Below are 57,671 nucleotides of genomic sequence, written 5' to 3' on the forward strand. Positions count from 1 at the left end.
GCCGTTGAAGACTACAACGTTGATAGGCAAGATGTGGAAGTGGTGTGAGCCATTAAGCTAACTTGTACTAATTACCCGTGAGGCTTAACCATACAACGCCAAACGCGTTTTATGTGATAGTTTAAGCAAGAAGTTAATAGACTAAAGTAGATACTTGAAGACTTTTATTATCAGAAATTCCAAATTTTAGTAAGCTCGATTAAATCGACCTTACACCAAATTTGCTTGGTGACAATAGCGTTTTGGACCCACCTGACCCCATGCCGAACTCAGTAGTGAAACGAAACAGCGCCGATGATAGTGTAGCATTTGCTATGTGAAAGTAGGACATTACCAGGCTCCAAATTGAGAAAGCCCGATTCGAAAGAGTCGGGCTTTTTTACGTCTGCAGGAAAGTGAAAACGCAGGTGAAAGGTAAAAGGCATCAGGTAAAAGGAAAATAATAAGCGCCTAATGCCGACTCTATACATTTGCTATGTAACTCTCTACCGCGTGGGCACCACGACACTACCAGGCTCCAAATTAGAGAAAGCCCGATTAGAAATAGTCGGGCTTTTTTACGTCTGCAGAAAAGTGAAAAATAAAGGTGCAAGGTGAAATGCACTAGTTAAAAGGAAAAAATAATAGCCAAAAGCTACCTGCATGCTTTCATTATGACTCTCAACGCTGTTTTGCCATGCGCTGTTGCTAAGAAGTAGCAAACAGACTCAAATGAGCCGCAGCTTACTTTGAGTTTTTATATTATTAAAGCAAGCTTAACGGTGTTCGTTTCTGAGAAAAATATAATTTTGCTTTGTTAGTGGCTTTGATTTAGGATCAAAACAGTTTAAAACCAATATTGATTTGCCTGTGTATAGATTATTAATTAGCGCCTTATCCATTTTCTTTTGTGTTTCTGTATCTGCAGTTGAAGTAACTGATCTATATCAAGATATTTTGGTTGTAGAAGATAAATCTCGTGATGCGCGTTTAGACGCTAGTCGCAAAGCGCTTCTTAACGTACTAGTAAAAGTGAGTGGTGATAAAAGTGCAGATGAAAATCAGATAGCACAGCAACGCACCAAAGATATATCTGATTATATGCTTAAATTTGAATACGATGAGCGTATTCCCGGAACGCTTAAGTTACTAGTTAAATTTGAAGCGCGAAAGATCAATGCACTAATAAAAGATCTTAATTTGCCGTTGTGGGGAGCTCAACGTCCACTGGTTGCTATCTGGTTAGGCATTGAAGATAACAGGCAGCGAGAGCTGGTTACTCAAGAGAGTTATCCTCAGTTAGAGCAACTGATTTACGACAAAGCAAGCCGCCGCGGTTTACCGGTTGTTGTGCCTTTACTCGATTTACAAGACAGACGGCTTGTTGGTGTCCCTGAAGTTTGGGGAAATTTTTCTGGGCCTGTAGAAGAGGCATCTAAACGCTACAGTGCTGAGCGAAGTATTACTGCTAGAATGTATCAAGCGTTTAACTCTGATAATTGGGTACTAGATTGGCGCTTTACCAATGATGAAATGTTTGAATCTAACCGTATCACTGGCTATAGACAGCAAATTGTTGCGCAAATGATTGATGATTTAGCACAAGGTTTAGCTGGTGAATATGCGATTGATCCTAATGCTTATTATGAGCAGCGTACTGCCAATTTAACTTTAAAAGGGACTGAGAGCTTTGTTGATATTGAATTGGCTAAGCGCCGCTTAATGAATCTAAGCGTAGTAACTCAAGCTGTTATTTTACGCAAAACACCCGATTCGGTTGAGTTTGAGCTTCATCATACGGGGACTGTGAGTGACCTTAAAAAAGCCCTTGGCCTGGATAACGCCTTTAAAGACTATGTTGATCCTCGTGCTTTTTATCACATAGTTGATGAGCAAAGCCTAGAGTATCAATGGGTTGTAAATTAATGCTAACTCAAGAGCCAATACAAATGGCATTGCCGGTTACTTTACCGGACGATGAAACATTTGCATCCTACTTTGGCGGTGAAGACTCACTCGAGGTAAATCATCTCAAAGATAGCTTTTCTAAGCTTGCTCACTCTTTTCAGTATACCTATTTGTGTGGCTTAGGAGATTCTGGTAAATCTCACTTACTATATGCTACCTGTATTCAAGCACAAGAGCGTGGCTTATCTAATATGCTGCTTTCCATGCGCGAGGTCATTCATTTTGGACCAATGGTTTTAGATGGGCTTGAAGCATTGGATGTATTGTGTATTGATGATGTGCACTTGGTAGCAGGCAATGATGCATGGGAAAAAGCGTTATTTAACTTTTTTAATCGCTTTAATGAGCCCAATAAAATGCTGGTAGTGACTGCCGATTTACTGCCTAACATGCTTAATATTAGCTTGCCCGACTTAGAATCCCGTTTAAAGTGGGGCACTACGTTTCAAATTCGTTCTATGAGTGACGATGATAAAGCACAGGCGCTGGTTAAGCGTGCAAATATGCGTGGGCTTGAACTGAGCGATGAATGTGCGCGATTTTTATTAACGCGTTTGAGTCGTGATATGCGTGCTTTATTGGATGTATTAGACAAATTAGATCACGCATCCATGGCTGCACAACGAAAATTGACTATTCCTTTTATAAAATCAACGCTAAAGCTGTAGTAGGTCTAGAATCTAGACCCTGCTTTCAGTTATCATTAGCTAACTAAATTGTAATCACCTTCTGTGAAAGATCAGGTATCGAATGAACTTAGAAAACATATTAGCGCAAGCACTTGAGGCGGTAGCCAGTGCCAGTGAAATCGCGCAGCTAGAAGAGATCAGGGTTAACTATCTTGGTAAAAAAGGCGAAATTACCAGCTTACTTAAAACGTTAGGTAAAATTGCCCCTGAAGAACGTAAAGAAGCAGGCCAAGTAATTAACCAAGCTAAGCAAGACGTGCAAGTTGCGATTAATGACAAGCGTGAATTGTTAGCAAGTAAAGCATTAGAAGAAAAACTAGCAGCAGAAACAATCGATGTAACTTTACCTGGGCGTGTTATGCCATCGGGTGGTTTGCACCCAGTAACTCGCACCATTGAGCGTATTGAAAGCTTCTTTGGTGAACTTGGCTTTGCTGTTAAATCAGGCCCTGAAGTTGAAGATGATTTTCATAACTTTGATGCGTTAAATATACCAGAGCATCACCCAGCTCGCGCCGATCACGATACCTTTTACTTTAATCCTAAGCTGGTTTTACGTACTCAAACCAGTGGTGTACAAATTCGTACTATGGAAACTGAGCAACCGCCACTGCGTATTATTTCGCCAGGGCGTGTATACCGTAATGACTACGACCAAACACACACGCCTATGTTCCATCAGGTGGAAGGGTTGATGGTTGATACTGATGTAAGCTTCACTGAGCTTAAAGGTATTTTACATGACTTTTTACGTAACTTTTTTGAAGAAGACATGGAAATTCGTTTTCGTCCTTCATTCTTCCCGTTTACAGAGCCTTCAGCCGAAGTGGACGTGATGGGTAAAGATGGTAAATGGTTAGAAGTATTAGGCTGCGGCATGGTTCATCCTAACGTACTTAAGTCTGTAGGCATCGATCCTGAAAAATACACAGGTTTCGCTTTTGGTATGGGTGTTGAGCGCTTAACCATGTTGCGTTACGGCGTAAACGATTTACGTGCGTTTTTCGAAAATGACTTAAAATTCCTAAACCAGTTCCGTTAAGAGTGAAGAGATAAAATGAAATTTAGTGAAAAGTGGTTAAGAGAGTGGGTAAATCCTGCAATTGATACGCAAGCTCTTTCGGAACAGCTTTCAATGGCTGGTTTAGAAGTAGATGGCGTTGAGCCGGCAGCAGCCAAATTTAATGGTGTTGTTGTAGGTGAGGTGGTTGAATGTGGCCAGCACCCTGATGCAGATAAACTACGTGTAACAAAAATTAATGTTGGTGGTGATGAACTGCTTGATATTGTTTGTGGTGCACCAAATTGCCGCCAAGGTATTAAAGTTGCAGTTGCCACTGTTGGCGCAGTGTTACCAGGCGATTTCAAAATTAAAAAAGCCAAACTCCGTGGTCAGCCTTCACACGGCATGTTATGTGCGTTTGATGAGCTAGGTATTAGTGAAGAAGGCGATGGCATTATGGAATTGCCTCTTGATGCGCCTATTGGTAACGATTTACGCGAATATTTAGCGCTTGATGACAACATTATTGACGTAGATTTAACGCCTAACCGTGGCGACTGTTTAGGTATTAAAGGGCTTGCCCGCGAAGTCGGCGTACTTAACAGTATTGATGTAAATACATTAAGCATTCCAGCGGTAACGCCGACAATTGAAGACAAAGTATCAATTGAGTTGGTTAACGATGATGCCTGTCCTCGCTATTTAGGGCGTGTTATTAAGGGCATTAACCTAGACGCTGAGACGCCATTATGGATGGTTGAAAAGCTACGTCGTAGTGGTGTACGTTCAATCGATCCGGTTGTTGATGTGACTAACTTTGTATTATTAGAGCTTGGCCACCCAATGCATGCATTTGATTTAAATGCGATTGAAGGTGGAATTAAAGTACGTAGTGCAACCCCAGGTGAAGAGCTGGTTTTATTAGACGGTAATACGGCTAAATTAAATGAATCGACATTAGTGATTGCCGATCATCATAAAGCACTAGCCATTGCTGGTATTTTTGGCGGTGAGCAATCGGGTGTTACTGAAAAAACAACTGATATCCTGTTAGAAAGTGCATTCTTCAACCCTGTGGCTATTGCAGGACAAGCACGCAGCTATGGTTTGCACACTGATGCATCTCATCGCTATGAGCGTGGCGTCGACTTTGCACTACAACACGATGCCATGGAGCGCGCTACAGCGTTACTTCTGGAGATTGTAGGTGGTAACGCAGGTCCAATCGTTGAAGCTGTTGCTGCAGATAAACTACCAAAAGTAACTGAAGTGCGTTTACGTCGTTCACGTTTAGACCGTGTTATTGGTCATCACATTGACGATGCTAAAGTAACCGATATACTTACGCGTTTAGGTCTTGATGTTAAATTTGACAATGATAGCTGGAGCGCTGATGTACCAAGCTACCGCTTTGATATTCGTATTGAAGAAGATTTAATTGAAGAAGTAGCACGTGTATACGGTTACAACAGTATTCCTAATGTGGCACCAACTGCAAAACTTAAAATGACCACACACGATGAGTCAACTGTTGCACTGAGCCGTTTTCGTAATGCGCTAGTAACCCGTGGTTATCAAGAAGCCATTACTTACAGTTTTGTTGATCCTAAAGCGCAAGCTATTTTACATCCAGAGTGTAACGCATTGGTATTGCCGCACCCAATTTCAATTGAAATGTCAGCGATGCGTGTAAGTTTAATGCCTGGCTTATTAGCATCTGTTGCCTATAACCAAAACCGCCAGCAACCACGCATTCGCTTATTTGAACATGGCCTTAAATTTATCAGCGATGAAAGCGCAGAAAATGGCGTTTACCAAGTGCCGGTTATTGGTGGTGTTATTACCGGGCTTGTGCATGGCGAACATTGGGTTGAAGAAAAACGTAACGTTGATTTTTACGACCTAAAAGGGGATGTTGAAGCATTACTTGCTATTACCAATGATGTTAGCCGCTTTGAAATTAAAGCCGAGCAATCAGATGGCCTTCATCCTGGTCAATCAGCTGTTATTTATGTTGATGGAAAAAAAGTAGGTTTCTTTGGTGCATTACACCCTCAAGCGCAAAAATCGTTAGATATCAATAACGCTACTTTTGTGTTTGAAATTGAAATGTCGGCATTAGAAAAAAGAAATTTACCGCAGGCTGTTGGGGTGTCTAAATTTCCATCAAATCGCCGCGACATCGCTATTTTAGTACAAGACAGCGTTAAAATAGGTGATATTTTAAACGTCATCGGAAAAGTTGGCGGAAATCAATTGGTTGACCTAAACTTATTCGATGTGTATAAGGGCAAAGGTATTGAGCCAAATTATAAGAGTTTGGCGATTGCTCTAACACTGCAAGCGGTTGATAGAACACTCGAAGAGAAAGATATCAATCAGGTAGTTGATAACGTGGTGGCCGCACTGGCCGAAAAGTTTAATGCATCGTTGAGGGACTAGATATGGCGCTTACTAAAGCCGACATAGCTGAACACCTATTTGAAAAGCTCGGGATCAATAAAAAAGATGCCAAAGATTTAGTTGAAGCGTTTTTTGAAGAAATCCGCTCAGCGCTTGAAAAAGGCGAGCAGATTAAGCTCTCTGGATTTGGTAACTTTGATCTTCGAGATAAGAAAGAAAGGCCGGGACGTAATCCGAAAACGGGAGAAGATATCCCAATTTCAGCACGTCGCGTGGTTACCTTTAGACCGGGGCAAAAGTTAAAAACCCGTGTCGAAGTAGGCACTAGCAAAAAATAAACAAAAAGGCAGCGTAAGCTGCCTTTTTTGTATCTGTTTTATTATTTCCGGGGGGAGATAAACGTTCCTTGATCTATTTGCTGCAAAGTCTGCTCGGCTAACCTATCTAAACTCTCTAAATTCTTTCCTTGTGCTATTAACTGCTGCTCAATTAACAGTATATCAATATGTTCAATACCAGAAAACTGAGCTATTTTGGCAAAAATATAAGCATGTTTATATTGTTGATGTTTATAAAACAGGCTGATTAAAGACATATATATTTCAGGGTTCGGTTCATGCTTCGCTTTATTCAGCGCTAGCGTGTTGTATAAAAAATTAATCGCTTTTTCTTCATCAACCTTAATGTAATAAGACGCTAAGTAAAATTGCATCTCAGCACTTTGTTCAACTTCTGCAGTATGTTCTAAAGCGAGCAAACGTGTTAATGCACTTTCGTCATTGTTTCTTGACCAATGATAATAAAGCAAGCCCGGGTGGCTGGTGTGTTTTGTCTGTTGATAAATCCGTGCCATTTCCCTCATGCTCGTTAAGTGGGCATGTCGGCGAGCCGTGGTTTTGCTTTTTAGTTTTATGTGCTGAATGTTGGCTGCCAAAGCAATACATTGATTGTAATGCTCAAACGCTTTAAGTAATTGATATTTTTGTTCATCGGTTGGTTGTAAAGATTCAAGGTGACGAGAAAAAATAGTACGTTCTCGCTGCGCTTTACAGTGACTATCTTGGTTAAGATCATTACATATGGCCGGCGATTGAACGCAAATATCTTCAACGGTTAAAGATTCTTCACAGCCTGTAAGCAAAATTGCAAAGGCGAGGGTTATGCGCTTAAAAGCCATCCGAGTCTCTCAAATTATTAGGGTCTGTTGACCTTTCAAGGTTGAATTTGCAGCAGTCTGTTTGGTATTGAGACAAGGCAGAGCCTATGTGGTGTGGTTATTCCCCATAAATAGGCGATAACGTAGCATCAATGCCAAACAGGCGCTGCCCGAAGGGTTCTGCCTAGGTGCGATTTACTCTTTGTTGCCTACATGGATGTAGGTAAGGGGCGTGAGCAGGACGCGGAAGCTTTGCTCGGTTTTGACTTAGCCCACTAGGTTACAAACCTCGCGCCGCGATTAAATTGTCCCTAGTTTGAACAAATTTTAATCCGCAAAGGTCAACAGACCCTCATATAGTATTATTCTAGCCTAAACTTTAGTCTCTAACAGTAGAGAATAAAATGAGATTAAATTAGAATAGACCTGCCCGAAGGAATGCGTTGCTCTCAAAATTTGATGCATTCTTAGGCTATCCGTTCAAAATTGTTTAATTAGGTAAAAAAAATGACCTCATCTCACGAGTTAGAATACACAAGTAGCTGGCAAGAACGTCAAGATTACGCAGAAAGCATGCAGCCTATTATTGGTAAATTGTACCGTAATCGTGGTATCGAAATCGCTGTTTACGGCCGTCCATTAGTAAATTCAAGCACTATTGATATTATCAAGTCTCACAAATCAGTAGCTCAATTTGAAGGGACTAAACTGCGCCTACGTGAAAGCTTCCCATTCTTAGAAGCTATCAGCAAAATGGAATTAAATTCTGCCCGTATCGATATTGGTAAATTAGCATACAGCTATTTATACACAGATGCAGCGAATGGTCGTTCAGTAGAAGAGTTTGTTAAAGATGAACTTGCTGAAATTGTTGACTCTAAACCAAAAGCACCACGTGACGTTGTACTTTACGGTTTTGGTCGTATCGGTCGCTTATTAGCGCGTTTATTAATTGAAAAATCAGGCCCGTATGCCGATTTAAACCTTCGCGCTATTGTTGTGCGTGGCGGTAAAGATGGCGATTTAGAGAAACGTGCAAGCTTATTACGTCGTGACTCTATCCATGGTCCATTTAATGGTTCTATCACTATCGATAAAGAGCGTAATGCAATTAAAGCGAACGGTAGCTACATTCAAGTTATCTACGCTAACTCGCCAAGTGAAGTTGATTACAGCGCCTACGGCATCGAAAACGCATTAGTCGTTGATAACACAGGTATCTGGAAAGATGAAGCCGGCCTTGGTCAGCATTTAGAATCTAAAGGGGCTGCAAAAGTATTATTAACAGCGCCTGCTAAAGGTAATATTAAAAATATCGTTTACGGTGTAAACAACCAAGATATTTTACCGGAAGACAAAATTGTCTGTGCAGCAAGCTGTACAACCAATGCGATTACGCCAACACTTAAAGCATTAAACGATCAGTTTGGTATTAAGAATGGCCATGTTGAAACGGTTCACTCGTACACTAATGACCAAAACTTAATTGATAACTACCACAAAGCGGAACGTCGTGGTCGTGCTGCGGCGCTAAACATGGTTATCACTGAAACAGGTGCTGCGAAAGCGGTTTCTAAAGCATTACCAGAGCTTGAAGGTAAACTAACAGGTAACGCAATCCGTGTACCTACACCAAACGTATCGTTAGCTATCTTAAACTTGAACCTTGAAAAGAGTACAACGGTTGAAGAGCTTAATGCGTTTTTACGTGAAACAGCACTTCACTCAGACCTACGTGATCAAATTGATTACACAGCATCAACTGAAATCGTCTCTACCGATTTAGTGGGTAGCCGTTACGCAGGTGTTGTTGATTCTCAAGCAACGATTGTTGATGATAACCGCGTAGTACTTTACGTATGGTACGACAATGAGTTTGGTTATAGCTGTCAGGTAGTTCGCTGTATGCGCGACATGGCAGAAGTCTCATTCCCAAGTTTACCTCGATAAACACATGAGCTATTAAGAAAAGCCAGCACTTGCTGGCTTTTTTAGGTCTGAAGATTTTTAAAGTGAAGCGGTTATGGTACGCTTTATTAAATTGGGTACGCGTTTATACACTTTTAAAGTGCAGTGACACGTATTTACCTCTTGGCTAAATGCCTTAGCCAAAGACACACAGTTAACTAATAGGTTTGTTGTAATGAAAATCAGTAGCAATTTCGACAGTGGTAATATTAAAGTTATTGAAGCCACCGATCCGTTAAATATTCAGCTAGAAATTAATAAAGATCATCAGTCTGAGTTTTATCAGTGGTTTCACTTTCGTCTTGAGACAACGCCTTATCAACTTCATCAGTTAAATATTAATAATCTTGATAAGTCTGCATACCCTGATGGTTGGGTAGACTACCAAGCTGTCGCTTCATACGACCGTCAAACATGGTTCCGTGTACCGTCTTCGTATGAAAATGGCACATTAACATTTGAGCTTGAGCCTGAGTGCAGCAGCGTTTACTTCGCCTACTTTGCTCCTTACAGCTACGATCGTCATTTAGACTTATTAGCATGGGCGCAAAGCCAAGAAATTTGCCAACTAGAAACACTAGGCCAAACACTTGATGGGCGTGACATGAGCGTGCTTAAAATTGGTCAGCCAAGCGCCGATAAAAAAGTAATTTGGATCACTGCTCGTCAACACCCAGGTGAAACAATGGCAGAGTGGTTTGTAGAAGGCTTAGTACACAAGCTACTTGATGATGAAGACCCTCATGCAGCAGCCTTACTATCAAAAGCGGTATTTTATATCGTGCCAAACATGAATCCAGATGGCAGTGCACGCGGTCACCTACGCACTAACGCTAAAGGGGTTAACTTAAACCGTGAATGGCAAACACCCAGCATGGAAAACAGCCCAGAAGTTTACTTAGTACTTAATAAAATGCGCGAAGCCGGCTTAGACATGCACCTAGACATTCATGGTGATGAAGCCATTCCATATAATTTTGTTGCCGGTAGCGAAGGCATACCAAGCTATGATGCACGCCTAAAAGGCCTAGAAGATAGCTTTAAGGCCGCGCTTTTAACTATTACTCCAGAGTTTCAAGATACGCATGGCTACGATAAAGACGAACCAGGTCAAGCTAACCTAACAGTAGGTTCATCAGCGACAGCAGAAGAATTTAAAGCACTTACTTACACAGTAGAAATGCCATTTAAAGATAATAATGACTTACCCGATCCAGATTATGGTTGGTCAGATCGTCGTTCATATCAATTTGGTCAAGATACTTTAGCAGCCATTGTTAATGTTGTAGACAACTTAAGATAAAACGTTAGTTTCAAAGGGTATCAATAAATATTGATACCCTTTTTACTTTTAGCTAAACCAACCGTATCAAAAAATAAGAATCATTTACCCACCACAGCACTAAAACGTTTCAATACACCTTCTCGACAGATTTAATACCATATAGTCTAAATCAATTTGCACTTAGTTAAACGTTGCTCTGGAAGACTTAATATAAATAAACAATAAGTTGTTTTGAAAATTAACTGTTAACAAGGTTGGGCACTTAAGTTAATATCGATTGAACAATAAGAAAAACGGAAAAGATTAACCCCTTATTTCGTAAAGCTTATGACAGGTATTCTGAGTAGCAGAGTATGGTAATTAATAATAATAAATATAACTGTGAGGATGTTCATGGAAGCTTTTGTAAGCGCCGTTAATGATGTTGTTTGGAGTGATGCACTCATCTATTTATGCCTAGGCGCAGGTTTATTTTACTCCGTACTAACTCGATTTGCTCAAGTTAGACATTTTAAAGAAATGTGTAAGCTATTATTTAGCCCTAACACCTCAGAAAAAGGAATTTCATCTTTTCAAGCTCTTGCTGTTTCATTATCTGGCCGAGTAGGGGTTGGTAATATTGCCGGTGTGGCAGCCGCAATTGGTTTTGGAGGCCCTGGCGCTATTTTCTGGATGTGGGTTGTTGCTTTTTTAGGTGCAAGTACTGCATACGCGGAGTCAACATTAGGTCAAATTTATAAGTTAGAAGAAGACGGCCAATACCGCGGTGGTCCAGCGTATTATTTTGATCGTTGTTTAGGGCAAAAGTGGCTGGCTGTATTATTTGCTGTGTCGGCAATTATAGCGTGTGGGGTTTTCCTGCCGGGCGTGCAAGCAAATGCTGTGGGCAACGCATTCACTCAAGTATTTGGCGATGGCACTATGGTGTCTACAAGTTTTGGTGACGTAGGTAGTTTTAAACTGGTTGCGTTGGCCATTATTCTAATCGTTTTAGCGTTTATTATCTTTGGTGGTATAAAGCGCATTGCTAATTTTACGCAAATTGTAGTGCCATTTATGGCGCTTGGTTACATCGTATTGGCCTTAATTATCGTATTTTTAAATATAGACAAAGTCCCGGGTATTTTCTCGCTCATTATTGGTGATGCATTTACAGCCCAAGCAGGTTTTGGTGCTGCAATTGGCTGGGGTGTTAAGCGTGGTATCTATTCTAATGAAGCCGGCCAAGGTACAGGTCCTCATGCTGCGGCTGCGGCAGAAGTTGATCACCCTGCACAGCAAGGTTTAGTGCAAGCTTTTTCTGTTTATGTTGATACACTTTTTGTATGTACAGCAACGGCATTAATGATTTTAATGACGCAGCAATACAATGTAGTCGGTACTTTGCCAGAAGGGCAATTCATTATACAAAATGTGGATGCGGCAACTGAAGTGGGATCAGCAGCATTCACCCAAATGGCGTTGTTTAGTGTATTTGGTAGCTTTGGAGAAGCGTTTGTAGGTATCGCTTTATTCTTCTTTGCTTTTACCACCATACTGGCTTATTACTTCATTGCTGAGACAAATATCGCGTACTTAAATCGCTACTTTAAAGGAAGTATTCCGCTTGTAGTGGTAAAACTTATGATTATGTTTATGGTAGCCTACGGCATGGTTAACAGTTCCGGTTATATTTGGACTATTGGCGACATAGGCGTTGGCTTAATGGCGTGGATCAACATATTGGGTATATTAGCCATTTTCTTTGTCGCTAAACCGGCCTTAACATGTTTGAGTGATTATGAAGACCAGAAGAAAAAAGGTGGCCAAATCACATTTGATCCAGTTAAGTTAGGGATTAAAAACGCCACCTTCTGGGAAAAACGTCTTGAAAAGCAATCTAAAGACGCTGAATAAACAGATCCCAATAACCTAATATCATCTATTGGGTTAAATTCAAAAAAGACAAAGAGCAATAAAACAAGTACAATGAAAAGCGCCGAAAGGCGCTTTTTTTATGCGTAGTATGGAGAGAGATGTATGGCGATTATTCGTTGCCCCAAATGTGCAAAATCAATTTCAGATAAACATTCGCAGTGTCCACATTGCCAAAGTAACGTTGCTGAATTAAATGCCGAGCAAGTTCAACAACTTCAACGTGAGCAGCGAATTAAAAAGCAGCAAATGTTTATGAACCACTCCTTTTTAGCGCTGATCTTATTTTTAGGTGGCTTCTTTTGTTTGTACTTCCTACAACCTCAAGAAAAAACACTTCAGTGGTATGCGTATACCTCGGCCATTGGCATTGGCTGTATTTGGTACCTTATTAACCGTATTATTTTAGTGACTCTGAAAAAGAAAAAATGACATGAATATTGACAACCTAGTACAGAATATTACTCCAGAATTATTTGAGCGCCTACAGTATGGCGCGGCAACGGGAAAGTGGCCAGATGGCACGCCTTTATCAGATGAGCAAAAGCAACAAACAGTGCAACTAGTGATGTTGTACCAAGCAAAAGTAGCACAATCAAACGAGCAGTTTACCATTGGTGCAAATGGAGAAATGATCCAAAAAACCAAAGCGCAACTACAAAAAGAATTCAAATCAGATAACGAAATAGCTAGGTTCAGTGAAAATGATCTTTAAACACCTTTTTACACCAAAATGGAAACACCCAAAGCAACAAGTTCGTTTAGATGCGATTGAAAAACTTGATGTGGCACGTGACGTAACAATTTTAAGCACCTTAGCCCTTGAAGACTCATCGGCTGAAATTCGTCGTAAAGCACTGCAAAAAGTAAACGACTTACCACTGTGGTGGAAAGCTTACAAACAAGATCAGGCATTGAAAGATGTTGCTGAACAACAAATCTCATCGGCTGTATTAAACAGTGAAAGTAGCTTGTCGGCGCAGATTAAAAATGAGTACATTGAACGCTTTGCACCGGTTAAAACCCTTGAAAAACTAGCATTTGCTGAAAAAGAACTGCAAGTGAGAGTTAAGCTATTAAAACGCCTAGCTAACCCTAAACTGATTGAAAAAGCCTTTAAAGAAGCAAACGAAGAGCTGCAAAAACAGTTAGTTGATTTAGTCATTACTCAGCAGTTAACTAAAGCACTGTTAAAGCATGCTCAAGGTGAAGCCAAAGTTGCGCTAGAAAGTCATCTTGAAAACGAGCGTTTAGCGCTTGAAATGCCATCGCAAGTTGAAAACGCAACCCGTGTTATTTTAGCCAAGCTTAATGCATTGCGTGATAAAAATGACTACGCCATTGTTGACCCACAAGCTGCAGAACTCATGGCGCAGTGGCAAGCTCTTGAATTAAAATGGCTAAGTGAAGAACATGTAAAAACCCTTGATGCTAAATATATATCAATTACCGATAAGCTTGATGCTCACATTGCCACATTAAAAGCGCAACATGAAATAGAGCAGCAACGTTTAGCGCAGCAACAGCGCCAAGTGTTAGCGTTAGCTACGTTAGAAGCATTAAGTGAAGAAATTGAAAATGCATTGCAACTTGGATTAGAAACCCCAGAGCAAATTCAGCAAGATTGGCTTATTGCAAAAGTAGCACAAGCAAAAGACACACTAGATAAAACGCAATTGATGGCTGATCAGCAATCAAAACAAGTGATTAATAAGCTTGAGCAACTATTTTTACAAGTAGCCAAGTTACCTGAGCTAACTACGGCGATTAAAGAATATAAAATTGCTTACAGTGCGCTGTGCGAAATAAAACCCGCCGAGCAGCTCAGTGATTACGATCAACAACTAAGTGCCTTTAATCACACATTTAAAGAGGCACGCAGCCATTTAGATGTACTTAGCACTGATTTACAAGCGTCATTTAAAACCCAACTTAATGCGCATAAAAAGCAATTTTTAGCTGCAATGAGCGAACTCACTAAGCCGCTTGAAAAAACGCAAAGCCAAGCTAAACGCAAGGCACGTGATGTAAAACGTTTAATTGAAGAAGGGCGCTTTAACGTTGCATTTGGTGTATTTAAAGGCTTCGAAGAGTTATTTAATGCCCTAACTGAGAAATACCAACAGCCGCTGGTTAACTTAAAAGCAGACCTAGAAGCGCAATTAGCCGATGCTAAAGATTGGCAAAAATATGCGGCCGCACCAAAACGTGCAGCACTTTTAGAAGAAGTAACAGTGTTAGTTGATGAGCCGTGTAACGATCCACAACAGCGCGCTGATCAAGTTAAAGTACTTCGCAAGCGTTGGAACGAGCTAGGACGCCTTGATACAGAGCAAGAGAAACAACAGGGCAACGAGTTTGATGAAAAAATTGAGCTTTTATTTGCCCCTTGTCGCAGCTACTTCGCTGAGCAAGAAGTGCAACGTGAAGCAGCAAAAGCAGAGCGCGAGCAATTGATTGCTGATATGCATGCACTGCATTTACAAGCAACTGATACGGCTGATTTAGATTGGAAACAACTAGAAAGCAACTATAACCGTTTGCAAAAAGCATGGCGAAGTGTGGGTAAAGTTGATCCGAAAACATACCGCGTGTTGAACGAGCGTTATAAGGCAGAGCAGCAACAGGTTGTAGCGTCACTTAACGCGTTTCATAAAGGCAATGCCGCACTTAAAAATGAGCTCGTTGAGCAAGCACAGCAATTATCACAAAGCGATAATTTAGCAGACGCTTGCCAACAGCTAAAGCAGTTACAGCAACAGTGGCAAACCATAGGGTTTGCAGGCTTAAAAGCTGAAAACGCATTGTGGCAAAAATTCCGTCAGTTTAATGATGCAACTTTCACTAAACGAAGCGAAGAGTTTGAACAGCAAAAGCGCGAACAAAGCGAGTCAGATAAGCTGGCAACAACTGAGCTGAATGAGCTTGAAGCAGCATTAAATAGTGTAGAAGGTAAAGCCCAATTACTTGACTTGCAAACCAAAGTTAAAGGGTATACACAGTTTAAATCGTTAACCCCTAAAGTGTCTGCTTTGTTATCAGCCATAGATGAAAAACTGACAGGCTTAGCGGCTAAAAATGAGCAAGCTAATTTAGATGCTTTATTTGTTGCACTTGAGAACAACGAGCCAGTCCCGAGTCAATTTAATGGTGCAGTTAAAACAGCATTGAGCTGTGAGCAGCTGTTAACGCGTATGGAAATACTTGCGAGCGTAAGTTCGCAAAACTCATCGCAAAGAATGGTAGAGCAAGTAGCCATGCTTGATGATAAGCACCGTGGCGAACACGCTGATTTAAATTATTATTTAAAGCAGTTATTAGCACTCAGCGAGGGTTCAGTCACAGCTGACACACTAGCAAGGTTAAAAGTTATTTTTGCTGTAAATTAAGCGCAATCACTTTTATCAACTAAAATGAAAAAGCCGCTATTAAAGCGGCTTTTTATTATGGTTACTTACTGCCTATACGATTAACCAATAGGGTTTTGCATGAAAATTTTTGTTTTTATTTCACTACTATTTTTAACTGCCTGTAACAGTACGCAGGGTATTTCGGTTTATTCATTTACAAATTCAGAGGTTGAGTCGTTACTAAATAAAGAGTTACCTAAATTAAGTGAAAAAGTTAGCCTGATGGGCTTACCTGTGCAGTTTGATGTGAATGATTTAAGCGTTAATATTGGCCCAGATAATAGTGATTATGTTTTATTAGGTGCAGATTCTAGCGCCGAGATTAATGCTTTTGCATTAAAGTACCCAGTGCGCTTAAAGCTGCAAATACAGGGCACTCCTTTTTATGACAGCGAGAAAAAAGCGGTATTTTTACGTAATGTTAAGTTACTCGACTCAAGCATTGATGCCGGTGGCTTTAAAGGTAATTTAGAAGTGCTGGATAACGAGGCCATGGATGTAATGAATGCTTTTTTAGCCGTTAACCCCGTTTATAAGTTAAATATGAACGATCCTAAAATGGCATTATTAAGTAATTTACCTTTAGATTTAAAAGTAGTAGAAGGCGCTATTAAGCTAGTCCCTCGGTTATAATTTAGATCCAATAGGCGTAATAAAACGTATTAGTTGACCTTATTATTAATAGATTAGGTTAATTATGGCTAATGAGCGATCCGTTCCCACATCTCGACTTTCACGTTTTGCAAAGTTAGGCTCATTAGCCACTGGCGTCGCCACGAATATGTTAGTGGGCGGGGCTAAAAGTGCGCTTTCTGGTAAAGGCTGGGATAATAAAAGCTTATTGCTTCAGCCTAAAAATATTGAAAACCTAGCCACTCAACTCTCACACCTGCGCGGTGCGGCAATGAAGCTTGGGCAGCTGCTTTCAATGGATGCTGGCGACTTACTAACCCCCGAACTTGCTCAATTGCTGTCTTTATTGCGCTCAGATGCCAACCCGATGCCACACAAACAACTGGTTAGTGTTTTAAAAGAGCAGTGGGGAGAGGATTGGTTATCGCGTTTTTCTCATATTGAGCTCAGGCCGTTTGCGGCGGCGTCCATTGGCCAGGTTCATTTAGCTTATAAAGAAAATGGCGCGCAACTGGCAGTTAAAATTCAATACCCTGGAATCGCAAAAAGTGTAGTGAGTGACGTAGATAACGTGATCACTTTACTTACCTTATCGCGGTTATTACCTAAAGAGCTGGATATTAAACCCTTAGTGGCAGAAGCCAAGGCACAGCTATTAGCAGAGGCCGACTACACTCGAGAAGCTGAGTATTTAGCACGTTACAAAAACCTGTTAGCAGATAACGCGCATTTCAAAGTCCCTAGCGTGTATCCTCAGCACAGTACTGCGCAAGTGCTAACCATGGAGTATGTAGATGCCAAGCCTATAGAGGGCATTACATATTTACCACAATCAGAGCGAAGCCGAGTTGCTGAACAACTGATTGATTTATTTTTTAAAGAAATGTTTGTCTTTAATTTAATCCAAACCGACCCTAACTTTGCAAATTTTCATTACCAACCTGAATCACAAAAAATAGTATTATTTGACTTTGGTGCCACACGAGAAATTACCCCAGCACTAAGTAATGCCTATCTAGCTTTATTTAAAGCTGGTAGTAATAACGATCGTGAAGGGGTGCTCAATGCCGCCACCGATATTGGCTATTTTAAAGATTCCCTCAAAGACAATTACAAAGAAAAAGTGATTGATTTATTTTTAATGGCCTGCGAGCCACTGCGCTATAACGGCGAGTTTGATTTTAAAAATAGCGCGCTTGCTAGCAATATTAAAGATGCAGGCTTGCAGTTAAGCGCACAGTCGCAGCAATGGCATACGCCTCCTGTTGATGCGTTGTTTATTCACCGTAAGCTAGCGGGCTTGTATTTAATCGCAGCACGGTTAGAAGCAAAAATAGATATTAAGGCATTATTTAGCCATTACTAGGTGCTAAAGCAAGAGAGAATTGGCATAATACTCGCGATATTTCGCGAGGTCTGCAATGATAAAAAACTTTTTAAACGATCCTACTTTATTACTTAATGCGGTAGGTGAGGGCATATATGGATTTGATTTATCTGGTAATGCGGTGTTTGTAAATCCAGCCGCAGAGCGAATGACGGGTTGGACGGCCGATGAATTATTAGGAAAAAAAATACATCAATATCATCATCACAGTCATGCCGATGGCACGCCTTATCCTGCCGATGAATGCCAAATTTACTGCACCATGTTTGATGGCAAACGCCGCGAGGTTAAAAACGAAGTATTTTGGCGTAAAGATGGCAGCGCCTTTGCTGTTGAATATACCTCCACGCCTGTTTATAAAAATAGCCAGCTTATTGGTGCCGTGGCTGTTTTTCGCGATATATCAGCGCAGCAGCGAACCCAAACCGCGCTCCAAGATGCTTTAGCGCAAGTAAAGCATTTAAGCGAGCAGCTCAAAGATGAAAACGACTACCTTACTGCCGAGCTAAATCAGGATTGGCAAGACTCAGGGCTTGTAGGGCGAAGTGATGTATTTCAACGTATGTTGCAGCAAATACAGTTAGTGAGCGAAACCGACAGTACGGTGTTGATACTTGGCGAAAACGGTACTGGCAAAGAGCTGGTGGCGCGTAACTTACATAGATTAAGCAAGCGCAATGAGCAGGCGTTTATAAAAGTTAATTGTGCGGCGTTTACCCCTAGCTTATTAGAATCAGAGTTGTTTGGACACGAACGAGGCTCGTTTACCGGCGCAAATGAGCGACGTAAAGGGCGTTTTGAACTTGCTGATAAGGGCACTCTATTTTTAGATGAAGTGGCAGAGCTGCCGTTAGAGTCACAAAGTAAATTATTACGAGTATTACAAGAGCGCGAATTTGAGCGAGTAGGGGGCAGCCAAACCCTAAAAGTCGATATTCGTATCATTGCTGCAACCAATCGTAACTTGTGGGAAATGGTACAAGCAGGGCTGTTTAGAATGGACTTATATTACCGTTTGAACGTGTTTCCTATCAAAGTGCCAGCACTAAAAGAGCGAAAAGAAGATATACCTTTTTTATGTCAAAACTTAATTGTTCAAATAAACAAGCGGCTAGGTAAGCAATTACAGGGGTTAAGTAACAAAGCTATCAGGCAACTACAGGCCTATGACTGGCCAGGCAATATCAGAGAGCTGCAAAACGTGTTAGAGAGAGAAGCTATTTTATCTACACAGCCCACACTGCAGTTAAGTCAGCCGCTAAAAGCCGGTGATGCGAATGCTGTTAACCCAACGCTTACACTGGATGAGGCGCAAAGGCAGCATATTATCTCCGTACTGATGTTATGTAACTGGAAAATTGCAGGCGAACAAGGCGCGGCAAATAAGTTGGGCTTACCTGAGAGTACGCTTCGCTCAAAAATGCGAAAATTAGCAGTGCATCGTACTCGTTAACTCGCGATATATCGTGCATGTCGTTAAATGTCGCGAATTTTCGCTTGGGTAGTATATGTAAAATCAATTAATATCAATAAGTTAAATTAACTTTCACTGTGGTCTGAAAGTTGCAAAATCGTACTTAATACCCGTCACTATTAAGTAAGTAACATGAAGTTTGATATTAAAGAAGAAGACATGATCATTAAGCCCTACAAAGAAGAAGGGCCGATTTATATACGCGAGCAAAAAGGGTTTTTTCAGCGTATACGCCGTAATTTAGGTTGGCTGCTAATGCTCAGCTTTATCGCCATTCCTTGGATTCAATATAACGGTCAGCAAGCGGTTTTATTGGATGTGGCCACCCAAAAGTTTACTATTTTTGGCCTAACCTTATTACCTCAAGACTTTATGATTCTCGCCATGCTATTTATGGTGGGGGCGTTTGCCTTATTTTTTGTGACCAATTGGCTTGGCCGTGTGTGGTGCGGCTATACTTGCCCGCAAACAATTTGGATGTTGATGTTCTCTTGGGTGGAACAACGTATTGAGGGAACGCGTAACCAGCGTATTAAGCTTGATAAAAGCCCATGGGATATTACCAAGTGGCGTAAAAAAATCACTAAGCACAGTGCATGGCTGGTTATTTCACTCTTAACTGCCACTTCTTTTTTAGCGTATTTTATTCCAGCTAAAACCTTATACTTAGAAATGGTTAATTTTGAATGGTCTGGAATTACCAGTTTTTGGGTGTTTTTATTTGCGTTTTGTACCTATGGCAACGCAGGTTTCTTACGAGAAAAAATGTGCACAGTGGCGTGTCCGTATTCGCGCTTTCAATCGGTAATGTTTGATAAAGACACGCTGGTGGTAACCTACGATAGCGAACGAGGTGAAAACCGCGGCCCACGTAAACGCAAAGCCGATCCTAAAGCGCTTAATTTAGGTGACTGTGTAGACTGTAACTTATGTGTTGAAGTATGTCCTGCTGGGATTGATATTCGCAATGGACTGCAATATGAATGTATTAACTGTGGCTTATGTATTGATGCCTGTGACGATACCATGGATAAGTTTGGCTACGGAAAAGGCTTAATTAAATACGCCAGTGAAAAGCAAATGGCGGGGCAAAAAACTAATCCATTTAGGCTCAAGTTAGTGGGCTATGGCGCTTTAACTGCGCTGTTAATTATTTCTATGTTTGCTTGGATGCTACAACGTACGCCTATCGAAGCCTCTGTCCTTAGAGACAGAAATGCACTGTATCGGGTAAATTATGAAGGGTTAGTCGAAAACCCTTATACACTCACCATCATTAACAAAACGCAGCAACCTCTGCATTATTCTATTTCAATTAGTGGGTTAGAAGGTGCGAGCTTGCAAAGTCCTAACGCTGTGTTGGTAGAGCCAGGGTTGATGAAAAGTGTTCCTGTAACGGTTACTGCCGATGGATATGATATACCCACGAAGGTGAGTAAGCTGCAGTTTAAAATTACCGCACAAGAGGACAATAGCATTTCAATTACTAAAGAGAGTCAGTTTTATAAAAACTAGCCCATTCGGTTTTTCGTTGACTATACCTCGGTCGTGTAATTAATTTACTCGGCTGAGGTAAGCTGACTTTTTATAAATGCCTTAGCGCTTGGCAAGTCATCAAATAAGCAATCTTGTAAATGAGCGTCACGTCCTGAGCTGTGCATAATACGTTGTAGTTGCCTTATGGCTATGGGAGAGGTGAGTATAAAGGCACTCATTATGCAATTATTTATCCCCATTGTTTGGCTAACATCGATCATATTTTTTTCAGCGTCAGGGGTGGCGGCCACAACGTCGGGCGAGTGGCTAATATAGCCCCAAGGTTGATGTTTAAACGTTGCTATGGTGTCTAACAGAGCGGCTTTAAAGTGATTTAATAACTCAGGGTTTAAGTTGCCTTTAAATTGCGCAATAACAATATTACCCTCAACATAAAAACTGTAACTGCCGTAATTATTTTTAAATTCCAATAACCGCTCCTTTGTCTGCACCTTACTATGTGCTGATGGATACCATAACTATTACTTATTAATAATGTAGTCCAACGCACCCGAAATTGCCGCAACTTGCGCTAATATGCACTCTTCAGGGTTGGCCGTTGCACTATCTGGGTAAACTTCCGTGGTTGTAACGTAGGTCGCATCAGATAACCCCATGCATAAACCTAACTCTTTTGCTGCATAGTTTATTACCCCAAATTGTTCTTGAGGTACACCAATTAATTGTTTATTTTCATCGCTTGGAGCGATGTGTGTGACCTTTTCAACACATTCAATAATAGCTTTTTGAAAAGCAGGCTCTGGTTTGTTGCTGTCAGCGACTAAATAAAAACCGTCTGGAATATTCCAATTAGTATTTACTTTACCTTCGCGCGCTGCAAGTGCAGGGCGAAATTCACTGTTATCTGAATCAGTGGTTTCATGTAAATCGATATGCGCGATTAAATCAGTATTTAAAGATTGCACATAATTCATTACCAATGCAGATTCTTGCGCAGGGCTGCCTTCATAAAAAGAACGGTTTGGATCAATTGCCTCTGGGTTCCAGCGGTTTATTGTTTCATAACCCCATGGGCTAATGCAGGGAGTAATCACCAGATTAAATTTCTCTGCGTATTGAGTTGCCAATGTTTTTGCAAACCTTAATGCACCATGTACTCCGCTGGTTTCGTAGCCGTGTACGCCGCCAGTGATTAGCACTGTGTGTTTATTTTTATCAAAGTGTTGGGTTTTTAATGCAAACAAAGGGTAACTGTTTTGAGCATAATTAAGTTCACCATATTGCTCTACAATAAGCGTATCTTTTAGCTCATTAATCAGCGTTAATACTTCATCGTTATAGCTACGTTTAATTTTCTGGGCTTCAAGCCATTGGAGTTTATGATTGTTATTCCACTTTTCACCAGGGTTGCCAATAGGGTAGGTACTGTTATTCATATTAAACCTTTACGTTGAATTATCTCTGCGGGCTATAGAGCACATAGACCATAATGACGAAAATAAAGCGTTAGCTTAACGCTGACTAAAATAGCGCGCAAGTATATGCGATAGTCACTGCATTAGTTAATGGCTGAGCTTGAATGCGGATAGTGCCTTTGTTGCATAAAGTCTTCTAAAAACCATGCAGCAAATTCATGTCGGCCTTCTACATCGGCTTTACTGTAAATATCGGACGCTTGTTGACGAACGGTTTTTTCTTTTGTGTTTCTTAGTGCGCTTATTTCTTTAAAGCTTAAGCCTTTAAGTAACAACATCGCGACTTCTTGCTCACTGCGGGTCAATGTCCACTGTGAAAATTGGGTTTGAATAACACCACTGTATTCATGACGCGCATCCATCATTGCCTGTGATATGTTTTTAAGTTCTTTTTTTGAATGCACTAATTCTTGTTTCAGCGCATTAATATTGGCAGTACGCGCACGAATATCGCTAATTAAGTAAATAGCACAGGCTGCAGAAATGACAACGATTAAGCCCTCAGAAAAAATATGCCACTGCGGCACGCCTAAATGTATATCCGTTAGTACATCAAAAAAGTTTAGCACCATTATTATTAACAAGGTGGCTGCTATTAACTTGTCTCTCATTAAAACCTCTATTATCAATGCTTTATAAATACAATGGACAAATGTACCATAGCGTAATTTTCGCTATTTTTGGGTACGTTAAGGCGTTTGCCTGATGATTTAACCGTCTAAAAAAGTCATGGTTGATTCTATAAAATTAATCAAATGTGAACAAACGAAATGCTGTTAAATTTTACAAAAAAAATGCGTCATTTTTTGCGTATTCAATATACGTTATTTTTCTTCTTTACGGTGACTTTATTAACATTTAATCCTGTGTTTGCTTCGCAAAATTTAGCACCTGTAGGGCTTTCTTCACTCAGTGGTTTTGATGTTGAATTTGCGCCGATTCAAAAAACAGAGTTTATTAACGGGCAAAGTTTAATTGGTGAAGTTAATTTCAAACCTGGGGTCAATTATACGGTGCTGTTTGCGTTTGATGTACAGCAGGTTCGTTACTTATACCCTAACGGCAGCATGGTTGAAAAGGGCGCCACTATTGCAAGCGTTGAGGGCAGTGATGTACACCATTTTTTAGATGCCTATCAATCAGCAAAAGACATGCTCGCTATTGCTAAAAGCCATTACGACATAAACCAACAACACTTAAAAAACAAAATAATAAGAAGTTCTGAATGGGTTGAAATCACAAAAAGCTATTTTGAAGCCAAGCTAAATTTTGAACATATGCAACATCAAATGGCATTTTTAAACATTGATGATAATGAAAACGTGACCTTAGTGAGTCCAAAAACGGGCATTTTAAAACTCACTAATGAGTCGGGAAACCGTGTGATGGGTGACACCGCGTTTGATATTATCGATGCAAGTAGTATTCGCGTTAAGATTAAAGTTCCTCTTAGTTTTACCAACACGTTAGCGCATTTCAAGCTGTCACAAAGTTGCAGCTTAAATATTGAGAGCTATGACAGTATTGCAGATAAATACCATCAAATAGTGTGGGCGTCGCCAAGCTCAAATGAGTGCCAGCTGACACTGGGGCAAACTATCAAAGTCACACCGGTAAATAAATTAACGGGCTTTAAAATAGCAAAGTCAGCGGTGTTTGAATTTGAAGATGTTAATTACATTGCTTTAAAGTCTGGCGATAACCTTGAGTTACTGCCGATTGAGCTCAAGGGTACACAAGGCAAAGACTATGTATTTACTGCTAACAAAAACCTAGATGATCAGCAGGTACTAATAAGCTCGGTAAGTGCGCTACAGGGTATGTTGCTTCACTTAGGGAGAGAGTAAATGTTAAACCAGCTTATTAAGTTTTCACTTACTCAGCGTTTGTTTGTTAGTATTTTTGTTATTGTTGCTATGGCCATTGGTGCTAAATCTTGGTTAAGTATTCCGGTGGATGCTTTTCCAGAAATATCACCCACCCAAGTTAAAATAGTTTACAAATTACCCGGCATGAACGCCCTTGAAATAGAATCGCAAGTAACACGGGTGATTGAAACCGAATTACTGGGTATTCCGTCACAGCAAATGCTGCGCTCTACCACTAAGTATTCTATTACCGATATTACCATTGACTTTGAAGAGGGCACCGACATTTATTGGGCCCGTCAGCAAGTTAATGAGCGTTTATTAAATATTTTGCCCACCTTGCCCAGTAATATTAGTGGCGGCATGGCGCCAATGAGCACGCCTTTGAGCGAGGTGTTCATGTTTACTATAGAAAGTACTCACTTATCGTTGATTGAAAAAAGAGAGCTTTTAGATTGGCAAATTCGTCCATTACTGCGCACTGTAACCGGCGTTGCAGATGTAAATAGCCTTGGCGGCTTTTCAAAAACCTATGAAATACTTCCCAATACTTTATTGATGCAACAGCATCAAGTCAGCTTTGATGAAATGAAGTTGGCAATCACGCAAACGAATCAAAACGGTGGCATAGGGCGCTTAGAAAAAGGCAACGACACCTTAATTCTGCGCACTGAGGGCAAATACACCGATATAACCGCCATTGAAAATACCGTGATTAAGTCCACTCAAAATAAGGTTATTCGGTTAAGTGATATTGCCACAGTACACGTTGGCAGTTTAACCCGTTATGGCGCAGTCACTAAAAACAGTGAAGAGGCGGTACAAGGGCTTATAATTGCGCTTAAAAATAGTAATACAGCGCAAGTTGTTGCAGATGTAAAAGATAAACTTCGCACCATTGAAGCGTCATTACCGCAAGGCACAAAAATTAATGTGTTTTACGACCGCTCTAACTTAATAAATACCGCAATTAGCACCATTACCAGCGCATTAGGCCAAGCGATTATTTTAGTGATAGTGCTACTTGCCTTGTTTTTAGGTGATATTCGCTCTTCATTGGTGGTGTCTTTGTCTTTACCTATGTCGGCATTGCTGACGTTTATAATGATGAAGCAGTTTGATTTATCGGCTAATTTAATGAGTTTAGGCGGCTTAGTGATTGCCATTGGTATGCTGGTGGACTCATCGGTAGTTATTGTTGAAAACATAGTGAATCGGTTGGCTAACAATCAGCACCTCCCTCGGCTGCATGTTATTTATCGCGCCTGTAAAGAGGTCGCGGCGCCAGTGTTCTCAGGCACAATTATTATAATTATCGTGTTTTCACCGCTATTAATGTTAACAGGGTTAGAAGGCAAGTTATTTACCCCAGTGGCGCTCACTATCGTGTTTGCCATGCTAAGTGCGCTGTTGTTGTCGTTAACGGTTATTCCAATTTTAGCCTCATTGTTATTAAAAAATGAACCCGTAACCCAGCCTAAAATGGTCACATTATTACAAGGTTTTTATACTAAAACACTTGCCCAAGCAATTAAAAAGCCGGTGGCTATTAGTGTTATATCGGTCGCTGTTTTAGTGCTCAGTGGGGTGTTATTTCAGGGGCTTGGTAAAAGCTTTATGCCCGTTTTAGATGAAGGCGACATTATTGTGCAACTGGAAAAATCGCCGAGTATTTCCTTGCAAGCCTCGTTGGATATCGATAAACAAATTGAAGCCACACTGTTAAAAAACACCCCAGAAATCGTACAAATTGTTGCCCGTACCGGATCCGATGAACTCGGGCTTGATCCTATGGGTTTAAACGAAACCGATGTGTTTATGGAATTAGCGCCAAAAGATACGTGGCGTTTTGACTCCAAAGCGCTGCTAATCGAGGATATTCGACAAACACTTACGCAATTTCCAGGGGTAAATATTGGCTTTACTCAGCCAATACAAATGCGGGTATCAGAAATGCTCACCGGTGGCACCGGTGATATTTCGATTAAAGTATTCGGTAATAACATTGCGACACTTGCCTCATTAGCTGAAAAAATCACGGCACTTGCCACTAATATTGACGGTGCAAGTGATGTGCAAATGGCGCTTATCGAAGGGGGTAAATACGTAAATATTAAACTTATTCCTGAGATTGCCAGTCAGTTTGGTTTAACCACCGAAGGATTAAGCGATTATTTAAAGTCGCAATTAGAAGGCCTACAGGTATCGGCACTGCAAGAAGGAAACCGCGTGATCCCTATTGTGTTTAATGCACAAAAAGGCGAAAGCGCAGCACACTTTGAGTTATCGTCAATGAGCGCATTAAAACAAAAGTTAATTTTAATGCCCGACAACAGCCTACTACCACTTGAAGAGGTGGCTAATATTAGCTTTAAAACGGGGCCATTGTTAATAGAGCGAGAAAAAGCAAAGCGCTTTGCTTCTGTAAGCGTTAATGTGGATAACCGCGATGTGGTTAGTTATGTAAATGAACTGGAAGCTAAAATTAATAGCAGCATAAAGTTACCCAGTGGTTTTACCTTGTCGTTTGGTGGCGAATTTGAAAGCCAGCAACGTGCAACACAAAACTTGCTGGTGCTTATTCCTGTGGCATTAATACTGATTTTCATTATTTTATTTACCACGTTTAAATCCTTATCTAAATCAACGCTGATAATTGCTAATATTCCGTTTGCATTAATGGGGGGAGTGATTGCCCTATTTATTAGTAATGAATACCTCTCGGTGCCTGCATCGGTTGGTTTTGTTGCTTTACTTGGCGTAGCGGTACTCAATGGTATTGTGATGATCAGCTACTTTGAGCAAATAAAAATGTTTTCTGCCAATGTAACGCAGCGCATTTTAGATGGCGCAAGCAGACGCCTTCGCCCAGTGTTAATGACAGCCACAACCGCCATGTTTGGTTTACTGCCACTGGTATTTGCCACCGGCCCCGGCGCTGAGATTCAAAAGCCATTGGCGATTGTGGTTATTGGCGGGTTAATTACCTCAACAATTACAACACTTTATTTATTACCTATCTTTTATGGTTGGTTGGAGAAAAAACATGGCTGAACAGTTACTTTTTACCCTAAATGTACCCACAAACATAAAAGATGACGTGGTTGATATATTAATTGGCATAGACTGCATTACCGGCTTTAACTTAAAAAACATTGAAGGCTACAGTAAAGAGCACAGTGAATTTGACATTGCCGAGCAAGTAGAAGGGCATCGCAGCTTTTATCAGTTTGAGGTGCATATATTATTACCTGAACTTGCCATAGTAAAAACGGCGTTAAGCCCTGTTTGTAAGTACACGCCGTTAAAATATTGGGTTACGCCTATAGTTGAAAGCGGGCATATTGTTTAGCTTTTTGTATTAGGTTTATTTTATAAGCTACTTCAATTGGATTGATATTTGAGCTTATTTAATTGATCTTAACAACTTATCAATGTTTAATGAGGCGATATGTCTTAACTGATTTTTATTATGCACTTTCTCAATAAGTACTTCTTACTTAACGATCATCAAACTGCCCATGATGAAGTCGCACACTGGCGGGTGAGTGCACTACGGATAATTTTAACTCTCGTTACTTTGCTCTGTTTTTTGGTCGTTTGTTATACATACACCCGCGCAATTGAATTTAACCTAATTTATATTGCAGTTATTACTATTAGTTTTTTCACTATTGCTTTTAGTCTTTTATTAGCAAGTAAGCGATTTTACACATTTAGTGCAAATGCACTTCTATTAACTATCGTTGCCGGTAGTTTATCAATGAATTTATTTTTAACTGACTTAGAGCTTGCCAAGGTGGGTTCTATGTTTATGTATTCATGTCCCATCATTGCTCTTATGCTACTCGGTTACAGAACGGCTTTGGCCTACGGTATTTTAAACATCATACCTTTTTACATGATTATTAATAATGTTGATTTATCCGGCTATTCAGGAATAGCAAGCCAATTACCAGAAGCTGACTTATATATTACAGGCCTGATATTTTTATTTTTTAATATTTGTATCCCACTTGCCACTGCGCGAACAATTGTTGCTGCCAAACGTTTAAACAAAACCATGTTAAATGCTAATAGCTTCCTTAAAGATAAAAACGAGCTTTATCGCACCTTATTTACTGAATCTAATAAAGCTAAAATTATTGTCGACGAAAATTTAGTAATTACAGATTTAAATCAACATGCTATTGAAATGTTTGGATTAAAAAACAGCTTGAAAGAAAAGGCTGTAAGAATTGATGGGTTATTCCCTGCACTTAATAGCAAAGAGTTAAATATAAAAAATCAAATCATAGAATATAAGAGTCGCTACTATAAGAGTAATTATCAGCAAATAGTAATGAGTACAAATTATCGAGTGTATGACTTTTATGATTGCACGCAAGAGCAGTTAATTAAACAAAACTTGTCTATGATGGAGCAAGAGAACAAACGTCTAAGGTTTAGAGACTCGCAGACAAAATTGCCTAATCGAGAGTGGTTTGAAATGCAATGCGATAGGTTAACGTCTAAATACCAAAAAGGGTTTTATATTGTCGTTACACAAAGCGCAAATAGTGAATATTTAAATTTAAAACTTAACAAAGCTGACTCGCAATCATTGCTAATTACTGCTTATAAGCGCTTAAAAGCAATGTCAGAGGGGCCTTTGCTTTGTGCGTATATAGAAGGTGGCAAACTTGGCTTTATTATTGGTTCAAGCTCAAGTGAACAGCAAAACAAGTTATTAATACAAATTAAAAGCACCTTAGATCAAGCTTATGATGTGTTTGGTACTAATTACCAACAATCATTTTTATTTGGTTTTGCTAAGTGTCCTGAGCATGGTGAAAATAGTGCGATTGTTCTTAGTAATGCGTGTGAGGCGCTTAAACTCGCAGACTATAACTCGCCATTTAATGGTTACAATCAAAAACAATCACAGGCCTTTATGGAAAAGTATGAAATTTCCATGTTACTTGATGAAGCTTTGCAACAAAATGATCTGTCAGTACATTATCAACCTAAAGTGAATGCAAAAGGTGAATGTATAGGGCTTGAAGCATTAGCTCGTTGGCATAGCTCTGTACTTGGCAGTGTATCGCCCGCTGTATTTATTCCTATTGCAGAAGAGTATAGAATGATTAGCCGATTAACGGACTTAATTATTCAAAAAGTCTGCGCTCAAATTGCCCAATGGAGTAAAGTTGGTTTGCCACTTTTACCCGTAGCAATAAACATATCTTTACTCGATTTTAGCCAAGCTGATTTTATGTCAAAGTTGGTAAAATATTTGGCGGATTTTAATGTAAAACCGAATCAAATAGAATTAGAGCTTACTGAAACGTCACTTGAGGCTAACCAAGTTCACTCTCTAAAACTTATGCAAACTCTGCAAGATTGGGGGTTCACTATTACAGTGGATGATTTTGGTGTTGGATACTCGAATATTGCACGACTTGCTGATTATCCCATTGATAAACTTAAATTGGATCGCTCTTTAATAAGTAAGGTTACAAGCTCTACACGCCAAAAAAGCTTAGTTAAAGCCGTGCATGTGATGTGTGATGAACTTAATATTAAGTGTGTAGCCGAGGGAGTAGAAACCGAAGAACAGGTCCTAATAATGTCCGAAATGGGATGTAAAGAGTTTCAAGGCTATTACTTTTCTAAACCTATGAGTGCTCAGGTTTATGCTGAATATATAAATCAAAATGGTCTGCTTTTTACGACAAAAAACTTAGCTACGGCGAAAAGTAGCTGAATTTAACAACTAGGTTCTAGTGACCTTGTTGGATTGATATTTGTTTAAACTAGGGTAATAAACTCTTTGGTGTTAAATGCTGCTGAAATATCTCAGCAGCATTTTAGCTGTACTAGCTTATTCAAACACTCCTTTTATAACTGCATGGGTGTTTTGCACCATTAATGTGCCGTTAGCCCATACATACTCAGGGGTTAGGGTCTCTTTATCGAGAAGGACAACATCCGCGTCGCTCGCTGCTTTAAGACGGCCTTTATCAACTCCTAAAATATCGGCAGGATTACTGGTTATGCTCATTAAAGCGTGCTCAATAGGGACGTTATATTCTTTGACTGCTTGCTGAAACGAGGTTAATAAAGATGCCTCTTTGCCCACCTCAAGCCCTAATAAATTAAAGTCTTTATCAAAAATAGGTAAACTGGCATGGCCATCTGAGCTCATAGTGAGTTGATTTGGTGCTACGCCTTGTTCTAAGCAGTAGGCAAGGGCATGGGCTGCTGCATATTCACCATGGGCTAAATCATAGTCGGTTGTGCTGGTGGTAAAGTCGATAGTACCGCCCTGATCACAAAAGTGAATACCGGCATCAAGAAGTGCTTTATTGCGGTTCATATGCGTAGGGTAAAACTGTTTAAGCTTAATATCACTTTGCTCAGCCACCTGATGTAAAATAGTTAAATGGCTATCAACAGGACCGACATGAATACTCACGATGCCTTTTTTACCACTGAGCATACCGGCTACTTTAGCCTCAGCTGCCAATTCTGCTAATTGCTGTACCGTGGGTTGGCTACTGCGATGATCAGAAATCGCCACTTCGCCAACACCTATAAACTCCTCTATATACATGATGTCGTCAGTAATTGAGTGGGTGAGTGTTTTCGCGGGTAAATGATACGAACCGGTATGGCAAAATACATTCAGCCCTTGCTCTTTTAGGCCTTTTGCTTTGGCAACCAAGTTGGTCAGTGTACGTGAGCTTGAATCGGTACCCAGTGCGGCCACCACCGTGGTGGTGCCCGATAAGGTTGCATCGGTTAGGTTCATTTCAGGGGTGCGGCTGGCAAATCCAGCCTCGCCACCGCCACCGGTAATATGCACTAAAGAATCAACAAACCCCGGCGCAACCAGCTTATTTTTACCGGCAATCCGTTTGACGAGTACACTGCTGTCGAGGGTTATATTTTCGTCAATAGCAATGATTTTACCACCGCCAATTAAAACATCTTGTGTGCCTAGGAAGGTAGGTGCATAAACGGTTGCACCTTGAATTAAAGTTAACATAACAAATTCTTTTTATTGATAATTAATAAAGTAAGCAAGAAATATAAAGCCGCTTGCTAATACAAAAAGTGCTAGGGCAAAGCGCCAAATAAACGCAGCCCATTCTCCCCAATCTAATTTCACTACCCCTAAACAACCAATTAAACTAGCTGAGGTGGGAATTAAAATGTTGGTTAATCCATCGCCTAATTGAAAGGCCAATACCACAATTTGCCTTGATACATTGAGCAAATCGCCAAGTGGAGACATCAGTGGCATAGTGATGGCAGCTTGCCCTGAACCCGATGAAACAAAAAAGTTAAATACACTTTGAAACACCAGCATTCCCCAAGCTGCAATGTAATCTGGCACACTGGCTATGCTGCTTGCACAGTAATAAAGCAGGGTGTTAAGGGTTGAGGGAGTGGTTAAATCACTACCCCCTAATAGTAATACAATGCCTTTAGCCAATGCGACCAATAACGCCGCTGGCAATAATTCTTGTGCACCGTGTTTAAACGCATCCGCGCACTCATTCGCGGTTAGCTTTTTAAACACGATGGCAATTATTGCACTGATAAGGCCTATACAAAAAAACTGTGCAGCAAGCTCAGGAATATAATATTGGCGCGCCATCACCCCCCATACAACCCAAGCTATGCCCAATACAAACACTAATAATGTGAGTGCATCGGCTAGGCTAAGTTTAATTGTAGGCTGATCACCCGTTTTTTGGGGTTGCGTTTTTATCCGTTTTGCATAGCGCATAGTAAACACAAGGCCTACAAGGGTAAAACAAGCCCATGCTAACATACGAAAGCCCGCACCAGAAAACACTGGGATTTCAGCTATCGATTGCGCTATAGCAATGCTAAAAGGGTTCATCCATGAGGTGGCAAAGCCTATTTGCGTGGCCACATAAGTTGTGAGCACAGTGACTTTAGCGTCGTAGCCAAGTTGTTGCATAATAGGGAGCAGCACAATACAAAAAGCAATAGCCTCTTCGCCCATACCAAATACCGCGCCGCCTAACGAAAATAGTAAAAACAGTAAGGGAATAAACAGCCATTCAACCCGCTGGGTCTTATTAATAAGTGCCATAATACCGTTATTAATCGCACCGGTTTTCATAATAATGCCAAAGGCACCGCCAGTGATCAAAATAAACGCCATTACGCCAATCGCTGCACCATATTTATCACCCGACACGAGGCCTTCAAACAATACATTAGCTAAACCAATCTCGCCACCTTGTGCAAAAACAGGTGGTGATTGTTGGTCGTTAACGGCTTGATATTGTGAAAGCTGCACAGTATGGCTGTCAGGCTCTGCATTAAATACCCCAGGGGTAATAAATACCGTGGCCATATAGGCAATCACTGCCACGCAAAGCAAAATGATGCTTGCATCGGGCATAGAAAATTGTTTTTGTTTCATAATTTCACTTTAATAAAAGGTCATTGTGTTGATGCGTAAATAAACGCTTAAACGTACTTTAGCACTTAATAGGCAGTGTCACTGTAGCCATGACCTGTAATAAAAGGAATGCCGCAAAGCGTTTGCTTTGCGGCTAAGCGGTTAAAAACGGTAGCTAATACTTAATTTGTAATTAGCACCTAGGGCATTATGGTTGATTGAATCAAAACCACGGCTTGAACCATAAAGTGTGGGTGGCTCTTTATCAAAAATATTATTGATGCGCGCGCGCAAAGTCAGCGATTTATTAACATAGTAACCCGCTGATAAATCCCAAACGAGCCAGTCATCAACCTGATGCTCACCTTTTGAGTCTAATACGCCAAGTGAATCTAGCTCATCAATTTCACGGCTACGCAGGCCTTCTATATCATCTTCGTAGCTGCTGGTGTAGTTTGCACCTAAGTTAAGGTAGTAACTTTGCGCTTCCCAATCTATTGACATACGCGCAATATTTTCAGGATAACGATAAGTTCCCACCAGCTTCTCTAACGAGTCAGACCCCGGTTTATTACGTTCAAACTCAAGGTAATGAGTGCCATCAAAGGCAAAGGTTAAATCGCCGCTTGGTAATACAAACCTATGGTCAAACTTAAAGTCTATGCCAGCTAATGTTTGTGTACCAGTGTTTTCAAGTGGGATTGCATGATCGCGAAACAGCGGTAAAAATAGCTCGTCATCACGTGGGTTAAATTCATCTATATAACTGCTTAAAATCTCAGTTAAATTAGCGCCGTCTTGCTCTATGTTTAAACCACTGTTGTCGGTGACATCACATAATGCTTCATCGTACGATATGCCTTGCTCGCCCGGTGGTACAATGCCACAGTGACGAAGTGACGCATCGGTTATGGCGCGATCTAACACAGCGGTCATGTTGGTATCGATTACTTCTTCATGATCAAACTGCCAATAATCAATGGTTAAATTAGTATTAGCCGAGGGACTCCATGCAAAACCGACACTAATAGCCTCAGATTCTTCTGCATTTAGATTTGGATTACCTAACTCTAACGAATTAACACTCACTTGGGTGCCATCACCCATACAGTATAAATCGGCTACAGCTTGGTTTGCACCACAGTCAAAAGTAGATTGTGTGGTTCTTAATTTAACGCCAGCCTGCGTTAATGATGGTGCTCTAAACGAGGTTGACCATGAACCTCGAACAACCAACGAATCAGTTGGGCGATAGCTCAAACCTATTTTAGGATTAAAGGTGCCACCAAAGTCATCGTAATGATCGTATCGACCTGCTGCTTGCAGCTCTATTTGCTCTGTGAGTGAAATACTTAATTCAGCAAACGCTGCATATTGAGTGCGATCGGCTTCTGATAAACTAGAGCCAAAGCCAAATACATCAACAAGATAGTCTTTATCTGCTTGAGCTTGTGAATCAAGCGAAGGAATGTCGCTTAACTCTTCACGGCGTGCTTCTACCCCAAATGAGGCATAGGCAGGTAGGTCGTTAAAGGTAAATAGCTCACCATTAAAATTAGCATCCCAGCCGTAAACTGTACTTTCTCCGCTGCGCGTTGGGCTAGCTTGCGCTGTTGCCAAAACGGCATCATTAGCGGCGTCGCCTTGAAGGAAAGGGTTGTAAAAAGGCAGCAGTTCTCCCGATGCACAGTTTAAGTCAGTACCGTCATAACTTGCCAGCGTACCGTCTGAACATAGCTCGCCGGTGATAGCGCCATGGAACTGGTAACGATTATAAACTCCTGCAATCGCTTCTTGCTCTGAACGTGAGCGAGAAAAGGTTACCCCAGATTCCCAACCCCAATCACCAATTTCACCACTTAGACTGCTTACCAAGCGAAAGTTTTTCGTTTCTACTTCCACCGTTCTTGGGGCATTAAAACGCGCATCAAATGCAAAACCATACACTTCTCGACCACTTTGGGTATCAAATGGGTCAATGTAGAGTTGATCTAATAAATCATTACTACCATCGGCATTATCGTAAATAAATAAGGCGTCTTCTAAAACATACGGGCCATCGTCGTCATTAATTTGGTTAATAGGTGAGGGCGATGAGTACGCTTTTGCCTTGGTCTGACTGTAAAAAAAGTCAGTATGCCATTGCATACCACCAAGCTCACTATTAAACATAAAGCCGGTTGAAAGGCTTTCAAATGGCGTTTCTAGGTAATCATCTTGATTAGGGTAGTAAGCACAAATTTGTTCATCTAATTCAGTAGTAACTAATTCGGTTTTGCAGTTTGGTGATGGAAGTTCGTTACCATCTCGGCTGCTGAAATAATAAATATTAGGTGAGTTCTCCAGCTTAGGTAAATAGGAGTAACCATTCACTAAAGAGGGAGAGGCCGTGTAATTACGATCGGTCGCTTTAAAAGCGTTACGGTCATATATATCAGCAAATACCGTTAAGTTACTTTCGCCTATTTTTGTACCATAAACTAAGTTTAATTGTTTTTTACTTTCGTCATGCTGATCAAAGCTATCGGCAAACGAAGTATTAATTTCAGCGCCTTCAAAATCATCTTTTAAAATATAGTTAATAACACCTGCCACAGCATCGGCACCATAAACGGCTGATGCGCCTGTGGCTAAAATATCAATGCGCTCAATGGCGGCTAGTGGAATAGAGTTTACATCTACAAAGTTTTCAGTACCTGCAGCAAATGAACTAGGCGCAACTCGGCGGCCATTTATTAATGTCAGCGTTGCTGATGGCCCCATGCCTCGTAAGCTCGCTGCTGATTGACCGGCTGGTGTTGAAGTAGACGTACCGCCACTTTCAGAGGTTGAAAATGTGCCGCTTCCGCCCTTAAAAACAGATAAATCTTTGAGTAATTCATGAATGGTATTAGCGCCAGAGCGTTTGATTGCATCTTGGTCTAGTACGGTTAATGGGATAGTTCCTTCAAGATCAACGCCTTTTAAGCGAGATCCTGTTACTTCTACTCGTTCAATGTTGGTGTCGGTGTTGGTTTCTTGTGCATGTGCAAAAGTGATCGGGTTCAGTAATGCGCTTACTGTGGCCGCAATTGTTAGTTGACGAAACATCTTAAATACCTTTTGTCTTTTTAAGCGCACAAAAACATACAAACAGATCTGTGGCTTTTAATTGTTATATTTTTAGACAGGGCAGTGGTGAAATGACACGCTTAGCCCCTCACTGTGAAAAAGTGAGGTGGTGGGCTACTCGTCAAACCACTCCGAAAGGTAGTGTGGTGAGTAGAAATATGTTGTAAGCAAACGTGCTTTTTTAAACATAATTCTCATTCCAAAAGGTTTTTGACAAAGCCAGCAAAGGGGTGCTAGCTTACTCGCGTTTTAAAGTTCCTTTTTTTTATAGCAAGTGAGAGACGCTCTCGCAAGTTATTTCTTATAATTTTTTACATGAGTATAACATAATGGAACGAATATATTTACCAAACAAACGGTTAGCTAAATCGCGTACAATAACGGCTGTTTTTTCGTTTTTTATTGCTTTTTCGCTGCAGTTAAGCGCAAAAGAATCTGAACAAACGTTAGTATTAGTCGGCGGTGCACTCACAACGTGTGCTAGTTTAAGCCCTAAAAATTGTGAAAAAAACACACAAATTCCGGGTAAAATACATAATGTATTTGCGCTCTCCAACGCTAAAATTAGTCAAATAAAGCAACAATGGCCAAGTAAAAATACGCAAGCTAAAAACAAAACTATTAAAAATTTAGCAACAATGCAGGCTAAATCATCACCCACATTGTCAAAAAAAGAGCTGTTATGGTTATGGCGCGATATTGATAGTAAACAGCTCAATAGTTTAACGGATCAAGAATACAATTTTGTAATAGATATGCTTGAAGTAGCGCAGCTGCAGAGCGACAATACGCGACTAAAAGAGCAGGTCAATACCGCGCTTAATAGCGAATCCGCCGCGACAGATATTTTGCAATTTATATCTGGCAGTTTAAAAGTAAAAAGTACTAACCCGAGCATACTAGCCATTACCGCCTCAAGCAGAGACCCTTATGAATCTGCTGATTTTTACGAAGGATTACTTCGTTTTCCCAATGTAAATTCACAATGGCTTGCATTAACCCCTGCGCTTGCTAAAGCAATAACCACCAATAAATGTGATGATTTAAACACGCTTAGGCACTCTGAAATGGGGCTATATCAACGTGAACATATTTATCCTGATCGCACTCAAGCAGAATATTTGCTGTGTAAAAACGGCACAGACGCTTTAGTGCAGCTAATCAAAAATAGTACCGGTGTTATGTTTAATGGCGGCGATCAAAGCTTAACGCGCAAGGTATTGTTTGATGAAAATAATCAGCCATATCCATGGACAAAAGCGTTACAGTCTCGCCCTGTTGTTGTAGGTACAAGTGCAGGCACCGCAGTGCAAAGTGGCGGGCAAGCGCACGGTGGTAATGTGGTTATGATCACTAATGGCACAAGTTTATCGGCATTGAAAGAAGGCGCGCAAGCCATTGATGCACCCAGTGAGCGCTCAAACAGCGATAGTTTAACTTACAACCGCTTTGGGGGTTTAGGCACATTTAGTTACGGTGTACTCGATACACACTTTAGCGAGCGAAACCGTACATTAAGACTAGGCACTTTGCTCGACAGCTTTGGTGCAAATCAAGCTCAACCCGCATTTGGTTTTGGTGTAGACGAAACCACCGCCTTAGTGGTTATTAAATCTGAATCAGGGAATTTAATGACCGTAATTGGTAAAAATGGTGTGGTGATGGTTAAATCAACAGGGCAGGCTCAGGCTGAAACTAAAACCTACAGTTACTCGTACTGGCCTGCTGGCAGTGTGATTGATATTAAAAATAATGATTTTACCTTAAGTCAGCGCAGTATTAGCCAAGCATTGCCAGCAATTAAAATACCGCCTTTGCCGGTTCAGCGTTTCGGCAATATTTTAACGGATGCCAAATTGCGCTCTTTAACGCAAGCCATGTGCTTGAGCCAAGAACAAACAGCTGTTGGTCAGCAAGATGCGTTTATTATTAGTCTATCAACTAAGCCTGAGTCGGCTTATCACCGTATTAGTGCTGAGCAGTATGGCTGTGCGGTGAGTAATTTAGAAATTTCAGTGAGTACCTTTTAATTTAATTAAACACGCTGCTTAGTTGATTTTAGATTAAGCGGCCATACTATACTTAAAGCGTGTTATTAAATCACAACAAAAGGAAGGTTCATGAGTAAAGTAGCGGTTATTTATTTTTCTGGATATGGCCATACCAAAAAAGTGGCGGAATTTGTGGCTGATGGAGCAAACGCTCAGCTTATTGCAATCGATGAAAATGGTGATATTAAAGACACCGATTGGGATGCATTAAACAATGCAGACGCCATTATTTTTGGTGCACCTACCTATATGGGCTCATACCCTTGGCAGTTTAAAAAGTTTGTCGATGCCACCTCTAAAGTGTGGTTTACCATGGGTTGGAAAGATAAAGTGTTTGGCGGTTTTACTAATAGCGGCAGCCTAAATGGCGACAAACAAGTCACCCTAATTAGTATGCAAACGTTAGCTTCACAGCATGGTGGAATTTGGGTAAGCCTAGGGTTACCACCCGCCAATAAATTGGAATCAACCCGTCAAGACATCAATAACTTAGGCGGTTCGGTTGGCGTATTAGTACAATCACCTACTGATGCTGACGAAACGGCTATTCCATCAGGCGATTTAGAAACGGCTCGTTTATACGGTGAGCGCGTTGCTGAAATAGCAAAACGATTAAAGTAAAAATGACCTAAATTAAGTTTATTTAATCCGTAAAGCCACACTTAATTAGTGTGGCTTTTTAGTTTGATAGCCCCAGTTCTTGCTTATGCTCAAGTTGATATAAGCTTGAATATTCACGTTTATGAACTTCAAATAAATACGCTCTCAGTTGCTCTTTACCATGGTGAATATGCTTTATTTTAGCTGCTATGCCACACTCACTGTGCCTAACGGGTTCTATGTCTAATGATATAGCCGCTTCATTGGGTAAAATAAATTGCATATTTTGTAACTCATCAAGTTCACTGTTTATTGATGTGGGTTTTAAAAATATTCCTGTGCTTGAGATAGATTCAATGCAAAAACCTTGGCTTTGAATATTTAATTCACTTATTCGCCAGCTACGTTGAGTCCCTTTAGTATCAATCACTTCTGGGGCTGCTAACACAGTACTGAAATGGCCTAATTCATCAGTTTTAAATTGAAGTGGAAACCACAGTTGGTAATGAGCTACTTCTGCTAATAGGGTTAATTTAGCCTGACCAAGTAAATGCGCAATACCATCTGGTATTGATGTTTGTACTGTTAGTTTTGTTTCATTAATTAATGCTGTACTTTGACTAGGTTCAAACAACCCAGATAAAAAGTTAATTTCTTCGTCAGACAAATCCATGTATTTTCCTTAATACGTAAATCCTAGATTCTATTCCTTACAAGGTTACTGCCCAATGAATGACCAGTTTATTATTTTGTAAGATTTGGCCTGTACGGCTTTATTTTTATACAATTTATAATCTAAGCTTTCCTGGCTGAATTTATAAGCAATTGATTTAAATTAATTATATTTGTTTTTAAGCTTGTTTAGTTAAATGATTGAATAGATTTTTTGGTATTCTAACCCCAATAACAGCAATAAGTTAAGTAATAAAGTGTACAAAATTAAAGCGCTCTGCAACGTTTTTATACCAACTATGCGTAAATGAGACTTAGGTCTAGCTTACGAAGCATAAGGAAATACTTAGAATAGCGCCCAAATAATAATGGGGTTTAAGGGGTTCCAAATGCAATTAGAACGAATTCGTCGTAGTGACTTACACAACAAAGTGATGTCTGCAGAGCAGGCCAGTTTATTTATTAAAGACGGCATGACCGTGGGCATGAGTGGCTTTACTCGTGCTGGTGAAGCGAAAGCTGTACCACGTGCACTTGCCGAGCGTGTACGTGAAAACCCAATGAAAATTAACCTAATGACGGGCGCGTCATTAGGTAACGACTTAGATAAGCTACTTACTGAATCAGGTGCGTTAGCGCGTCGTATGCCATTTCAGGTAGACAGCACATTACGTAAAGCAATTAACAACGGTGAGGTCATGTTTATTGACCAGCATTTATCAGAAACTGTTGAACAGTTACGTAATCATCAGTTAACTATGCCAGATGTAGCGGTCATTGAAGCCGTAGCTATTACAGAAGAAGGCCACATAGTACCTACAACGTCAGTGGGGAACTCAGCAAGCTTTGCTATTTTTGCTAAAGAAGTAATTGTAGAAATTAACATGTTACATCAGCCAGAGCTTGAAGGGCTGCACGACATATACATTCCATCGTACCGTCCAACGCGCACTCCAGTGCCGCTAGTGAAAGTAGATGACCGTATCGGTAGTGCTGCTATTCCAATCGATCCGGCTAAAATTGTGGGTATTGTATTTACTAATCAAAGTGACTCATTTTCAACAGTAACCGACCCAGATGCCGATACCGCCTCTATTGCACGCCATTTAGTTAACTTTTTTAAAGAAGAAGTAGCACAACAGCGCATGCCTGCAAACTTAGGCCCATTACAAGCGGGTATTGGTAACATAGCCAATGCAGTCATGATGGGTTTATTAGACTCAGATTTTAAAGACCTCACTATGTACTCAGAGGTACTACAAGATTCTACCTTTGACTTAATTGATGCGGGTAAACTTAATTTTGCCTCTGGGTGTTCAATTATTTTATCAGAGCGTTGTAACGCACAAGTATTTAATAACCTTGAAAAGTACCGCGATAAGCTAGTACTTCGCCCACAAGAAATGTCGAATCACCCTGAAATTGTGCGTCGTTTAGGTATTATTGCAATTAACACGGCACTTGAGTTTGATATATATGGCAACGTTAACTCAACTCATGTGTGTGGTACTAAAATGATGAACGGTATTGGTGGTTCAGGCGACTTTGCACGTAATGCGCATGTATCGGTGTTTGTAACTAAATCAATTGCTAAAGGCGGCGCTATTTCAAGCGTGGTACCTATGGTAAGCCACGTCGATCATACCGAGCACGATGTTGATATTTTAGTGACCGAGCAAGGCCTTGCTGATTTACGTGGATTAGCGCCACGCGAACGGGCTGTTGAAGTAATTAAACACTGTGTACACCCAGATTATCGCAACGCTATGCTTGATTACTACGAGCGTGCTTGTGTACGTGGCGGCCATACGCCCCACCTTTTAGAAGAAGCGTTTAGCTGGCATACCCGCCTTGAACAACAAGGCACAATGAAGCAAAGCTAATACTTAAAACCCCGCATTTGCGGGGTTTTTACAAATACTTTTAATTTTGCTTTACAGAATGTTGTTATGACTTTGCCTATAAGGTGGTTTAAGTTTTTACTATGTGCTGTAAAATAACCGCATATTATTGACAGACTCGCTATGGCGAGCAACACATAGAGCAACCACAATGGAAAACAAACTAACTGCAATCGACACCCTCGCTGAACTTGAAAGCTTTTTACTGCAAGTTGAAAACGGCGGCTTAGGTTTAACCGGCGTAGCAGGCGTGGGCATGGCAACTAACAATGCTGACGGCAGCCGTTTTGTCGCGGTGTTTGATGACAAGCAACAACTTTTATTAGCACGCGAAATTACCGAAGAGATTTTCCAAAGCGGCCAAGACATGGTGCGCAACGGCGTAGGGCGTAAGCATTAATTCCTTGCTACTAATCTAAAAAGCGCCAAATGGCGCTTTTTTTGTGGTTTATTTTAAACAGTTGTTAAATATAAAATAAATTTATACTAACGGTGCTCTTTGTAATGGTTTTACTATATAGAAACAAATAATCGATAAGGTGAGATTATGATGATTCAACCGTTATTAGGTGTTAGTTAGTATGGACTTTATTGCTATCGGACTTTTCTTTTTAGTCCTTCTAATCGCTTTATCTATTGTTTGGGGAACGCTAAAAACGGGAATTTCACCGATGATGAGCTCAAGCAAAGCGCGCCAAACTATGCTTGCTGCAATAAGCATGGATGAAAAAGGCGCATTAATTGATTTAGGTTCAGGTTGGGGAACGCTTGTTATACCGGTTGCCAAAAAGCATCCTAATAAACAGGTTATTGGCTATGAGTTATCGTGGTTTCCTTGGTTAATTTCAATGCTTTTTAAATATAGTTTAGGTTTAGATAACCTTACCCTCTATCGTAAAGACTTTAAAAATGCCGATTTTAGTTCTGCGTCTACTCTGGTGTGTTACTTGTTTCCTGGTGGTATGGTAGCGCTTGAAGAAAAGTTAAAACATGACGTAGTTAATAATAAAATCACTATTGTGAGTAACACCTTCGCTTTGCCATCATATAAACCAACTAACGTGATCAAGCTTAAAGATTTTTACCAAACACCGATTTATGTGTACCACTGGCAACCCAAATAGAGGAATATTATTTAGGGTCAGTGCTTAGTTGATGTCATATTTTTTATCCATAAGTTCATCTTCTCTGCAGACATTGGTTTGGCAATATAATAGCCTTGCCCATGATAGCAACCCATGCCTATAAGTACTTTTTCGAGCTCTTGTGACTCTATCCCCTCTGCTACTAGGTTATACCCAAATGCTTTACTTAGCGCCACGATACACGTAACGATGGACTTGTCTTCATGGTCTGATAGGAGCTTTTTAACAAAGCTTTGATCTATTTTTAATGTATCTAAAGGTAATTTTTTTAAGTAACTCAACGAAGCGTAACCTGTACCAAAGTCGTCTAGCGCAATACTTACCCCTAAATCGCGGCAGCCATTGAGAACGTCGACTGCTTGGTCAACGTTTCCAATTGTAGTGCTCTCTAAAATTTCCAATTCGAGGGTTTTTGGTTTTATATTATTAGTGCTGATGAGTAACTCTCTGAGGTTTTCAACAAAGCCCTCACTAAGTAAATGAGCTGGAGAGATGTTCACACTCATAGAAAGATGATTTCTTGTCCAAATTTTATGCTGTTTTAAGGCCTCAGCAAGTACCCATTCACCAATTAAAATACCAATGTGTGGATGCTCTAATGCCTCTGAAAAGTGACCAGGGTAAAGTAAACCCAAAGTAGGGTGATTCCAGCGTATTAAGGCTTCAACGCCAATCAACTGGTGATCCATCAAATTGACCTTTGGTTGATAATGAAGAATAAACTCTTTGCGAGCAATGCCTTTTTCAGCAGCCAATAATAAATCATGTTTTGCATGCCTTAGGCTTTCTTCTTCTGGATCAAAAAACAGAATTCGGTTTGTTCCTGATCTTTTTGCTTGGTACATTGTTTGATCGGCTCTGCGTAAAATGTCATCACAAGTTAAGCCATCATCACTGGGAAGTGCAACGCCGATGCTGACTGAAATTTGAACGGAGCACGAAAACTCTACTAATTTTATTGGGTCGTTTACCTCAATCAGCACCTCTTGTAACAGAGTCTCATATTCTTGTATCGTGTGCGCTGCCCCCCTTAATAAAAGGATAAACTCATCTCCGCCGATACGCGCGAGTGTATCTTCTTTGCGTAATGTGCTTTTTAGTCTTTGGGCAATAGTTTTCAAAACGAAGTCACCGGTTTCGTGACCGTATTTGTCATTAATGGGTTTAAAATTATCTAAATCTAAATAGGCTACGGCGAGCTTTTGCTCAGATGTAATGGCTTGTTGGAGTTGATCAATTAAAATAGGGCGGCTTGCTAAGCCTGTTAGGCTATCGTAGTGTGCCATGTCATGGAGTTTTTTTTCTAAGTTTGCGCGTTGAATGGAGCTAGATATAGAGTGTATCAACTGATCGCTTTTTAATTGATTTTTAAGTAAATAATCGCTTGCTCCTAGCCGCATAGCTTCTGCTGCTATTTTTTCATCTCCTAAGCCCGTGATCATAATCACAGCACAGTGGTTATTTTCAGTCTTTCTAATATTATTTAGCAGGGTAAGCCCCGATCCGATACCTAATCGGTAATCAACAATGACACAATCAAACTCACCATGTTCAAGATAAGACATCGAGCTTTCAATAGAGGATGCCTCTGAAATTTTCGCCTGTATATTTGAGCGAGATATCATACGACGTATTTGTTCTCTATCAACCGCATCGTCATCAACAATGAGTAGGTTAATACTGTCGCAGGTTTCAAAATTATCTATTGAAGTTATCATATCCATATCTCTTGCAAAATAGCTTATTCAAGCTCAACGGCATGTATATAAGCATCCATAAGTGTCGCTAATTTGGCAAACTGCGGGCCAATTGCATGTTTAACCATGTAACCTGCTACGTTGTTATGGTACGCGCGAGTACGATCGTTATCCTCATTGGAGGTCGTGAGTATAAATACAACAGTATCGTTTAATTTTTTATCTTTACGAATATGCTCTAAAAATTCAAACCCATTCATCACTGGCATATTCAGGTCTAGCAATACTAAGTAGGGCTCTGATATTACTTTTTGTTGTGCTTTTTCTCGTAACGCATCTAACGCAAGTTTTCCATTTTGTTTCCAAATTATTTTAATTTTAGGATCCACTTTTTTTAGGCTTCTTGTTACGGCTTCCGCGGCAACATCATCGTCTTCAACAAGCAGTATAGATAGATTTTTAATCATAAATTCTCTTTCCTTGCAAAGCGAGGCCACCAAACATGAAATGTAGACCCTTTTTGCGGTTCATTTGAGCTAACGGAAATGCGCCCACCATGAGCTTGTGCCAGACGCCGACTAATAGACAGCCCAATACCTGAGCCCGACTTATCATCAGAGGTTGTTTGAAATAAACTAAAAATACGTTCGTAAGCTTCTGGTGGTATACCGGGCCCATCATCAGTCACAGTGATATGGCAAAGCGTATTTTCTGCTACACAACGAATTTCTATAGTTCCTTCTTCACTGTCGTGATGTTTAATGGCATTACTTAACAAATTGCGAACAACGGTTTCAAGTGGCGTCCATGCAGTGACGATGGTATTTAATTGAATGTCTTTATGAAGCTTCATTCCAGCAGGTAAATCTAACAGTTCGGTAACGTTAGAAATTAATTTATGCATATCGATTACTTGAGTATCTTGGGTAGCTTTGCCAGCTCTTGCATAGGCCAATAAATTATCAATTAACGTCTCCATTTTATGAATACGATCATCAATACGCGTTAAGTTGTACTCTACTTCAGCCGTGGTAGTGCCTAAATCTTCTTTTATCCATTCAATTAAGTTTGAAATGCCACGCAATGGAGAGCGTAAATCATGAGAGGCCACATAGGTAAATTCTTTCAGGCTAGTGTTATTTTCTTTTAGCTCAGTTTCCATTCGTTTTCGTTCTGTTATATCTAACAACGAGACAAACACCATGTCTTCATCATTGGTATTTATAAAAGGGCTCAAGCCCACTTCAACGGGGAATTCTTTACCGTCTTTGTGTAACGCGGTTAAATCTCTGCCTACTCCCATACTTCTTACACTGGGTTCACGGTGAAATGAATGACGAAGTGCTGAGTGATGCCCTTGGTAGCGCTGCGGTAATAACATTTCCATTTTTTTATCGAGTAGTTCTATTTCACTGTAACCAAAAGATTTACATAACGATTGATTAACCGCTTGTATAATGCCTGCTTGGTCAACTATTAACACACCATGTGGCGCAGCCTGAATAGATCGTTGAAACATATTATTAGCGCGCAGCCTTTGCGATATATCAACCAGTGTGGCTAAAACTAATTCTTGTTGTCCTTGTATTGGGTTTAAACCTATTTCAATTGGGATTTGCTTACCATTTTTTTGACTCGCAAATAACTCACGGCCTTCACCCATTAAGCGTTTTCGAGGGTTAGCAAAAAACTGACTCATCAAGTGGGTATGATTGGCTTTAAATTGAACTGGAAGTAAATTATCTATGTTCATCCCTATGAGTTCTGAATCCTCATAGCCCAGTATTTCAGACAGTTGATTATTGGCAAAAAGGATCTGAGCATCAGTATTAACTACCATTGCCCCCATGGGTAAACAATTAACTAGTTGAGTTAAAAATGCTTTATCCATATTTACAGTTAAACTTGGTGAGTTAGATTTTTTATTTACTTTTTTAAGGTCCATCAAGCATCCCGCAAGTAAATTTAGTTCCTATAGCATAGTAATAGTCGAACAAGTAATGAACAGCAAATTTAGAGGAAGAACCTGTTATTTAAATGCCCATTTTAATAGTTTCTTCTTATATTTTAGCGAGTCATTATGGTTAAAAAAGGCACATTGATTTAGGATCGAGTTGGGGTATGTTGGTTTTAGTGCTTATTAAATATAGTTTGGATTTAAATAACCTAACTCTCTATTGCAAAGACTTTAAAAATGCTGATTTTAGTACAGCGTCTACTATGGTGTGTTACCTGATGGTGTGGCAGCGCTTGAAGAAAAGTTAAAACAAAACGTGCTTAAAAACAGCACCATTGTGAGTAACACCTTCGCTTTGCCATGATATAAACCAACTAAAGTGATCAAGTTTAAAGATTTTTACCAAACGCCTATTTATGTGTATCACTGGCTACCAAAATAAACTTTGCCTGAAGTCTTAACACATACGGTACCCGCTTTGTCGCCGTGTCGTATGCAAGCAAAGTTTTAGTCTGTGAAATTATCAAAGGATTTTTTAAGTGCTATTTTGTTATAGTTTGGAAGGTAGTTAAAAGCGATTACTGAACAGTTAAGAATTGTGATGTCTGAAGTCAAGATTTGACCCGTTTGCTTTTCTTACAGGGTCTATTTTCAATCATTCCAAGGGACTTCCGGGGAGATTAAGTGAGTAAAATTTTATTTTTTATATTGTTATTGGTTTGCTACCAAGCAAAAGGTAATTGTAGTGAGAATGTTACTTTAGATTTGATAAAAGATGATATTGACGCTCAGCAAGAGCTCGAATGGAAAGATGTTTCTAATGTACTAGAGCAAGGAATATTGCAGAATGACAGCACTGCCTATTTTCTATCTGGTTACGTTTTATATTTGGGAGCATATAAGCAAAATCCAGATTATAAAAAAGCTAAAAAAATGCTTTCAATTTCATCGTATTTAGGAAATATTAGAGCAAAGCATATCCTGGGTAGTTTTTTAATTACAAGTGAAAAAGCAGAAGACATATATGAAGGAACCAAGCTATTAGAGTCATCTTTTGAAAAAGGTATTTTAGATTCTAGTTTAAATTTATATTATGCATATCAACTTGGAAAATATGGTGATATTGCTTTTTTAAAAAACTCCTTACGTAAAGCGTCTGATGTGGGTGATGATGAGGCCGCTATATTATTAGGTCAATTGACTTTAGATGAAGCAATAAGAAAGAATGACTCAGAGTCGTTAGCTAAAATGGTTTCTTATCTATCGAACAGGGCTGAAAAGCGAGGTTTTTCAAATGATATGTATAAGAACTTATATTATCTTTTTTTCGGAATATATGGCCTGCGTGATTCCCCATTAAAAAATAGTATTTATGGGGATTATTATTTAAAAAAAGCGGCTGAAAATGGGCATGAACATGCAATAAAAATACTTAATCAAGGAAAGTCGTGAAGAAAAAGGTCAGCCATTAAAAAGTTCTTGCAAAAAAAGCAGATGTATTTTTTAAATTATTTATTTAAGAATCAAGAGTTTTTATTTTTAAACTCAATTTAAATAGAGTAAAAGAGTTAAACCTAAACTCCAGATATATAGTATCGAGTGGCTACTCACAGCTGCAATATCAATGACCTCAAACCAATACATCAATAATTAAAGCAGTTACGTGCTTCTTTATTATTTGAAAAGTATTTAACTGTGGGGTCACATAATCTCAATACCTTTGAAATCAAAAAAGCAGAAAAACAGTCAATAAATTGGTTGGTGCGATAAATGTGCGATATTTTTTATTATTAAATTAGGTAGTACGACAGGAAAATAGTTTTAACTAGAGAAAATAGAATTTAAAGAGGGATTAATGGTCGGTATGGAGAGATTCGAACTCTCGACCCCTGCCACCCCATGACAGTGCGCTACCAAGCTGCGCCACATACCGACTTCGACTGCAATAGTACGTGTATTTTTAAAAAAATCAATAAGCATTTGTTTGTTTGGATGTTTATTGCGCAAGCGTTTAATAATAAGCGCTTGCGCCAGAAGTTTTACACGGCTTTACTCTTTATTTAACCACTGGTTGATCGTGTTATACATTTCATCTCGTAGTATTGGTTGCGCAGTTTTGTTAGGGTGTAAGTTATCGTTTTGCATTAGCTCGCTTTTGCCTGCTACTTTAAGTACAAAAAACGGCATTAAATACGAGCCTGTGGCTTTGCTAACACTGGCAAAGCTATCGGTGAACATTTTACTGTAACGTGGGCCATAGTTAGGTGGAATATAAATTTCCATTAGCGCGGTTTGTGCATCTATTACTTGGCTTTTTTCAATTAGAGCGGTCAAGTTGTCTTGCATTTTAGTAACTGGAAAACCGCGTAGACCGTCATTAGCGCCAAGCTCTATGAGCACATGAGTTGGTTGATATTGCTCAAGTAATGCATCAAGTCTGCGCAGGGCGCCACCAGTGGTTTCACCGCTAATACTGGCATTAACTAAATTGATATTACGTTGCTCGGCATCGTATTTATCTTGTAACAATTGCACCCAGCCTTGTTCTTGTTTTAAGCCATAGGCTGCGCTTAAACTGTCACCAAGTATTAAAATCGTGTTGTTAGCTGCCGCAGTAAGCGGGTTAATAACTAAAAATAAAATAAATACAAAACGTAGGATTGAATGAGTCATATGTCAGCGCTTTCTCAATTAAATATAATTCAAGTAAATGGTTTGTCTAAAGTTGTATCTACCCTTGAAGGTGAGTTGTCCATCCTCAGCGACATCAGCTTTAATGTCAAGCACGGTGAGTCTGTTGCTGTTGTTGGCACGTCGGGCTCAGGTAAATCCACTTTATTAAGTTTATTAGCAGGGCTTGATACGGCAAGCAGCGGCGAAGTAATGTTAGATGGGGAGCCGCTGCACGAATTAGACGAAGAAGCGCGGGCCGCACTCAGAGCTGCAAAAGTTGGCTTTGTATTTCAGTCTTTTATGTTGGTACAAAGTTTAACTGCACTTGAAAACGTGATGCTACCAGCAGAGCTTGCAGGTAAAGAAGACGCCAAAGAACAAGCGCTCGCTTTGCTTGAAAAAGTAGGCTTAAGCCATCGGGTTGATCATTACCCGTCGCAGTTATCTGGTGGTGAGCAGCAGCGTGTTGCGATTGCCCGTGCGTTTGTGGGTTCGCCAAAAATATTGTTTGCCGATGAGCCATCAGCTAACTTAGATAGCAAAAATGGCCATATGATTGAGTCGTTATTATTTGATTTAAATAAGCAAAACGGAACAACCCTCATTTTAGTCACTCACGATGAAGCCTTAGCGCAAAAATGTGAACGCATTATTCAAATAGAGGCGGGGGAGCTGGTACAAAATTCAACAGAGGAAATGGCAAATGTGGGCTAAATTAGCGCTTAAACTATTTTCTCGTGAGTTTCGCCGTGGTGAACTAACCGTAATAAGCGCAGCCATTGCACTGGCGGTATTAACCGTACTTACCTTATCTATGGTAACTGAGCGAATTGCACAAAGTATTGCGCAAAAAAGCAGTGCATTTATAGCAGCAGATCGTGTTCTTGCCAGCAATCACGCCATAGATACCGCCTTTATAACCAAAGCAGAACAACAAAACTTACAAACTGCACAAATGGTGTACTTTGACACTATGCTGTTTGCAAACGATCAAATGCAGTTTAGCTCGGTAAAGGCTGCATCAAACAGTTACCCGCTTAAAGGCCAATTGAAAGTTAAGTCGGGTTTGAATGCTCAAACTGAGGTTGCACCCGGTGCGCCAAGCCCTGGTAACGTATGGTTAAGTGAGTCAGTTTTTTATAGCTTAAACATAAACGTAGGCGACCAAGTTGAATTAGGTGCCGCGTTATTTAATGTTGAAAAGGTGATTGTAGAAGAACCCGATGCGCCATTTAATGTGTTCTCTAGTAGCCGTAGGGTGCTCATAAACATAGATGATGTGGCAAAAACCGAAGTAATACAGCCAGGCAGTCGTGTATTTTACCGCCAGTTATATGCAGGTGATGAAAACGACATCAATAGTTTTTACGACTGGTTAAAGCCGCAACTCAAAGAAAACCAAAACTGGTATGGTGTAAAAGACCGCCAGTCTCCTATTTCAAATAGCTTAAACAGAGCCGAAAGCTTTTTATTGTTAGCAGGTTTGCTGGGCATTATATTAGCCGCGGTTGCTATTGCAGTATCGGCTAAGCGCTATTGTGAGCGCCAATATGACCCAGTCGCAATGATGAAAACCTTAGGTGGCAGCCGCGATATGATCCGCAAAATTTACCTTATGCACTTATTAATGGTGTGTACCATGGCGGTAGTCGTTGGCCTTGCTATTGGTTACGGCTTACAAGAAGTTGCAACTGGTTACCTTGCAAAAAGCATGGGAACCGAACTGCCTATGGCAGGGTTTAAACCGTGGTTAGTGGCTATTAGCACCGGGGTTATTTGTGCGGTTATGTTTTCTATTAAGCCATTGTTAGATTTATTTGATATTCCACCACTTAGAGTGCTTCGCCGTAATTTAGGCGACCGCCTTGCGGTAAGTAAAATCCATTTAGGGCTTAGCGCCTTAACGGTATTTTTATTAATGTGGTTATTTAGTAACAATATTAAAATTACCCTTATTTTATTTGCCTCAACGCTTGCGCTTATTTTAGTGTTGTTTTTAATTTCTAAATTAATATTTGGCGGGGGCCGAAAGCTTGGCTTAAAGCCAGGTAACAGCTGGTCGTTAGCTATTGCGTCTATTCAAAAACGCGCCAACGTTAATGCGGTGCAGCTAATTAGTTTTTCGCTAGCGATTAAATTACTGTTGTTTTTAATTGTGCTAAAAAACGACATTATTTCGGATTGGCAGTCTCAGTTACCAAGCGATGCACCTAATGCCTTTTTGGTTAATATTACGCAAAATGAGCTGGATCCGGTAAATGAATACTTAGCGCAAAAAGGCATTCAAGTGTCGGAGTTTTACCCAACGATTCGTGGCCGCGTGAATGCAGTAAATGGCGAAGCAGTAGCACGTGAAGTGTCATTGCAAGACAACGAGAAAAAAGACGAAGAAGCCCGCTCAGGCATTGGCCGCGAGCTTAACTTAACTTGGCTTGACGAAGTCCCTTCACAAAATGACATTATCGATGGCCAGTGGTTTGGCGATGACGCAGTAGCTGAGGCCTCACTTGAAGAGTCGATGATGAAGCGCCTTGATGTGAAAATGGGCGATACCCTCACGTTTTTAATTGGTGCGCAGTCGTTCGACGCTAAAATTACCAGTGTACGTAAAGTTAATTGGGCCACGCTTAAACCTAACTTTTTCATTATTTTAAGCCCTGATGTGTTGAGCAGCTTTCCGGCCACGTATATTTCATCAGTACGTATTGAGCCTGAGCAAAAGCGTGACTTTAGCCAGCTATTGCGGGCATATCCCACTATTACAGCGATTGATGTAGACAACTTTGTTAAACAAATTCAATCGACTATTGAGCAAGTGTCGTTAGCTATTGGCTTTGTATTGGCTATTGTGGTGTTGTGTGGCGCGTTGGTACTTATATCGCAGGTGCAAGCAAGCTTAGGTGAGCGCATGCAAGAAATTGTAATATTGCGTACGTTAGGCGCTAAAAGCCGATTAATAAAAAATGCCACCTTGTATGAGTTTTTATTACTGGGCGGTTTAGCCGGACTAGTTGCTGCATTTTTCAGTGATATAGCACTGTTAATAGTACAGCAGCAAATGTTTGATTTGGCAGGTAAGCTGCATCCTAATATTTGGGTTATTGGCCCCGTTGCTGGTGGCGTGTTTGTAGCAGGGTTAGGCTATTTTATGATTGCCCGTACGCTTAAACAAAATACTCAAGGCTTAGTGCGCGCTTTAGCGTAAACTTTGCGGCCAAATAGCGTTTAAATGCCTACTTTTTAAGTAGGCATTTTTGTTTTTGCTTTGTACTGGTAATTTATACAGTGCTCTGGCATTATTAGCACTATTAATAAATAACAATAATGAGAGTGCTGTTTGGCCATAATTTTAGGGATCGATCCGGGCTCGCGTTTAACGGGTTACGGTGTGGTTGCGCATCAAGGTGCCAAGTTTACATACTTAGGCAGTGGCTGTATTAAATTAGCCGATCATGACTTTCCCACCCGACTTAAAATGATTTACCAGGGCATTACGCAACTTATAGAGCAATTTTCGCCTGAAACATTTGCTATAGAAAAAGTATTTATGGCGCATAACCCTGATTCTGCTTTAAAGCTAGGTCAAGCCCGTGGTGCTGCGATTGTCGGTGCCTCTATGGCCGACTTACCGGTTTTTGAATACTCAGCACGGCAAATAAAGCAAGCCGTTGTGGGTAACGGTGGGGCAGATAAATCGCAAGTTCAACATATGGTTAAAAACATACTTAAACTGCCAGGTACGCCGCAAGCCGATGCGGCGGATGCGCTTGCAATTGCAATTTGCCATGCCCACTCTGAACAAAATTTAATAAAACTAGCGGGTAGCGCAAGCAAAACCGTTAGAGGACGTCTAAGGAAATAACAATGATAGGTCGCTTAAACGGCGTGTTAGTTGAAAAACAGCCCCCAGAAATACTATTAGAAGTTAGCGGCGTTGGCTACGAAGTACAAATGCCAATGACCTGTTTTTACGATTTGCCTAAAGTAGGCGACAACGCCATTGTGTACACTCATTTTGTAGTACGCGAAGACGCACAGTTATTGTTTGGCTTTAATAATAAAACCGAACGTGCGTTATTTCGAGAGCTGTTAAAAGCCAATGGAGTAGGGCCTAAATTAGGCTTAGCCATTTTGTCGGGCATGTCGGCGCAGCAGTTTGTAAGTTGTGTAAATAATGAAGATGCCACTGCCTTGGTTAAGTTGCCAGGGGTGGGCAAAAAGACCGCAGAGCGCTTAGTGCTCGAAATGAAAGACAGATTAAAAAATTGGGGTAATGACTTATTTACCCCATTTAGCGATAGCGCCGTAATAGAGCCTGCGAGCGATGCAACTATAGCCAATAATGCGGCCGATGATGCGGTTTCGGCGTTAGTGGCGCTCGGTTATAAATTGCCACAAGCGCAAAAAGCAGTAAAATCAGTAAGCAAACCCGATATGTCGACTGAGGTTCTAATTAAAGAATCTTTGAAATCAATGCTGTGAGTAAATTATGATCGAAGCTGATCGCTTAATAGATGCTGCTGAAAAAACCAACGAAGACACCATAGACCGTGCTATTAGGCCTAAGTTATTGGCCGACTATCGTGGTCAGCCGCATGTTAAGCAACAAATGGAAATATTTATTGAAGCTGCGCGCAGTCGTAGCGAAGCGTTGGATCACTTATTGATATTTGGCCCACCAGGCTTAGGTAAAACCACGCTTGCTAATATTGTGGCGAACGAATTAAACGTAAATATTAAAACCACCTCTGGTCCTGTGCTTGAAAAAGCGGGCGATTTAGCCGCATTGCTCACTAACCTTGAAGAAGGTGATGTACTGTTTATTGATGAAATTCACCGTTTGAGCCCGCAAGTTGAAGAAATACTCTACCCGGCAATGGAAGATTACCAGCTCGATATTATGATAGGTGAAGGCCCTGCAGCGCGCTCTATTAAGCTTGATTTACCCGCATTTACACTCATTGGTGCAACTACCCGTGCGGGATCATTAACTTCTCCACTGCGTGACCGTTTTGGTATTGTGCAGCGCTTAGAGTTTTACTCTGTGGAAGACTTATCGCATATTGTGGGGCGCTCAGCGCATTATCTTAGTTTAGAAATGTGTGACGATGGCGCGGCCGAAATAGCCAAACGTTCGCGCGGTACGCCACGTATTGCAAATCGTTTATTGCGCAGAGTGCGCGATTACACCCAAGTAAAGTCAGACGGTACGGTTAATGCTGAGGTGGCCCAACAAGCCCTCGACATGATTGACGTTGATAAAAGCGGTTTTGATTACATGGATCGTAAATATTTACTCGCCATCATCGAAAAGTTTATGGGTGGCCCTGTTGGCCTTGACAACTTAGCCGCGGCAATAGGCGAAGAGAAAGAAACCATAGAAGATGTGATTGAACCCTTTTTAATTCAACAAGGATTTATTCAGCGTACGCCGCGAGGGCGAATTGTCTCTGATAATGCGTACCACCATTTTGGCTTGTTACCTAAAAAAGATTAAATAACCAGAATAACTAGACTCTTTCTAAAGCCACTGTCATTTTAACGACAGTGGCTTTTTAGTATGAGCAAAAGCTAAATTTAGACGTATTTTACTTTGCCAATAATTCACTGAGCGTTAAGACATATCAGGCTATTGTGCGCCTGCTGTAACGTTACTGAGGCCGAGTGTAGCTGATTTGACAAATTGCGGGCAAAAAAAAGCCCGCAAATAATGCGGGCAAACAACAAGTTTAAGGAAGTAATCTAGGGAACTACGTTTTACTTATTGAGGTCATACCCCAAGAAGTAAAAAAGTAATACGAAATAAATCATATTACGAAGAACTGGATTCAATGAAATAGCTTTCATTTAATGCGCTAGCTCGGTATGGGAGAATAATACCGAAGCGGCAGAATTTGTTCAAACTAGAAAATTTATATTTTCAGATTAAAAAAACTAATAGCAGGGGTTTTCTGTTTTTACTTAATGTTGCATGTTAATTAACCATTAATTCTATAAGTTAATGAAATGCTTTGTTTATGTATATTAACATATAAACGTTCGGTATTAGTTTTACTATTACGTTAAGGTAAGTGTGTAGTGTTTATGAGTGCTTATGCATTAATTTTGAATAAACAGCGTATTTTTGTGACTCTTTAGTGAAATTAAGCGGGCTTACAGATAGCTTTATTGTTATTTATTTATACAGTAAAACAAGAGTTAAGTAGTAAAACTATTTTTTTAACGTTTTTTGTTGGCTATTCACAGCAATATCGTTGTCAGCAGTAAATACACTAGATACACTAGCTGAACTTTAATGGTGGCTAATGTGTTACAAAGTTACCTTACTCAAATAAATCAATTTGATGTTTTTAATTATTTAGGAGTTTAACGTGGGATCAGGGCTTAATTTTTTAGATCTAATTCTAGAAGCCAGTTTGCTTGTGCAATTAGTAATGCTAGCGTTGGTTGCTATGTCGGTTATGTCGTGGGCTATTATTTTTCAACGTAAAAAAGCCATCTCTGACGCCTTAGCAAATGCCAAAAAATTTGAGCAACGTTTTTGGTCTGGTGTTGACTTAAGTAAGCTATATAACGAAATTTCATCACGCGGTGGTCAATCAACGGGTATTGAAGCGTTATTCACCTCAGGTTTTAAAGAGTTTGCACGCCACAAAAAAAATACCTTTCAAAGTGCAGGCATTGTTATGGAAGGCACGCACCGTTCAATGCGGGTTGCGCTTTCTCGTGAAATAGAAAAACTAGAATCAAGCTTATCGTTTTTAGCAACCGTTGGGTCAATTAGCCCTTACATAGGTTTGTTTGGTACAGTATGGGGTATTATGAATGCCTTTATTGCCTTAGGTGAAGTAAAACAAGCAACCTTACAAATGGTTGCACCAGGTATAGCAGAAGCTTTGATTGCAACAGCGATGGGTTTATTTGCGGCTATTCCTGCCGTTATTGCCTATAACCGATTTGCTAATAAAGTTGAAAAGTTAGAATCTCATTACATTAACTTTATGGAAGAATTTGCCAATATTTTACACCGTCAAGCAGCTACCCAAATAGAGGCTCAAGCGAATGTACCAGCGTAAAAAGCGTCGCCCAGTCGCAGAAATTAATGTAGTACCATACATTGATGTAATGTTGGTGTTGCTTATTATATTTATGGCCACTGCGCCATTGATAACCCATGGCGTAAAAGTAGACCTACCAAAAATGGAAGAGTCAGACTTGGTTGATACCAAAGATACGCCGCCCATTATTGCCTCTATTGATTCGCAAGGTAAGTATTATGTAAGCATAGGTACTGATCCGGAAGAGCCAATGGAAGCATTAGATGTAGCCGCTGTAATTAAACTACAACTAATGAAAAACCCTGATACTCCAGTAATGATTAAAGGCTCAGGCAAAGTGTCGTATCAAGAAGTGTTACTGCTTATGGATTTTTTGAAGAATGCAGGTGTACCATCGGTAGGCTTAATGACCGAATCCTTTGAGGGGACCAAGTAGTCATATGAATACGTCGTTAATCAAATCAGTAATACTGCATTTAGCATTAGGGGGATTTTTGTATGCATCAGCAAACATTCATCCACCTAAACCTAAAGTAATGGAAGTGACGCTTAATGCCGCCATTCCTGAGCCAGAAAATGCGGTGTCTGCTGTGACCGTGGATCAACAGCAGGTTGAGCAAAAAATTGCTGAGTTACGCAAAAAAGAAGAAGATAAAAGGCGCGCTGAAGATAAACGCATTCGTGATTTAGAACGCCGCGCAGCAGACGCACGTAAGCAAAGTGAATCTGAAGCAAGACGCATTAAAAAGCTAGAGCAGCAGCGCAAAGCTAAAGAGAAAGAAAGAGCTGAAGCCGAAGCTCAAGCTAAAAAAGCCCGCGAAATAGAACAACGTGAGCGAGCAAAGGCCAAACAAGCGCAAAAGCAAAAGCAAGAGGCTGAAGATGCTGCTAAAGCGGCTGCCGACAAACGCAAAGCCGAAGAAGCCGCGCTTAAAAAAGCGGAAGAAGAGCGTAAAAAACGTGCTGAAGAAGCCGAGCGTAAACGTCAGCAAGCATTGCAAGAACAAATACTGCAAGAGCAACTTGCCAAAGAGCAGGCTGCTCGTAATAAAATACGTCAACAGCAAGTAGTGAGTGAAGTTGATAAATACCGTGCATTAATTATGGCGCGTATTCAGCAAAACTTATTAATTGATGAAAAAATGAAAAACCAGCAATGCCGCATTAATCTCCGTCTTGGGTTTAATGGCTTGGTTACGCAGGTTAAGTCGTTAGGCGGTGATAAGTTAGTGTGTGAAGCTGCTTTAAGAGCGGTTCGCATGGCTGACACATTACCGGTATCGAAAGATAAAGACGTATTCGAACAATTAAAGAATATTAATATAACCATCGCGCCAGAGTTTTAAGGGATGACATGTTTAACAAAATTAAAATAGCCTGTTTAGTTTTAATATTAGGGTTTCAGGGCGTTGCACACGCGGCACTTGAAATTGTTATTACTGAAGGAATAGACGGTGCAAGACCGATTGCGATTGTGCCTTTTAAATACCAAGGTATTGGCCCTATTCCAGAGCAGCTTAGCGATGTTATTGCTGCTGATCTAATGCGCAGTGGTAAATTTAAGCCAGTTAGCGTTTCACAAATGCCTCAACAACCACATAAAGACGGCGATATTGATTACGGCGCTTGGGTTAATAAAGGCGTTGAAGCGGTTTTAGTGGGTGAAGTAGAACAGCAAACCAACGGACGTTACTTAGTACGTTATGAGCTTGTTGATGTTATTCGCGGCCAAATTACTGGCGGTGAAACACAAATGATGAGCAACGGTAAGCTTGTTCAAAGCCAAGACCATATTTTAGAAGCACGTCAAAGCGTAATTGGTGAAACTGGATTTCGTCGATACTCGCACCGCATTAGTGATGTTATTTATGAAAAGCTAACTGGCGAAAAAGGCGCGTTTTTAACAAAAATAGCCTATGTTATTGTACGTGATACCGAAGAAAAGCCTTATCAGTTAGTGGTTGCTGATTACGATGGTTTTAATGAACAAGTATTATTGCGTTCAAAAGAGCCATTAATGTCACCGGTTTGGTCACCTGACGGTACTAAGTTAGCGTATGTAACCTTTGAAAATCGCCAGAGCCAAATTTACATTCAAGACATTTATACTGGTAAACGCGAATTGATCACCAGCTACAAGGGAATTAACGGCGCGCCGCAGTTCTCGCCAGATGGTAAAAAGTTACTGCTAGTGCTGTCAAAAGATAAAACTGGTGCAACTGAGGTTTACTTATTAGACTTACTAACACGTAAAGAGACGCGATTAACACGC

At 40.3% G+C, this 57,671-nt stretch carries 46 protein-coding genes, 1 tRNA gene and 2 rRNA genes (1 of these 49 running past the window's edge); 36 read left to right on the forward strand and 13 right to left on the reverse strand.

Translation table 11 applies throughout. The features are described 5' to 3' along the window. The 7 genes from QL986_RS16290 to ihfA all read left to right on the forward strand — a co-directional run. Positions 1 to 92, forward strand: a 23S ribosomal RNA gene (locus QL986_RS16290); the annotation flags it as partial. Positions 93 to 224: 132 nt separating this feature from the next. Continuing rightward, positions 225 to 339 (forward strand): 5S ribosomal RNA (rrf, locus tag QL986_RS16295). Positions 340 to 849: 510 nt separating this feature from the next. Further along, entirely contained in the window at positions 850 to 1,905 is a 1,056-nt protein-coding gene (locus tag QL986_RS16300; protein ID WP_024603125.1) for a DUF2066 domain-containing protein, read from the forward strand. Beyond that, positions 1,905 to 2,615: a DnaA inactivator Hda gene (gene hda, locus QL986_RS16305; protein ID WP_024603126.1), complete on the forward strand. Its 711-nt coding sequence runs from the start codon at positions 1,905 to 1,907 to the stop codon at positions 2,613 to 2,615. The genes QL986_RS16300 and hda overlap by 1 nt, the downstream gene beginning before the upstream one ends. Positions 2,616 to 2,697: 82 nt before the next feature. Next, entirely contained in the window at positions 2,698 to 3,678 is a 981-nt protein-coding gene (gene pheS / locus QL986_RS16310) for a phenylalanine--tRNA ligase subunit alpha (RefSeq protein ID WP_013464600.1), read from the forward strand. A gap of 15 nt (positions 3,679 to 3,693) precedes the next feature. Further along, on the forward strand, positions 3,694 to 6,081 hold the full coding sequence (gene pheT, locus QL986_RS16315; RefSeq protein WP_024603128.1) for a phenylalanine--tRNA ligase subunit beta: 2,388 nt from the start codon (positions 3,694 to 3,696) through the stop codon (positions 6,079 to 6,081). A 2-nt stretch (positions 6,082 to 6,083) separates the two neighbouring features. Beyond that, positions 6,084 to 6,380: an integration host factor subunit alpha gene (ihfA, locus tag QL986_RS16320; protein WP_008114070.1), complete on the forward strand. Its 297-nt coding sequence runs from the start codon at positions 6,084 to 6,086 to the stop codon at positions 6,378 to 6,380. A gap of 41 nt (positions 6,381 to 6,421) precedes the next feature. Here the strand turns inward: ihfA and QL986_RS16325 are convergent, their stop codons facing one another. After that, positions 6,422 to 7,219: a DUF2989 domain-containing protein gene (locus QL986_RS16325; protein WP_290191717.1), complete on the reverse strand. Its 798-nt coding sequence runs from the start codon at positions 7,217 to 7,219 to the stop codon at positions 6,422 to 6,424. Between the two features lie 486 nt (positions 7,220 to 7,705). On the opposite strand from QL986_RS16325, the gene QL986_RS16335 reads away from it, so the two are divergent. The 10 genes from QL986_RS16335 (at position 7,706) to ccoG (ending at position 20,784) form a co-directional block, all read left to right on the forward strand. Further along, a complete protein-coding gene (locus QL986_RS16335) occupies positions 7,706 to 9,148 on the forward strand; it encodes a glyceraldehyde-3-phosphate dehydrogenase (RefSeq protein ID WP_013464603.1) in 1,443 nt (480 codons plus the stop codon). Positions 9,149 to 9,341: 193 nt separating this feature from the next. Further along, positions 9,342 to 10,469, forward strand: coding sequence for a M14-type cytosolic carboxypeptidase (locus QL986_RS16340; protein WP_013464604.1), 1,128 nt, complete (start codon positions 9,342 to 9,344; stop codon positions 10,467 to 10,469). A 375-nt stretch (positions 10,470 to 10,844) separates the two neighbouring features. Continuing rightward, positions 10,845 to 12,347, forward strand: a complete 1,503-nt coding sequence (locus tag QL986_RS16345; protein WP_024603130.1) for an alanine/glycine:cation symporter family protein — start codon at positions 10,845 to 10,847, stop codon at positions 12,345 to 12,347. Positions 12,348 to 12,470: 123 nt separating this feature from the next. After that, entirely contained in the window at positions 12,471 to 12,797 is a 327-nt protein-coding gene (locus tag QL986_RS16350) for a hypothetical protein (protein ID WP_013464606.1), read from the forward strand. A gap of 1 nt (position 12,798) precedes the next feature. Next, positions 12,799 to 13,080 carry a DUF1315 family protein gene (locus tag QL986_RS16355; protein WP_013464607.1) on the forward strand — a complete coding sequence of 94 codons (282 nt, stop codon included), beginning with the start codon at positions 12,799 to 12,801 and terminating at the stop codon, positions 13,078 to 13,080. Continuing rightward, on the forward strand, positions 13,070 to 15,754 hold the full coding sequence (locus tag QL986_RS16360) for a DUF349 domain-containing protein (RefSeq protein WP_024603131.1): 2,685 nt from the start codon (positions 13,070 to 13,072) through the stop codon (positions 15,752 to 15,754). The genes QL986_RS16355 and QL986_RS16360 overlap by 11 nt, the downstream gene beginning before the upstream one ends. Before the next feature lie 99 nt (positions 15,755 to 15,853). After that, entirely contained in the window at positions 15,854 to 16,408 is a 555-nt protein-coding gene (locus QL986_RS16365; protein ID WP_024601178.1) for a DUF1439 domain-containing protein, read from the forward strand. Positions 16,409 to 16,472: 64 nt separating this feature from the next. Then, complete coding sequence (locus QL986_RS16370; protein ID WP_024601177.1) at positions 16,473 to 17,774, forward strand: AarF/ABC1/UbiB kinase family protein; 1,302 nt, start codon at positions 16,473 to 16,475, stop codon at positions 17,772 to 17,774. A 55-nt stretch (positions 17,775 to 17,829) separates the two neighbouring features. Continuing rightward, a complete protein-coding gene (locus QL986_RS16375; protein ID WP_138764986.1) occupies positions 17,830 to 19,248 on the forward strand; it encodes a sigma 54-interacting transcriptional regulator in 1,419 nt (472 codons plus the stop codon). 153 nt (positions 19,249 to 19,401) lie between these two features. Further along, positions 19,402 to 20,784 carry a cytochrome c oxidase accessory protein CcoG gene (gene ccoG, locus QL986_RS16380; protein ID WP_024601175.1) on the forward strand — a complete coding sequence of 461 codons (1,383 nt, stop codon included), beginning with the start codon at positions 19,402 to 19,404 and terminating at the stop codon, positions 20,782 to 20,784. 44 nt (positions 20,785 to 20,828) lie between these two features. On the opposite strand, the gene QL986_RS16385 is transcribed toward ccoG, so the two are convergent. The 3 genes from QL986_RS16385 to QL986_RS16395 form a co-directional block, all read right to left on the reverse strand. Further along, positions 20,829 to 21,236, reverse strand: coding sequence for a hypothetical protein (locus tag QL986_RS16385; protein ID WP_024601174.1), 408 nt, complete (start codon positions 21,234 to 21,236; stop codon positions 20,829 to 20,831). Positions 21,237 to 21,287: 51 nt separating this feature from the next. Then, a complete protein-coding gene (locus tag QL986_RS16390; protein WP_024601173.1) occupies positions 21,288 to 22,202 on the reverse strand; it encodes a M14 family metallocarboxypeptidase in 915 nt (304 codons plus the stop codon). Between the two features lie 122 nt (positions 22,203 to 22,324). Beyond that, positions 22,325 to 22,852: a helix-turn-helix transcriptional regulator gene (locus QL986_RS16395; protein WP_024601172.1), complete on the reverse strand. Its 528-nt coding sequence runs from the start codon at positions 22,850 to 22,852 to the stop codon at positions 22,325 to 22,327. 183 nt (positions 22,853 to 23,035) lie between these two features. Between QL986_RS16395 and QL986_RS16400 the strand changes: the two genes are divergently transcribed. The 4 genes from QL986_RS16400 (at position 23,036) to QL986_RS16415 (ending at position 29,855) form a co-directional block, all read left to right on the forward strand. Then, positions 23,036 to 24,088: a hypothetical protein gene (locus tag QL986_RS16400; protein WP_290191718.1), complete on the forward strand. Its 1,053-nt coding sequence runs from the start codon at positions 23,036 to 23,038 to the stop codon at positions 24,086 to 24,088. After that, complete coding sequence (locus QL986_RS16405; protein WP_036956145.1) at positions 24,089 to 27,163, forward strand: CusA/CzcA family heavy metal efflux RND transporter; 3,075 nt, start codon at positions 24,089 to 24,091, stop codon at positions 27,161 to 27,163. Continuing rightward, positions 27,156 to 27,461 carry a DUF3240 family protein gene (locus tag QL986_RS16410; protein WP_013464618.1) on the forward strand — a complete coding sequence of 102 codons (306 nt, stop codon included), beginning with the start codon at positions 27,156 to 27,158 and terminating at the stop codon, positions 27,459 to 27,461. The genes QL986_RS16405 and QL986_RS16410 overlap by 8 nt, the downstream gene beginning before the upstream one ends. Before the next feature lie 120 nt (positions 27,462 to 27,581). Next, the gene (locus tag QL986_RS16415) at positions 27,582 to 29,855 is read left to right on the forward strand and encodes an EAL domain-containing protein (protein ID WP_290191719.1); all 2,274 of its coding nucleotides are present in this window, start codon (positions 27,582 to 27,584) and stop codon (positions 29,853 to 29,855) included. 117 nt (positions 29,856 to 29,972) lie between these two features. On the opposite strand, the gene iadA is transcribed toward QL986_RS16415, so the two are convergent. The 3 genes from iadA to QL986_RS16430 all read right to left on the reverse strand — a co-directional run bounded on the left by iadA (position 29,973) and on the right by QL986_RS16430 (position 35,624). Then, positions 29,973 to 31,139 (reverse strand): beta-aspartyl-peptidase, encoded by a 1,167-nt coding sequence (gene iadA, locus QL986_RS16420; RefSeq protein WP_024601167.1) that lies wholly within the window; start codon positions 31,137 to 31,139, stop codon positions 29,973 to 29,975. A 12-nt stretch (positions 31,140 to 31,151) separates the two neighbouring features. Further along, positions 31,152 to 32,555 (reverse strand): putative basic amino acid antiporter YfcC, encoded by a 1,404-nt coding sequence (gene yfcC / locus QL986_RS16425; RefSeq protein WP_033102655.1) that lies wholly within the window; start codon positions 32,553 to 32,555, stop codon positions 31,152 to 31,154. 141 nt (positions 32,556 to 32,696) lie between these two features. Beyond that, complete coding sequence (locus QL986_RS16430; RefSeq protein WP_290191720.1) at positions 32,697 to 35,624, reverse strand: TonB-dependent receptor; 2,928 nt, start codon at positions 35,622 to 35,624, stop codon at positions 32,697 to 32,699. A gap of 350 nt (positions 35,625 to 35,974) precedes the next feature. Here QL986_RS16430 and QL986_RS16435 point away from each other — a divergent pair, with 350 nt between their 5' ends. Together QL986_RS16435 and QL986_RS16440 are read left to right on the forward strand one after the other, a co-directional pair. Then, entirely contained in the window at positions 35,975 to 37,675 is a 1,701-nt protein-coding gene (locus QL986_RS16435; protein WP_024601164.1) for a cyanophycinase, read from the forward strand. 90 nt (positions 37,676 to 37,765) lie between these two features. Next, complete coding sequence (locus tag QL986_RS16440) at positions 37,766 to 38,317, forward strand: flavodoxin family protein (protein ID WP_024601163.1); 552 nt, start codon at positions 37,766 to 37,768, stop codon at positions 38,315 to 38,317. Positions 38,318 to 38,375: 58 nt separating this feature from the next. Here QL986_RS16440 and QL986_RS16445 read toward each other — a convergent pair whose 3' ends face one another. Beyond that, positions 38,376 to 38,969 carry a hypothetical protein gene (locus tag QL986_RS16445; protein WP_024601162.1) on the reverse strand — a complete coding sequence of 198 codons (594 nt, stop codon included), beginning with the start codon at positions 38,967 to 38,969 and terminating at the stop codon, positions 38,376 to 38,378. A gap of 388 nt (positions 38,970 to 39,357) precedes the next feature. On the opposite strand from QL986_RS16445, the gene QL986_RS16450 reads away from it, so the two are divergent. The 3 genes from QL986_RS16450 to QL986_RS16460 all read left to right on the forward strand — a co-directional run bounded on the left by QL986_RS16450 (position 39,358) and on the right by QL986_RS16460 (position 41,993). Beyond that, positions 39,358 to 40,851: an acetyl-CoA hydrolase/transferase family protein gene (locus tag QL986_RS16450; RefSeq protein ID WP_024601161.1), complete on the forward strand. Its 1,494-nt coding sequence runs from the start codon at positions 39,358 to 39,360 to the stop codon at positions 40,849 to 40,851. A 169-nt stretch (positions 40,852 to 41,020) separates the two neighbouring features. Beyond that, the gene (locus tag QL986_RS16455) at positions 41,021 to 41,269 is read left to right on the forward strand and encodes a hypothetical protein (RefSeq protein WP_008114111.1); all 249 of its coding nucleotides are present in this window, start codon (positions 41,021 to 41,023) and stop codon (positions 41,267 to 41,269) included. Between the two features lie 181 nt (positions 41,270 to 41,450). Further along, a complete protein-coding gene (locus QL986_RS16460; protein ID WP_024601160.1) occupies positions 41,451 to 41,993 on the forward strand; it encodes a methyltransferase in 543 nt (180 codons plus the stop codon). A gap of 17 nt (positions 41,994 to 42,010) precedes the next feature. Here QL986_RS16460 and QL986_RS16465 read toward each other — a convergent pair whose 3' ends face one another. From QL986_RS16465 to QL986_RS16475, 3 genes are read right to left on the reverse strand one after another with little or no spacing between them, the layout of a single operon-like run. Continuing rightward, positions 42,011 to 43,732, reverse strand: coding sequence for a GGDEF domain-containing response regulator (locus QL986_RS16465; RefSeq protein WP_290191721.1), 1,722 nt, complete (start codon positions 43,730 to 43,732; stop codon positions 42,011 to 42,013). Positions 43,733 to 43,755: 23 nt separating this feature from the next. Next, positions 43,756 to 44,178, reverse strand: a complete 423-nt coding sequence (locus QL986_RS16470) for a response regulator (protein ID WP_013464629.1) — start codon at positions 44,176 to 44,178, stop codon at positions 43,756 to 43,758. After that, on the reverse strand, positions 44,175 to 45,656 hold the full coding sequence (locus QL986_RS16475) for a PAS domain S-box protein (protein ID WP_290191722.1): 1,482 nt from the start codon (positions 45,654 to 45,656) through the stop codon (positions 44,175 to 44,177). Before QL986_RS16475 ends, QL986_RS16470 begins: the two co-directional genes overlap by 4 nt. 696 nt (positions 45,657 to 46,352) lie before the next feature. Here QL986_RS16475 and QL986_RS16480 point away from each other — a divergent pair. Beyond that, positions 46,353 to 47,120 (forward strand): hypothetical protein, encoded by a 768-nt coding sequence (locus QL986_RS16480; RefSeq protein ID WP_290191723.1) that lies wholly within the window; start codon positions 46,353 to 46,355, stop codon positions 47,118 to 47,120. Between the two features lie 404 nt (positions 47,121 to 47,524). On the opposite strand, the gene QL986_RS16485 is transcribed toward QL986_RS16480, so the two are convergent. Together QL986_RS16485 and QL986_RS16490 are read right to left on the reverse strand one after the other, a co-directional pair. After that, positions 47,525 to 47,601: transfer RNA gene (locus QL986_RS16485), tRNA-Pro, on the reverse strand. A gap of 116 nt (positions 47,602 to 47,717) precedes the next feature. After that, a complete protein-coding gene (locus QL986_RS16490) occupies positions 47,718 to 48,341 on the reverse strand; it encodes an arylesterase (protein ID WP_024601157.1) in 624 nt (207 codons plus the stop codon). On the opposite strand from QL986_RS16490, the gene QL986_RS16495 reads away from it, so the two are divergent. From QL986_RS16495 to tolB, 9 genes are all read left to right on the forward strand, one after another. Continuing rightward, entirely contained in the window at positions 48,342 to 49,055 is a 714-nt protein-coding gene (locus tag QL986_RS16495) for an ATP-binding cassette domain-containing protein (protein WP_008114127.1), read from the forward strand. Beyond that, on the forward strand, positions 49,045 to 51,546 hold the full coding sequence (locus tag QL986_RS16500) for an FtsX-like permease family protein (protein ID WP_290191724.1): 2,502 nt from the start codon (positions 49,045 to 49,047) through the stop codon (positions 51,544 to 51,546). The genes QL986_RS16495 and QL986_RS16500 overlap by 11 nt, the downstream gene beginning before the upstream one ends. A gap of 132 nt (positions 51,547 to 51,678) precedes the next feature. Then, positions 51,679 to 52,203: a crossover junction endodeoxyribonuclease RuvC gene (ruvC, locus tag QL986_RS16505; RefSeq protein WP_008114131.1), complete on the forward strand. Its 525-nt coding sequence runs from the start codon at positions 51,679 to 51,681 to the stop codon at positions 52,201 to 52,203. 2 nt (positions 52,204 to 52,205) lie between these two features. Then, a complete protein-coding gene (gene ruvA, locus QL986_RS16510; protein ID WP_008114133.1) occupies positions 52,206 to 52,823 on the forward strand; it encodes a Holliday junction branch migration protein RuvA in 618 nt (205 codons plus the stop codon). Between the two features lie 7 nt (positions 52,824 to 52,830). Continuing rightward, positions 52,831 to 53,838, forward strand: a complete 1,008-nt coding sequence (gene ruvB, locus QL986_RS16515) for a Holliday junction branch migration DNA helicase RuvB (RefSeq protein ID WP_013464636.1) — start codon at positions 52,831 to 52,833, stop codon at positions 53,836 to 53,838. 874 nt (positions 53,839 to 54,712) lie between these two features. Further along, the gene (gene tolQ / locus QL986_RS16520; RefSeq protein WP_016899821.1) at positions 54,713 to 55,417 is read left to right on the forward strand and encodes a protein TolQ; all 705 of its coding nucleotides are present in this window, start codon (positions 54,713 to 54,715) and stop codon (positions 55,415 to 55,417) included. Further along, positions 55,404 to 55,835, forward strand: a complete 432-nt coding sequence (tolR, locus tag QL986_RS16525; RefSeq protein WP_016899822.1) for a protein TolR — start codon at positions 55,404 to 55,406, stop codon at positions 55,833 to 55,835. Before tolQ ends, tolR begins: the two co-directional genes overlap by 14 nt. 4 nt (positions 55,836 to 55,839) lie before the next feature. After that, complete coding sequence (gene tolA / locus QL986_RS16530) at positions 55,840 to 56,745, forward strand: cell envelope integrity protein TolA (RefSeq protein ID WP_013464639.1); 906 nt, start codon at positions 55,840 to 55,842, stop codon at positions 56,743 to 56,745. Positions 56,746 to 56,753: 8 nt separating this feature from the next. Continuing rightward, on the forward strand, positions 56,754 to 57,671 hold the 5' portion of the coding sequence (gene tolB, locus QL986_RS16535) for a Tol-Pal system beta propeller repeat protein TolB (RefSeq protein ID WP_013464640.1). It continues 441 nt past the right edge of the window; only the first 918 of its 1,359 coding nucleotides appear in the window; the start codon lies at positions 56,754 to 56,756; its stop codon lies beyond the right edge, outside the window.

It is taken from the genome of Pseudoalteromonas sp. APC 3250 (assembly GCF_030407915.1).
GTDB classification, from domain to species: Bacteria; Pseudomonadota; Gammaproteobacteria; order Enterobacterales; family Alteromonadaceae; genus Pseudoalteromonas; species Pseudoalteromonas tetraodonis.

Bases quoted from the DNA above. Each gene is read 5' to 3' on its own strand.
- tolA (WP_013464639.1), top strand. From the start codon at position 55,840: ATGAATACGTCGTTAATCAAATCAGTAATACTGCATTTAGCATTAGGG.
- QL986_RS16455 (WP_008114111.1), top strand. From the start codon at position 41,021: ATGGAAAACAAACTAACTGCAATCGACACCCTCGCTGAACTTGAAAGC.
- QL986_RS16475 (WP_290191722.1), bottom strand. From the start codon at position 45,656: ATGGACCTTAAAAAAGTAAATAAAAAATCTAACTCACCAAGTTTAACT.
- QL986_RS16430 (WP_290191720.1), bottom strand. From the start codon at position 35,624: ATGTTTCGTCAACTAACAATTGCGGCCACAGTAAGCGCATTACTGAAC.
- ccoG (WP_024601175.1), top strand. From the start codon at position 19,402: ATGAAGTTTGATATTAAAGAAGAAGACATGATCATTAAGCCCTACAAA.
- QL986_RS16395 (WP_024601172.1), bottom strand. From the start codon at position 22,852: ATGAGAGACAAGTTAATAGCAGCCACCTTGTTAATAATAATGGTGCTA.
- QL986_RS16360 (WP_024603131.1), top strand. From the start codon at position 13,070: ATGATCTTTAAACACCTTTTTACACCAAAATGGAAACACCCAAAGCAA.
- QL986_RS16435 (WP_024601164.1), top strand. From the start codon at position 35,975: ATGGAACGAATATATTTACCAAACAAACGGTTAGCTAAATCGCGTACA.
- QL986_RS16370 (WP_024601177.1), top strand. From the start codon at position 16,473: ATGGCTAATGAGCGATCCGTTCCCACATCTCGACTTTCACGTTTTGCA.
- ihfA (WP_008114070.1), top strand. From the start codon at position 6,084: ATGGCGCTTACTAAAGCCGACATAGCTGAACACCTATTTGAAAAGCTC.
- QL986_RS16375 (WP_138764986.1), top strand. From the start codon at position 17,830: ATGATAAAAAACTTTTTAAACGATCCTACTTTATTACTTAATGCGGTA.
- tolR (WP_016899822.1), top strand. From the start codon at position 55,404: ATGTACCAGCGTAAAAAGCGTCGCCCAGTCGCAGAAATTAATGTAGTA.
- QL986_RS16410 (WP_013464618.1), top strand. From the start codon at position 27,156: ATGGCTGAACAGTTACTTTTTACCCTAAATGTACCCACAAACATAAAA.
- QL986_RS16355 (WP_013464607.1), top strand. From the start codon at position 12,799: ATGAATATTGACAACCTAGTACAGAATATTACTCCAGAATTATTTGAG.
- yfcC (WP_033102655.1), bottom strand. From the start codon at position 32,555: ATGAAACAAAAACAATTTTCTATGCCCGATGCAAGCATCATTTTGCTT.
- QL986_RS16350 (WP_013464606.1), top strand. From the start codon at position 12,471: ATGGCGATTATTCGTTGCCCCAAATGTGCAAAATCAATTTCAGATAAA.
- QL986_RS16495 (WP_008114127.1), top strand. From the start codon at position 48,342: ATGTCAGCGCTTTCTCAATTAAATATAATTCAAGTAAATGGTTTGTCT.
- pheT (WP_024603128.1), top strand. From the start codon at position 3,694: ATGAAATTTAGTGAAAAGTGGTTAAGAGAGTGGGTAAATCCTGCAATT.
- QL986_RS16340 (WP_013464604.1), top strand. From the start codon at position 9,342: ATGAAAATCAGTAGCAATTTCGACAGTGGTAATATTAAAGTTATTGAA.
- QL986_RS16325 (WP_290191717.1), bottom strand. From the start codon at position 7,219: ATGGCTTTTAAGCGCATAACCCTCGCCTTTGCAATTTTGCTTACAGGC.
- QL986_RS16440 (WP_024601163.1), top strand. From the start codon at position 37,766: ATGAGTAAAGTAGCGGTTATTTATTTTTCTGGATATGGCCATACCAAA.
- QL986_RS16390 (WP_024601173.1), bottom strand. From the start codon at position 22,202: ATGAATAACAGTACCTACCCTATTGGCAACCCTGGTGAAAAGTGGAAT.
- QL986_RS16450 (WP_024601161.1), top strand. From the start codon at position 39,358: ATGCAATTAGAACGAATTCGTCGTAGTGACTTACACAACAAAGTGATG.
- QL986_RS16415 (WP_290191719.1), top strand. From the start codon at position 27,582: ATGCACTTTCTCAATAAGTACTTCTTACTTAACGATCATCAAACTGCC.
- QL986_RS16470 (WP_013464629.1), bottom strand. From the start codon at position 44,178: ATGATTAAAAATCTATCTATACTGCTTGTTGAAGACGATGATGTTGCC.
- QL986_RS16345 (WP_024603130.1), top strand. From the start codon at position 10,845: ATGGAAGCTTTTGTAAGCGCCGTTAATGATGTTGTTTGGAGTGATGCA.
- pheS (WP_013464600.1), top strand. From the start codon at position 2,698: ATGAACTTAGAAAACATATTAGCGCAAGCACTTGAGGCGGTAGCCAGT.
- QL986_RS16405 (WP_036956145.1), top strand. From the start codon at position 24,089: ATGTTAAACCAGCTTATTAAGTTTTCACTTACTCAGCGTTTGTTTGTT.
- QL986_RS16400 (WP_290191718.1), top strand. From the start codon at position 23,036: ATGCGTCATTTTTTGCGTATTCAATATACGTTATTTTTCTTCTTTACG.
- QL986_RS16335 (WP_013464603.1), top strand. From the start codon at position 7,706: ATGACCTCATCTCACGAGTTAGAATACACAAGTAGCTGGCAAGAACGT.
- QL986_RS16365 (WP_024601178.1), top strand. From the start codon at position 15,854: ATGAAAATTTTTGTTTTTATTTCACTACTATTTTTAACTGCCTGTAAC.
- ruvA (WP_008114133.1), top strand. From the start codon at position 52,206: ATGATAGGTCGCTTAAACGGCGTGTTAGTTGAAAAACAGCCCCCAGAA.
- hda (WP_024603126.1), top strand. From the start codon at position 1,905: ATGCTAACTCAAGAGCCAATACAAATGGCATTGCCGGTTACTTTACCG.
- QL986_RS16465 (WP_290191721.1), bottom strand. From the start codon at position 43,732: ATGATAACTTCAATAGATAATTTTGAAACCTGCGACAGTATTAACCTA.
- iadA (WP_024601167.1), bottom strand. From the start codon at position 31,139: ATGTTAACTTTAATTCAAGGTGCAACCGTTTATGCACCTACCTTCCTA.
- QL986_RS16460 (WP_024601160.1), top strand. From the start codon at position 41,451: ATGGACTTTATTGCTATCGGACTTTTCTTTTTAGTCCTTCTAATCGCT.
- QL986_RS16445 (WP_024601162.1), bottom strand. From the start codon at position 38,969: ATGGATTTGTCTGACGAAGAAATTAACTTTTTATCTGGGTTGTTTGAA.
- QL986_RS16500 (WP_290191724.1), top strand. From the start codon at position 49,045: ATGTGGGCTAAATTAGCGCTTAAACTATTTTCTCGTGAGTTTCGCCGT.
- QL986_RS16490 (WP_024601157.1), bottom strand. From the start codon at position 48,341: ATGACTCATTCAATCCTACGTTTTGTATTTATTTTATTTTTAGTTATT.
- ruvB (WP_013464636.1), top strand. From the start codon at position 52,831: ATGATCGAAGCTGATCGCTTAATAGATGCTGCTGAAAAAACCAACGAA.